The organism is Bradyrhizobium sp. ORS 278 (genome assembly GCF_000026145.1).
Taxonomy (GTDB): domain Bacteria; phylum Pseudomonadota; class Alphaproteobacteria; order Rhizobiales; family Xanthobacteraceae; genus Bradyrhizobium.
Genome location: NC_009445.1, coordinates 3999175 through 4056845, shown reverse-complemented (window position 1 = coordinate 4056845; position 57671 = coordinate 3999175). Strand labels below are relative to the sequence as shown.

The window sequence follows — 57671 nt, the reverse complement described above, 5'->3', positions numbered from 1 at the left end:
CTGCAGGACATCCTGTGCCGGTTCGAGCGCATGCGCGGCCGCGACGTGCTGTGGCAGCCCGGCACCGATCACGCCGGCATCGCCACCCAGATGGTGGTCGAGCGCCAGCTGATGGAGCGCCAGCAGCCGGGCCGCCGCGAGATGGGCCGCGAAAAGTTTCTCGAACGTGTCTGGCAGTGGAAGGACGAGAGCGGCGGCACCATCATCAACCAGCTCAAGCGCCTCGGTGCCTCCTGCGATTGGGGCCGCGAGCGCTTCACCATGGACGAGGGCCTGTCCAAGGCCGTCGTGAAGGTGTTCGTCGAGCTGCACCGCGCCGGGCTGATCTACAAGGACAAGCGCCTGGTCAACTGGGACCCCAAGCTGCTGACGGCGATCTCCGATCTCGAGGTCCAGCAGCTCGAGGTCAAGGGCAACCTCTGGTACCTGCGCTATCCGATCGAGGGCAAGACGTTCAGCCCGGAGGATCCGACCAGCTTCATCGTGGTTGCCACCACGCGTCCCGAGACGATGCTCGGCGACAGCGCCGTCGCCGTGCATCCGGATGACGAGCGCTATCAGCATCTCGTCGGCAAGCGCGTGATCCTGCCGCTGGTCGGGCGCGAGATCCCGATCGTCGCCGACACCTATTCCGACCCGGAGAAGGGCACCGGCGCGGTCAAGATCACGCCGGCGCACGACTTCAACGATTTCGAGGTCGGCCGCCGCCACGGCCTGCCGCAGATCAGCATCCTCGACCGCGAGGGCTGCGTGACCCTCGTCGATAACGAGGACTATCTGCGCGGCCTGCCCGAGGGCTCCGAGGAGTTCGCCAAGGAGTTTCACGGAGTCGAGCGCTTCGCCGCGCGCAAGAAGATTCTGGAGCGGCTGGAGAATTTCGGCTTCCTCGAGCGCGTCGAGCCGAACACCCACATGGTGCCGCATGGCGACCGTTCCGGCGTCGTCATCGAGCCGTATCTGACCGACCAGTGGTACGTCGACGCCAAGACCCTGGCGCAGCCGGCGATCGCGGCCGTGCGATCGGGCGCGACGACGTTCGTGCCGCGCAACTGGGAGAAGACCTATTTCGACTGGATGGAGAACATCCAGCCCTGGTGCATCTCGCGCCAGCTGTGGTGGGGCCATCAGATCCCGGCCTGGTACGGCCCGGACGGCAAGGCCTTCGTCGCCGAGACCGAGGAGGAGGCCGTCTCCCACGCCATCGCCTATTACGTCGAGCAGGAGGTCATCACGGCCGAGCAGGGCCGGGAAATGGCGCTCGACCGCAACAAGCGCGAAGGCTTCATCACCCGTGATGAGGACGTGCTCGACACCTGGTTCTCGTCGGCGCTGTGGCCGTTCTCCACGCTCGGCTGGCCCGACGATACGCCGGAGGTCAAGCGCTACTACCCGACCAACGTGCTGGTCACCGGCTTCGACATCATCTTCTTCTGGGTCGCCCGCATGATGATGATGGGCATCCACTTCATGAAGGAGGTGCCGTTCTCGACCGTCTACATCCATGCGCTCGTCCGCGACGAGAAGGGCGCCAAGATGTCGAAGTCGAAGGGCAACGTCATCGATCCCCTCGCGCTGATCGACGAGCACGGCGCCGACGCGCTGCGCTTCACCTTGGCCGCGATGGCCGCCCAGGGCCGCGACATCAAGCTGTCGACGCAGCGCGTCGAGGGCTACCGCAAGTTCGCCAACAAGCTCTGGAACGCCAGCCGCTTCGCCGAAATGAACGGCTGCACGGTGACGGAGGGCTTCGATCCGGCCTCGGCCAAGGAGACGCTGAACCGCTGGATCGCCCATGAGGCCGCCGCGGCCACGCGCGAGGTCACCGAGGCGCTCGAGGCCTATCGCTTCAACGACGCGGCCAACGCGATCTACCGGTTCGTCTGGGACGTCTATTGCGACTGGTATGTCGAGCTCTCCAAGCCGACCTTGCTCGGCGACGAGGGGCCGGCCAAGGACGAGACCAAGGCGATGGTCGCGTGGGCGCGCGACGAGATCCTGAAGCTTCTCCATCCCTTCATGCCCTTCATCACCGAGGCGCTGTGGGAGTCGACCGCCAAGCGCGACAGCCTGCTGACGCTCTCGCCCTGGCCGCATCGCGTGGACACGCCGACCGTCGCCGAGATCGCCGCGCTGTCGGCGGCGAGCTTCGGCGATCCGCTGGTGCCGCCCGTGCTGGTGTCGTTCAACGCCGCCAGCTTCAAGGACGAGGCGGCCGAGGCCGAGATCGGCTGGGTGGTCGATCTCGTCACCGCGATCCGCTCGGTCCGCGCCGAGATGAACATCCCGCCGGCGACGTTGGTGCCGCTCGCGCTCGTCGGCGCCTCCGCGGAGACCCGCGATCGCGCACCGCGCTGGAGCGAGGTGATCAAGCGACTCGCACGGCTGTCGGACATCTCGTTTGCCGACACCGCGCCCGAAGGCTCCGCCCAGCTCGTCGTCCGCGGCGAGGTGGCTGCGCTGCCGCTGAATGGCGTCGTCGATCTCGCCGCCGAGCGCACCCGGCTCGGAAAGGAAATCGCCAAGGCCGAGGCCGATATCGAGCGCGTCGACAAGAAGCTCGGCAACGAGAAGTTCGTGGCCAACGCGCCCGAGGAGCTCGTCGAGGAGGAGAAGGAGAAGCGCGAGGCGGCGCTGGCCCGCAAGGCCAAGTTCCAGGACGCGCTGTCGCGGCTGCAAGGCGTCTGACAGGACGCGCCCTCCGCGTCATTGCGAGCGTAGCGGCGTAGCGAAGCAATCCAGGGTCCCACGCGCAGCCCCTGGATCGCTTCGTCGCTTACGCTCCTCGCGATGACGGCGGAAACGGCTTGCTCACGAACCGCGAGCCCTTCAGGCCGAAGCGCCAGGGCAGCTCCACCGCCTTGGTGATGCCGATGCGGACGCCGGTGACGACCTCGACGTCATCTGGGCGGGCGAACAGCTCGATCGGGGAAGCATCGAGCGGCAGCGCGTTGTGTGCGATCGTGACGCCCATCGCCTCCGTCAGCTTGCCCGGCCCGGAGCAAAGCATCCGGAGATCCTCCAGCCCGCGCCGCCGCTTCATCTCCTCGATCCCGAGCGTCGGCTCGATCGCCCGGATCAGCACGGCGCTCGCCGAGCCCTCCGGCTCGCAGACGAAGTTCACACACCAGTGGATGCCGTAGGAGCGGTAGACATAGGCGAAGCCGGGCGGACCGAACATCACCTGGTTGCGCGGCGTCGGCCCGCGGAACGAATGCGCCGCCGGGTCGGTGTGGTGATACGCCTCGACCTCGACGATCACGCCGCCGACGCCATCGACCAGGAACGTCGCGCCGATCAGGTCCGGCGCCACCTTAAGCACGTCGCGGGCGAAGAACGATCGGGTCAGCCGCTTGCCTGCATCTCGGGCCCGAGGCCGTGAAACTCCGGGAGTTTTTGCCGGTTTTTGCGCCATTCTCGACAAAATTGGCCGGGATGAGCGCCCGCTGGCGCTGCCCATATCTGCCATGCCCTGGTATCCTCGGCCAGCCGGTTGCGGCGCGCCGCGGCTCGGAATAGCTAGGGCGCAACAGAGCTTTGCTTGGGTTCCCATGGTCACCATCGTCGACATCAACGCGAACACGCCGCTGCGCCCCCGCCACCCCGAAAAGGTGAACCGGCCGGACTCGGTGTCGCCGGCCAAGCCCGCCTGGATCCGCGTCAAGGCGCCGACCACCCGCGGCTATGCCGACACCCGCAACATCGTCCGCGAGAACGGCCTCGTCACCGTGTGCGAGGAGGCCGGCTGCCCGAACATCGGCGAGTGCTGGGACAAGAAGCACGCCACCTTCATGATCATGGGCGACACCTGCACCCGGGCCTGCGCCTTCTGCAACGTCAAGACCGGCATGCCCGCCGCGCTCGACGCCGGCGAGCCGGAGCACGTGGCGGAGGCGACCTTCAAGCTCGGCCTCGCCCATGTCGTCGTCACATCGGTCGACCGCGACGATCTTGCCGACGGGGGCGCCGCGCACATCGCAGAAACCATCCGCGCGATCCGCGCGAAGTGCCCGACCACCACGATCGAGGTCCTCACGCCAGATTTCCTGCGCAAGGACGGCGCGCTGGAGCAGATCGTCGCGGCCAAGCCCGATGTCTTCAACCACAATCTCGAGACCGTGCCGTCGCGCTATCTCTCGGTCCGACCCGGCGCGCGCTACTTCCACTCGATCCGGCTGCTGCAGCGGGTCAAGGAGATCGACCCGACCATCTTCACGAAGTCCGGCATCATGGTCGGCCTCGGCGAGCAGCGCCACGAGGTGTTGCAGGTGATGGATGACATGCGCTCGGCCGAGGTCGACTTTCTCACGATCGGGCAGTATCTGCAGCCCACCAAGAAGCACCACGCCGTGATGAACTACGTCACTCCGGAGGAGTTCTCCAACTACGAGACCGTCGCCTACACCAAGGGCTTCCTGATGGTGTCGGCGAGCCCGCTCACGCGCTCCTCGCACCATGCCGGCGAGGACTTCGCCAAGCTGAAGGCCGCGCGCGACGCGCTCGCGCGCTGATCGAGACCAGATGCCGAGATTTTCCAACAAGCGGCGCGTGCCGCATACGGCCGACCAGATGTTCGACCTCGTCGCCGATGTCGAACGCTATCCGGAATTCGTGCCGCTATGCGAGCGGCTGGTGGTGCGCCAGCGCAACTCCAAGCCCGACGGCATCGAGGTCATCGTGGCCGACATGACCGTGTCGTTCAAGCTGGTCAAGGAGACCTTCACCAGCCGAGTCACGCTGGATCGCGCCAACCGCAACATCCTTGTCGAATATGTCAGCGGCCCGTTCTCCAGCCTGGAAAACCGCTGGAGCTTCGAGCCAACAGGGCAGGATGCCTGCGAAGTGACGTTCTTCATCGCCTACGAGTTCAAGAGCCGCATGCTGGCGATGCTGATGGGCTCGATGTTCGACACGGTGTTCGCGCGCATGTCGGCGGCGTTCGAAAAGCGCGCCGATGCGATCTATGGCCGCAAGCCGGCAGTGTCGTCGACTTAAATCATTCCCATGCTCGCCGGTGGTAGACCTCGGACGGCGCCACACCCACAGCCGTCATCCCCGCGAAAGCGGGGATTCATAATCACAGGGTGTCGTGTGGCGGCAGGTAGGTAACTCCGATCTCGTCTCATTACATCTGCTGCGGCGTATGGGTCCCGGGTCGGCGCCTCCGCTGCGCTACGGCTTGCCCGGGACGACGGCGGTGGGTGAGGTTGGCGGTGTGCCAACTCGTACGGGGACGGCGCCGCGCCGATCGCGTCGTTCCAAAAAGTCCTATCCACGTTTCAAACAGCTGCTCCGCGACATCGTCGCGGAGCGGGTCTGATCGCGGACCTCAAGGCCTGCGATCGGTCCTACGCCGCCTCGACGGCGGTCAAGAAGTCCTTCACCTTGCCGCGCAGCTCGTCGGCATGTTTGGCGAGCTGCCCGGCCGCGCCGAGCATCTGCCGCGCGGCGCCGCCGGCCGATTCCACGGTCTGGCTGACCGAGCCGATGTTGGTCGCGACCTCGCGGGTGCCGCTCGCGGCCTGGCTGACCGAGCGCGCGATCTCCTGCGTGGCGTGGCCCTGCTGATCGACCGCGGTCGCGATCGTCTTGGCGATCTCGCTGATCTGGCCGATGGTGCCGCCGATGCCCTGGATCGCGGCGACCGTATCGCTGGTGGCGCGCTGCATCGCGCTGATATGGGCCGAGATCTCGTCCGTCGCCTTGGCGGTCTGGCTCGACAGGCTCTTCACCTCGGAGGCGACCACCGCGAAGCCGCGGCCGGCGTCGCCGGCGCGCGCCGCCTCGATCGTGGCGTTCAGAGCGAGGAGATTGGTCTGGCTGGCGATCGCATTGATCATGTCGGTGACCGCGCCGATCTTGGCGGCGGCGTCGGCGAGGCTGTTGACGAGGTCGTTGGTGCGGGAGGAGGCCTCGACCGCCTCGGCGGCGATGGTCGAGGAGGTCGCGACCTGGCGGTTGATCTCGCTGACCGAGCTCGACAGTTCCTCGGTCGCGCCGGCGACCGACTGCACGTTTGACGAAGCCGAGCTCGACGCCGAGGCCACCAGCGCGACGCGCTGCGCCGCCTGATCGGCCGTCGTCGTCAGCGAGGCCGCGGTGGTCTCCACCTCGCGCGAGGCGCCGGAGATCGCATTGGCGATCGCGCCGACGCTGGCTTCGAAATCCTTGGCAATCCGGTCCAGCGCGCGCTTCTTCTCCTCGCGCGCGGCGATCAGATCGGAGAGATCGCGGCGGAAGCTCATGACGTAGGTCTGGCCTTCGATCGTGGTCGGCACCAGCGTGATCTGCACCAGCGCCGGGCTGCCGTCGGCGCGCTTGGTCGTCCACTCGAAGCTGGCATGGCCTTCCCGCTTGGCCTTCGCATCCATCTCCTTGACCATGTCGGCGGAACGCTTTCCGTTCGGCTGGATCTCCGGAGCCATCGTCGCGGGCGAGCGCGACAGCAGGTCCTGCTTGCTGCGGAAGCCGCCAAAGCGGACCGCGGTCTCGTTGCAGGCGATGATCTTGCCCTCGGACATCACCAGGATGGCGTCGCGATGGCGTTCGAACATCTCGGTCATCAACAGGTTGTGCGTGCGATCAGCCGACTTGCCGGAGAAGAAAGCCATGGGGGGTCCCGAATCCACTGTCAGAGAAGAATGTGCGAGTCGTAGCAGGGCAAAATTAACCAAAACCTTTCGGCGGCATGGTCGCACTCCCGTATTGTTTCGATTGTTGGTCCGGACATTTACGGGTGTGTCGCGACAGACGACGAGGCGGTGCTTCCCGCGGCGCGAACACGCCCGGGCTTTGCCGCTCGACGTGCCCCCGGACAATCACGAGGGCGCAGGGAATGCCGGGCGCTGGCCGCAACCCATGGCCCGCCTGCAGCAAAAAAGCAGGCGGCAGTCACCACAGGTTCAGCCGACATCCGGCATTCCCTGCGCGATGGTCTTCACGCTTATGTCGTGATCTCCCCGGTGTACGGCTCTCTAGCCACCGTCGCCTCCGGGATCATCGCCCGAAGACTTGACGCCAGCGTCGCGGCGTCAGGACCACACGATTTCACGTCCGCCAGAAGCCGTTCGTCCGCGACGTCGATAGACGCGCTGCGGCCCACCGGCGGCCATCGCCTCCCCACCTCGCGTGTCGTGACGATCGCGATACGCCCCTCGTGGCGAGGCGGGATGAGGGAGGAAAGCATTTAATTCGGAAAAGTGGAAGAAGAATATTTTTGTGGCGAGGACTGGACAGTCAGTCGGGCTTGAATGCTCAGGAGAATTTCGTCGCGCGGCGCACGGCTTCGGCTTCGCTCTCCGGCCGCTGAAAGGGCAGGGCGACCGACGCCGGCCGGCTGTATCGCCGATTTGCCCGACGGGCGGGCTATTTTGTCGCTCGGCCGCCTAGGGGCGACTGATTGCGTTTCACGTCTGCGATGACGATCCTCGACCATCAGGAGAAGAAAGCAAACCAATGTCACTATCAAAACTCTACGACGAAGCGCTGGTCTATGCAGCGGAGCTGCATCGCATGCAATTCCGCAAGGGCGGCAACGTGCCTTACATCGCGCATCTGCTGAGCGTCTCCAGCCGGGTGCTGTCGGCCGGCGGCAGCGAGGTGCAGGCGATCGCCGGCCTGCTGCACGACGCAGCCGAGGACCAGGGCGGTCAGGCCACCCTGGACGAGATTCGCAGGCGGTTTGGCGATGGCGTCGCCGAGATCGTCGCGGACTGCACGGATTCCTGGGTCGATCCGAAGCCTAAATGGCGTCCGCGGAAGGAGGCCTATCTCGCCAAGCTGCCGCACAAGCCGGTGTCATCGCTCCTGGTGTCGCTCGCCGACAAGGTCGACAACGCCGAGGCGATCGTGCGCGATCTTGATGAGGTCGGCGATGCCGTTTGGCAACGTTTCACCGGCGGAAAGGACGGGACGATCTGGTACTACCGCACGCTGAGCAACATCTTCGATCAGGCGCTGCCGGGGGCTTTGGCGCGGCAGCTCGCGCGGACGGTGAGCGGGTTTCTGTCCTGAGCAAATTGGGGGCAGGCGCTCGGCCTCGCACTCATTCGAGGATGACAACCACAGATGGATCGGCTATAGAGCCGGCCATGATTACCGTCGCCACTCATCGCTTTGGTCGTTGGACGCACCGTAGCTCGCTGGCGGCGGGAGGATCACGCACAATCTGATGATTTGCAGCAAGTGATCCGATCAGCCGCCAGGACTTGGCGGCTTTTTTATTGCCGGCAGGTTCTTCATTCGCAAGGGAGCCCGCTATGCCGAGCACGACCGACGATCCGAGCGTCAGCGCCATCGAGGCGCGGATGCTCCGTGACGCCTCGCGATCGCCGGGGCTCTTCGAACGCGGTCGCGATCCCTCGTCGAGCCATTCCATCTCGCCCAGGCCCGGCGCCAACGTCTACTACTTGCTACCGGCTGCCGATCGAAGCCGAGCCGAGCCCGAGCCAGTGTCATTGCTGCGGCTCTGGTGGCAGCGCTGGCGCGAGCGCCGCCGTTTCGCACGGGAGCTGCCCTGGATGGCCGACGAAGTGCTGGAGGATTACGGCCTGACGCGCGAGGAAGCGCGGCGGCTGTGCCAGCGTCCGTTTTGGCGCGCATGAGGACTTTTGGGCTGAGACGGACGCGTCGGCCCACCCACAGCTGTCATCCCGGGCAAACCGGAACGGCGCAAAGCGCCGTGGAGGCGCCGACCCGGGATCCATACTCCGCAGCCGATGTAGTGAGATGAGATCTGAGCCACCGATGTGCCGCCACGCGGGATCCTGTGGGTATGGATCCCCGCTTTCGCGGGGATGACGACTGAGGGTGAGGCGGCAGCGTCGCCTCACCCTCTCCAGGGCAGGCACGCAAACCGCTTATGTTTGTCAGCGGGTTCGCCTGGCCACGCGCTGGCGGCTATGCTGGGGAGCAACTCAACGAGCCGGCGATGACGTTGAACAGCTCAATATGAGCTCTGATGCCTAGAACGTAGCCAGCCGCATCACGGCAGCGAGCGTATTCATCAAAACCCGGTACGAGCCGCTCGAGCGACAAACCACCTTGCAGATCGTAGACGAAGTCGCGTTCGTCGGCATGAAAGATCTTGAACTTCATAGGAGGCGTAATGCAGTAGGGATTGCCGCCGAGGTCGACGCCGACTTCGAAGATCAGGTTTCCGGTGTTTTTACGCCAGCACTTGCGCAACGCTTTGAAGTCAAGCGACTTGCAAAACTCATCGGCGAACGGGATGACGTCGCGTTTCCTTCCCGTCCATCCCGTCGTCTGAACGGCAAACCGGTCGGTTTCCGCTCTGTGTGCCCGGTCGAAGAAGGCCACCTCCGCTTCCCGAAACTCCGGATCGATCCACAATCTTTTTGCGCGATGGAAGAGACATTTGACAAGAGGTGGATAGGGATAGTTCGGGTCTTGAAAATCCCTGGCCGCAAACAGATCATCGAGAAACGACGAACGACATGTCGGCTCGATCTGAAAGATGCGCCGGTCTGGTGCACTCCTTCCAAGGGATTGCATTGTCTCCAGGGCCGTCTCATCCCAGTATCGATTGAGCAGGGCTGCCCGCTCCTGGCCGCAAAATTCAATGACGCGGTCCTGCCAGATTCGATGAAGCGAAAAGCCGATCGTCTCGAATGCAAGCTGGGTGTGCTGTCGCCCGGGCCAGGTCGTCACAGCGCGCAGAAGCGGATGATCGATCATCGTCTCTCAGGAAGGCTCGTTCGCTCGCAATGACAATGATGCGCGAGCACTGAACCTTCAACGGCAATTACGTCCTCGGCCTCCTCGGTGGCCGCTTCACCGGGTGCAACCTTGGCGCCCGCGTCGCGCGCGGGCGCAAGCGCGCCGCCGCCGCGCGCTTCGGCTTCGCCGGCACTTGCGGCCTCGCAAGCTCCATCAGCATCCGTAACGCCTCGATCACCGACCGCGTCCGCACCGCACTCCGGCCGATGGCGCCGAAGCGGTGTTCGTGGTGGGTGATGCGGCCGTCGCGGGCGGCGACGGCGAAGTGGACGAGGCCGACCGGTTTGCCGGGGGTGGCGCCGCCGGGGCCGGCGATGCCGGTGATGGCGACCGCGAGGTCGACGTCGGCGCGTTCGAGGGCGCCGACGGCCATCTGGATGGCGGTCTCCTTGGAGACGGCGCCGAAGGTCTGCAGGGTCGAGGCCTCGACGCCGAGCATCGCGCGCTTGGCCTCGTTGGAATAGGTGACGAAGCCGCGATCGATGACATCCGAGGAGCCGGGGATCTCGGTCAGCGCGGCGGCGACCAGGCCGCCAGTGCAGGACTCCGCGGTCGCGATCATCAGCTTGCGCGACCGGCAGAGGTCGAGCAGCGAGCGTGCCAGCGCGCTGGTGGAGCCGATGTGACGTTCGCTCGCCATGTCCCGCTCGTCCTCGAACTGATCGCAACCCCGACATTGCCGTGCCGAACCTGGATGGCCTCGAGGATGTCGAGACGCTGTCGCGGGCTCGGTTGAGGGGGCACGGGACTCCGCACGCACCAACCGTGCGGCTGCCCCTCACCCCAACCCTCTCCCCGTGAAGAACGGGGAGAGGGAGCGCACTGCGCTCGCCGTTATACTTCGACTCAGACGTCCAGAGATCAGCTCGATCTCGTTTCTCATCGAAGCAGTCAACGTCCCCTTGCGCGTGTTCGCTTCGATCTTAGCTCTGAGGGCCGCCCGGATTCATGCGCCCCATGGCAACCTGATCGTCGCGCTGGCCGTCGCCGCGATGCCTTCCTCGCGGCCGGTGAAGCCGAGGCGTTCGCTGGTGGTGGCCTTGACGGCGATGCGCGAGATGTCGACGCCGGAAATCTCGGCGATGCGCGCGCGCATCTGGTCGCGCAAGGGGCCGATCTTCGGACGCTCGCAGATCATCGTGACCTCGAGATTGGCGACGCGGCCGCCACGGGCGGCGACGCGCTCGATGGCGTATTTGAGGAACTGGTCGGAGGAGGCGCCCTTCCACTTCATGTCGGAGGGCGGGAAGTGGGAGCCGATGTCGCCGTCGGCCAGTGCGCCCAGAATGGCGTCGACCAGCGCGTGCAGGCCGACATCGCCGTCGGAATGGGCGAGGAAGCCTTTCGTATGCGGTACGCGCAGGCCGCACAGCCAGACATGGTCGCCTTCGCCGAAGGCGTGCACGTCGTAGCCGGTGCCGGTTCGGATGTCGCCGAGCGATGCGGCCAGCCGCGCTTCCTCGCGCACGAAATCTTCCGGTGTGGTGAGCTTCATGTTGGCAACATCGCCCTCAAAGGTCGCGACGGTCAATCCCGCCCATTCGGCGATCGCCGCATCATCCGTGAACTCGGTGAGGCCCTCGCGCGCCGCGCGGCGATGCGCCTCCAGGATCGTGTCGAACCTGAAAGTCTGCGGCGTCTGCGCGATGCGCAGTTTTGCACGTTCCGGCGTCGCGGTGATGTCACCGCTCGCGCCGACCTCTTTGATCGTATCGGTGACGGGCGCGACGGGGATCGCGGCGCCGGTCTTGTTCGCAGCGATGATCGCGCGCGAGATCACGGCCGGCGTCACGAACGGACGGGCCGCGTCGTGGATCAGCACGATCTCAGGCTTGTGCGGCACCAGCGCCTCAAGGCCAGCGAGCACCGAGGCCTGGCGTGTCGCGCCACCACGCGCGGGCGCTTCGTGACGTAGGCCGGCGACGGCGGCATTGAAGACGTCGATGTCATCGGGGTTCACCACCGGCTGCACCACGGCCACTTCGGGATGCTCCGCGAAGGCAGCGAGCGCGCGATGGATCACGGTGCGGCCGCCGATGGTCCGGTATTGCTTCGGACCGCCGGCGCCGGCGCGCAGGCCACGTCCGGCCGCGACGAGAATGGCTGCAGTCCGCTGGGAAGTCGTCATGGGAACAGGGTATCGATGCTGATGAGATGGGGAGCGGTGAATGGACGCGGCTTCTTACATCCGGAGAAGATGTTAAGCGAGCAGGATCACACATTGCGTGAGCCGCGGCCGAGCTCGGCCGCCTTGCGGATCTGCAGTGGGCGTGATTTTGGCCCTCGGATTCCGCGAAGGGCCCAGGAGGATATGCACGGAGCCATGCAAAATCCCGTCGGCTTCCGGGTTTACCATGACTGTCGAACAAGCATATTTTGCTGCACTGCACTTGAATTACGGGTTGTTTTGGCTAAAGTGTAGGCATGACGCTTGACTGCCCAAGAATTGTGCTTGAGAGTGCGGGGCAGACGCAATGATGCGTCGATGAGCTCGAAGAGTCGTTCGTGACCGCTACGGCCAATATACCCGCCAAAGCCTTGAAGATAGGTGACGTTTCGCTCGTCAACCGGGCTGTTCTGGCGCCGATGTCGGGGATCACCGATGCGCCGTTCCGCCGACTCGCGGCCGAGCTGGGCGCAGGCCTGGTCGTGTCCGAGATGACCGCGAGCGACGATCTCGTCCGCGGGCGGTGGATATCTCGGTTGCGCTGCGAGGCCGGCGGCATCGGCCCGCATGTGGTGCAGCTCGCCGGCTGTGAGGCGCATTGGATGGCCGAGGGTGCCAAGGTCGCCGCCGATGGCGGCGCCGACATCATCGACATCAACATGGGCTGCCCGGCGCGGCACGTCACCGGCGGCCAGTCCGGCTCAGCCCTGATGCGCGATCTCGATCATGCGCTGACGCTGATCGAGGCGACGGTCGAGGCCGTCGACGTGCCCGTGACCTTGAAGATGCGGCTCGGCTGGGACGAGCGCAGCCTGAATGCGCCTGAGCTGGCGCGCCGCGCGGAGGCCGCCGGCGTGCAGCTGATCACCGTGCATGGCCGGACGCGGCAGCAGTTCTACAAGGGCGAGGCGGACTGGAGCGCAGTGCGCGCGGTGAAGCAGGCCGTGGACCTGCCTGTCGTCGTCAATGGCGACATCACGAGCTACGAGGATGCGCGCGAGGCGCTCGACGCCTCCGGCGCCGATGCTGTGATGATCGGTCGCGGCGCGCAGGGGCAGCCCTGGCTGCCCGGCCAGATCGGCCGCCGGCTCGACGGCGGCGCCGAGGAGGGCGCGCCGGAGCTGACGCAGCAGCTCGCGCTGCTGACCGCGCTGTATGACGAGATCTGCCGCCATTATGGCGAGCGGGTCGGCCTGCGCCACGCCCGCAAGCATCTCAGCTGGGGGCTCGACGTCGCCGCCGCGCACGCCCAGGCGCCGGCCGAAAAACTGAAGGCGTGGCGCGAGCGTATCCTGACATCCGAGCAGCCGTCCCAGGTGCATCGGGCGCTGCGTGAGGCCTTTGACGATTTTGCCTGGAGTGCAGCCGCATGAGCTCAGCCGCAGAACAGCGCAAGCGCCTTCCGTCCGATGGCGATGCCATCCTCAACGCGTTGCCCAATCCGGTCCTCGTCATCGGCCCGGACGGCATGATCATGGACGCCAACATGGCGGCGGAATCGTTCTTCGATTCCTCCACGCAGTTCCTGCAGCGGCAGTCGTTGAAGAAGCTGGTGCCGTTCGGCTCGCCGCTGCTGGCGCTGATCGACCAGGTGCGCACGACCAGCGCGCCAGTCAACGAGTACAAGGTCGACCTGGGCACGCCGCGCACCGGCGCCGACCGGCTCGTCGATCTTCATGTCGCCCCCTTGCCGGAGCGGCCGGGGCATATCGTCGTGATGCTGCAGGAGCGCACCATCGCCGACAAGATGGACCGCCAGCTCACCCATCGTAGCGCCGCGCGCTCGGTGATCGCGCTGGCGGCGATGCTGGCGCATGAGATCAAGAACCCGCTGTCGGGCATCCGTGGCGCCGCCCAGCTGCTGGAGCAGCAGGCTTCCTCCGAGGACCGCATGCTGACCCGGCTGATCTGCGACGAGGCCGACCGCATCGTCACCCTGGTCGACCGCATGGAGGTGTTCGGCGACGACCGCCCGGTGGCGCGCGGGCCGGTCAACATCCATTCCGTGCTCGATCACGTGAAGCGGCTGGCGCAGTCGGGTTTCGCCCGCAACATCCGCTTCATCGAGGACTACGACCCGTCGCTGCCGCCGGTGCTCGCCAACCAGGACCAGCTGATCCAGGTGTTCCTGAACCTGGTCAAGAATGCCGCCGAAGCAGTCGTCGATCTCGGCTCCGACGCCGAAATCCAGCTCACCACGGCCTTCCGCCCGGGCGTGCGGCTGTCGGTGCCGGGCAAGAAGTCGCGCGTGTCGCTGCCGCTGGAGTTCTGCGTCAGGGACAACGGCCCGGGCGTGCCGGAAGACCTGATGCCGAACCTGTTCGATCCGTTCGTGACCACCAAGCCGACCGGAAGCGGCCTCGGTCTTGCATTGGTCGCGAAGATCATCGGCGACCATGGCGGGATCATCGAGTGCGAATCGCAGCCGCGCAAGACGACCTTCCGGGTGCTGATGCCGATGTACAGCGCGAGCAAATATCCAGACCAAGGCCATCGCGATGACGTTTCGGGGACGCCGTCGCATGCCTCACAGGGATCAAATTGAGGACCACCTATGCCTGCAGGTAGCATTCTCGTTGCCGACGACGATACGGCCATCCGCACGGTCCTGAACCAGGCGCTGTCACGCGCCGGCTACGAGGTGCGGCTGACCGGAAACGCCGCCACACTGTGGCGATGGGTGAGCCAAGGGGAGGGCGATCTCGTCATCACCGACGTGGTGATGCCCGACGAGAACGCGTTCGACCTGCTGCCGCGGATCAAGAAGATGCGGCCGAACCTGCCGGTCATCGTGATGAGCGCGCAGAACACCTTCATGACGGCGATCAAGGCCTCCGAGCGCGGCGCCTATGAGTATCTGCCAAAACCGTTCGACCTGAAGGAGCTGATCGCGATCGTCGGCCGGGCGCTCGCCGAGCCGAAGGAGCGGGCGGCGAGCCAGCCCGACGACAGCGAGTTCGAGTCGATCCCGCTGGTCGGCCGCTCGCCGGCGATGCAGGATATCTACCGCGTGCTGGCGCGGCTGATGCAGACCGACCTCACGGTGATGATCTCCGGCGAGAGCGGCACCGGCAAGGAGCTGGTGGCGCGCGCGCTGCACGACTACGGCAAGCGCCGCAACGGCCCGTTCGTCGCGGTCAACATGGCGGCGATCCCGCGCGACCTGATCGAATCGGAGCTGTTCGGCCATGAGCGCGGCGCCTTCACTGGCGCCAACACCCGCGCCTCCGGCCGCTTCGAGCAGGCCGAGGGCGGCACGCTATTTTTGGACGAGATCGGCGACATGCCGATGGAGGCGCAGACGCGATTGCTCCGCGTGCTGCAGCAGGGCGAATACACCACCGTCGGCGGCCGCACCCCGATCAAGACCGACGTCCGCATCGTCGCGGCCTCCAACAAGGACCTGCGCATCCTGATCCAGCAGGGCCTGTTCCGCGAGGATCTGTTCTTCCGCCTCAACGTCGTGCCGCTGCGGCTGCCGCCGTTGCGCGAGCGCATCGAGGACCTGCCTGACCTCGTCCGGCACTTCTTCGCGCTGGCGGAGAAAGACGGGCTGCCGCCGAAGAAGCTGGATGCCGCGGCGCTGGAGCGGCTCAAGCAGCACCGCTGGCCGGGCAACGTCCGCGAGCTCGAAAACCTCGCCCGGCGCCTCGCCGCGCTGTATCCCCAGGACGTGATCACGGCCTCGGTGATCGATGGCGAGCTGGCGCCGCCGGCGGTCACCACCGGCTCGAACGCGCCGACCTCGATCGACAATCTCGGGGGCGCCGTCGAGGCCTATCTATCGTCGCACTTCCAGGGCTTTCCGAACGGCGTGCCGCCGCCGGGCCTCTATCACCGCATCCTGAAGGAGATCGAGATCCCGCTGCTCACGGCCGCGCTGGCCGCGACCCGCGGCAACCAGATCCGCGCCGCCGATCTGCTCGGTCTCAACCGCAACACGCTGCGCAAGAAGATCCGCGACCTCGACATCCAGGTCTATCGCAGCGGCGGCTAGATCCGAGGAAAATCTCCCCCGATCATGTCAGGGGAGATTGCTGTGGCACGGGGCTGAGCGTCCGAACGCAGTCGCCCCCACCCGCCGTCCAGCGTTTCACGCACTCAATCATCGCGATCCAAGCATCGACGGGCCGCCGCTCGTCGGTGCGCCTTTGCGCGTTCGGACGCCTGCGCTAGCCCTTAGAAAAATGCAACACCGTTGCATTTTCAATTTTCGCCTCCTATGGTGCCCTCAAGCTCGGCCGTCACACGGCCCAACAAGATGCCACGGAGGAACGGAATGGAGAGCGAGGCTGCGCGCGCGGCGCCCGCATTCGACATCACGCCGACGATGCGCAAGGTGATGCGACGCATCATCCCGTTCATCTTCGTCTGCTACGTCGTCAGCTATCTCGACCGCATCAATGTCGGCTTCGCCGGCCTCCAGATGAACCGCGATCTCGGCCTCACGCCCTCGCAGTTCGGCTGGGGCGCCGGGCTGTTCTTCCTCGGCTATTTTCTCTGCGAGATCCCCAGCAACCTGATGATGCAGCGCGTCGGCGCGCGACTGTGGATCGCGCGCATCATGATCACCTGGGGCCTGTTGTCGACGCTCACCTGCCTCGTGACCGGGCCGGCAAGCTTCTCGGTGATGCGCCTGCTGCTCGGCATGGCGGAAGCCGGCTTCACGCCGGGTGTGTATCTCTACTTCACCTGCTGGTTTCCCGGCGTCTGGCGCGGCCGCGCGACCGCCGCCTTCCTGGTCGGCATTCCCGTCGCCAACATGATCGGCTCGCCGATCTCGGGCGCGCTGCTCACGATGGACGGCTTTGCCGGCCTCGCCGGATGGCAATGGCTGCTGATCATCGAGGGGCTGCCGGCTGTCCTGCTCGGCATCGCCTGCTTGTTCGTGCTGTCGGATCGCCCTAGCGAGGCGAAATGGCTCGACGCGGACGAGCGACGTGCGCTCGATGCGCAATTGACGGCAGAGCAGGCGACCTTGGCCGCCCGCCACGGCAACACGCTGCGCGATGCGTTCGCCAATCCAAAGGTGTTCGTGCTGGCGCTGGTGAATTTCTGCGGCATCTGCGGCTCGCTTGGCGTCGGCCTATGGCTGCCGCAGATCGTGCGCGGCTTCGGTGTCAGCTATGTCGCGGTCGGCTTCATCTCTGCGGCGCCGTACGCGCTCGGCGCGATCTGCATGCTGCTGTGGGCACGCCTCGCCAACCGCGCCCGGCACCGCCTCTGGTTCGTCTGCGGCGCGCTGGCGACCGCAGGCGTGGCGCTGTCGGTCAGCGCGAGCTTCGCGGCGCCGCTGCCGGCCATGCTGGCGCTGACGGTGACCGTCATCGGCATCCTGTCGTTCCAGGCGACCTATTGGGCGATCCCGTCCGGCTTTCTGACCGGGCGTGCGGCTGCGGCCGGTCTCGCCCTGATCGTGTCGATCGGCAATCTCGGCGGCTTCGTCGGTCCCTACATGATCGGCTATCTCCGCGAGACGACGAAGAGCTTCTCGACGCCGCTCTATGTCCTGTCCGCGATCCTGCTCATCGGCACCGTCGTGATGGCCGTGCTCGGCGACCCCGCCCGCGACACGGTCAAAACGAAGGAGGCCGCATGATCACCCGTCGCAACCTGCTGGCCGCCGGCGCCGCCGCTCTGATCGGCACGAGACCCGCAGCCGCCGACAGCGTGCCGAACTCGGCCGGCTCGGAGCCGCCAAAGCTGAAGGCGCCGGCAAACGCCTGCGACAGCCATCATCACATCTACGATTCGCGCTTTCCGGTCTCGCCGCACTGGCGTGGCGGCCGGCCGGACGGCGCGACGGTCGCCGAGTATCGTCTGCTGCAGAAGCGGCTCGGCGTCGTCAGGCACGTCATCGTGCAGCCCTCGACCTACGGCGTCGACAACCGATGCCTGCTCGATGCGCTCGACCAGTTCGGCCGTGAGGCGCGCGGCATCGTCGTCATCGACGAGAGCATCGATGACGCCGAGTTGAAGCGGATGGACCAACGCGGCGTGCGCGGCGTCCGCGTCAACTTCCTGACGCCGCAATCCTGGGGCGTCACGACGGCGGAGCGTCTGGAGCAGACCGCGAAGCGCATCGCGCCGCTCGGCTGGCATGTCCAGGTGCTGATGTCCGGCGACCAGATCGCGCAGCACGAGGCCGTGCTCGCGGCACTGCCGGTGCCGGTCGTGTTCGACCATCTCGGACGCATCCCGCAGCCCATCGGTCTGGCCCATCCCGGCGCGCAGGCGATGCTGCGTCTCGCCGATAAAGGCCGGGGCTGGATCAAGCTGTCGGAGCCCTATGCCGACACCAGGCTCGGTCCGCCGGATTACGCCGACACCAGCGCAGTGGCGCGTGCCTGCGTGCAGGCGGTGCCGGAGCGGGTGATCTGGGGCAGCGACTGGCCGCATCCGACCGAGAAGGAAAAGCCGGACGATGCGCTGTTGTTCGACCTGCTGTCCGACTGGGCGCCGGACGATGCGATCCGCGACAAGATTCTGGTCGGCAATCCGGCGAAGCTATTCGGCTTCGCCTGACTTAGGCCGCCTCAGGCGTGCGAGTATATCGGCAGACCCGGGGTCTCGAGATCGGCGCGAAGAATCGAACCGGTCCGGCTCTCGGTAACGAACAGGCTGCGATTGTCCTTGCCGCCGAAGGCGAGATTGGTGGTGCCGACATCAGCGCATGAGACGATGCGGTCGAGCGGCTCGGCCACATGCGACACCCGCCACACCGAGCCGAAGCCGGTGTGACATATCAGGAGATTGCCGTCGCGGTCGAGCGCCAGACCATCGGGGCCACCCGGACCACCGTGCAGGTTCACGAACACGCCGACCTTGGTGGTGATCCCGCTCGCGGGCAACGGAATGCGCCAGACCTGGTTGGCGCGGGTGACGGCGACCAGCAGGAACGTCTCGTGGGGATCGACCACGATGCCGTTCGGACTCGGGATCGTGTTGACGAGGCAGCTCAGGCGGCCGTCGGTGCCGAGCCGCCAGACCCGACCGGTGGGATCATGCATGCCGGTCTGGCCCTGGTCGGTGAAGTACAGCGTGCCGGAGCGTCCGAACACCAGATCGTTGACGCCCTTGAAGCTCTCGGTCGCCGCCGTCTCCAGGAACGGCGTGATCTGGCCGTTGCCGGGATCGAGCAGCATCAGGCCGCGCTTGTAGTCGGTGATGAAGATGCGGCCGTCGGCATGGATCTTGAGGCCGTTGGGCCAGCCGTCATACTCGGTGATGAGGGTCCAAGCACCGTCGGGATCGATCCGGAAGACGCGGCCGAACGGAATGTCGGTGACGTAGAGCCGGCCCTGACGGTCGAAGGAGGGGCCTTCGAGAAAGCTGTCGATGGCGCGGCCACCTTGGTTCGCATCCGCCCAGGCGCTGCGCCGGGCTTTGCGGAAATGATCCGGCAGCCGGGTGAAGATCCGGGTGTCGATGCGGCGGGGCGGCGCGAACCAGCTCATGCCGGGAATCCATAGAGCTCGGCAGGCGAGTCGACCAGGACCCGCTGCAAGGTGGCCTGATCCGGCATCGCGTTCGCCATCAGGTCGAACAGCTCGGCATCATCGGGCTTGTCGTCGGGCTTGCGGGTCGGATGCGGCCAGTCGCTGCCCCACACCATGCGCTCGGGCGCGGCGCGGACATAGGCCGCGGTGATCGCGGCGCTCTCCGCGTAGGGCGACCGGCTGCTGAGATAGGCGCCCGACAGCTTGACCCAGGTGTTGTCCTTGTCGAGCAGCCTGCGAATGATTGTGTAGGAATTGCTGTTGAGGCCGTCGGCCGGCAGTGCGCCGAGGTGATCGATCACGATCCGGGATGGCAGACGCAGCAGCAGATCCTGTGCCGCTTCGAGCTGTTGCGGCCGCATGTTGATCTCGCAATGCCAGCCAAGCGCGGCCAGCCTTGGCGACAGCTTTTCGAGCGAAGCCACCGAGAGCGGACCGGGGAAGGGCAGGTTGAAGCGCACGCCGCGCGCGCCGAGCGCATCGAGCCGCTTCAGTTCAGCGTCCGGGACATCCTCGGCGACGACGGCCACCATCAGGACATTCTCAGGCCCCAGCGCCTTCATCGACGCCAACTGCAGGCTGTTGTCGGTGCCATAGGTCGACGGCGTGACGAGCACGCCGCGCGTGGTGCCGATCCGGCGCTGCAGCGCCTTGTAGTCCTCGGGCGAAGCGTCGGGCGGCGTCAGCGCCGCGCCGGGCGCCGTCGAATAGCCGGCGTCGTAGGTGTGGAAGTGGCAGTCGGTCGCGCGCGGTGGCGCTCTCCTGGCGGGCGGCGCCGTTCCCGCCGACCAACGCACGGTGTCGGTGGATTGGCTTCGTCCCGAGCGCGGCAGGGCGGCAAGTGCCGCGGCACCGAGCAGCAGGCCGCGCCGGGTGACGTGAGAGGACTTGCCCATGTCACGCCTCCTTGGTGGCAGCCAGGATCGCTGTGTCGGCACTGCGCGGCCGGCTGATGACAAGCACCAGCCCGGCGCCGATCGTGGTCACGATCGCGATCGGCAGCAGTGCCAATCCGTAATTGCCGGTCGCATCCAGCACGCTGCCATAGATGTTCACCATCAGGCCGCCGCCGATCAGGTTCGACACAGCATTGATCATCGCGAGTCCGGCCGCGACCGATCCCGCGCCGAGCCAGCCCGACGACAGCGCCCAGAACGGGCCCTTGAAGGCGTAGGCACCGACCAGGACGAGGCTGAGCAGAATGACGGTGCCCATCAAGGAGTGGATGACGAAGACGCCGAGGAAGCCGAACGCGATCAGCAGCAGCGTCAGCGCCGTGTGCCAGCGGCGCTCCCCCGTCTTGTCGGAGTGACGGCCCCATAGCACCATCAGCACGCAGGCTACGCCATAGGGAATCGAGTTGATCAGGCCGGTCTCCAGGTTGGTGAGACCGAATGATTTCAGGAACTGCGGCTGCCAGACGCCGAGCACCGAGCCGGCGGCCGAGGCGCCGGAGCAGGCGAGGGCCATGGCCCAGACGACAGGGTTGCGCAAGAGCTGCAGGAACGACCCCCAGCCGGTCTTGGCCGCCGCAGACGGACGGCCCGCCCTCTCGCGATTGAGCTCGTTGCACAGCCAGGAGCGCTCGTCGTCGCGCAGCCAGCGCGCCTCCTCTGGGCGGTCGGTGAGAATGGCCAGACAGACGAGGCCGAGCAGCACCGTTGGGACGCCTTCCACGATGAACAGCCATTGCCAGCCGCGAAGGCCGAGCAGGCCGTCGAGATCGAGCAGCAGGCCGCCCAGCGGCGAGCCGATGAAGCTCGCGGCCGGGATCGAGATGCCGAACAGCGCGATCAGGCGACCGCGATAGTTCGCGGGCAGCCAATAGGTCAGATAGAGCAACACGCCGGGGAAGAAGCCGGCCTCCGCCGCCCCGAGCAGGAAGCGCATGACGTAGAACGAGTTCTGGCCCTGGACGAAGGCCATGCCGGCCGAGATGATCCCCCAGGTGATCATGATCCGCGCGATCCAGCGCCGCGCGCCGAAGCGCTGCAGCGCCAGATTGCTGGGCACTTCCATCAGGAAGTAGGAGAAGAAGAACAGGCTGGCGCCGAAGCCGAACACCGCCTTCGACATGCCGAGATCGTGCACCATCTGCAGCGACGCCATGCCGACATTGCCGCGGTCGAGGATCGCGAAGAGATAGCAGATCATCATGAACGGCATGATGCGCCAGGATACACGGCGCATGGTGGTTCGTTCGAGCGCACTCGGCGCCGCCGCAGCTTCAGCCATGTTATCCTCCCAGATTGTTTGTTGTTGTGTGCTCAGGCGAAGCTGAGCTGTGTCTTGTTGACCAGCGCCCGCCGGTCGAAGGTCTTGCCTTCCAGAACGTCCATGACGTGGTTGACCGCGATCACGCCCATCGCATCACGGGCCTCCTGTGTGCTGGCGCCGGCATGCGGCGTCACCACCACATTGGACAGGGCCAGCAGCGGAAGATCTGGCTTCGCCGGCTCCTCCGCAAACGAATCCAGACCGGCGCCGGCGATGACGCCGTCGCGCAACGCGTCGTACAGGGCCGCCTCGTCGATCAGCCCGCCCCGCGCGGTATTGATAAGGATCGCGTTGCGGCGCATGCGCGCAAGCTGGTCGCGGCCGATCATGTTGCGCGTCTGCGGCATCAACGGGCAATGCAGGCTGATCACGTCGCTCGCCGTCAGGATCTCGTCCAGGCTGCCGGCGCGCTCGGCGCCTGAGATCTCGGCATCGGCGGGCATATAAGGATCGAAGATGCGGACCTCCATGTGGAGCGGCTGAACCAGACCGACCAGGATACGGCCGATCTCGCCGAAGCCGATGACGCCCAGGCTGCGGCCGAGCAGTTGGGCCCCCTTGGTCGTCGCCTTGTCCCAATGCCCGGTCTTGATCCGTGCATCGAGGTGCGGGATCTCGCGAGCCACCGCGAACATCAGCGCGAAGGCGAGTTCCGCCACGGATTGTGAATTGGCGCCGCGCGCAACGAACACCGGGATGCCGCGGCGGTCGGCGGCCTCGACATCGATATTGTCGTAGCCGACGCCGTGCTTGGCGATCGCCTTGAGCTTTTGCGAGGCGCCGATCACCTGATCATCGATCTTGCCCTGCCGCACGATGATGCCGTCGGGCTGCTCGCGGGCTGTGATCTCCGCCAGTTCCTGCGGGCTTGCATAGCGCGGATTGTCAACCAGCGCTGCGCCGCGCCGGGCGGCGATCGCCGTCGCCTCTGCGGTGAGCGCGGGCCCGGTGATGAGAAGTTTGTACCGCATGTCGCTGCCTCTGCTTGCTGGCGGCAACGCCCGCTGACCGGCTCGCGAGGGCGGCCCAGCCGAGCCGCGGCATTGTCGCCGCAGGCCGCTCCTCGACGAGATGCCGGCCGTTTCCCGCGCCGAATTTTCAAATTGAAACGGCGTTGCATTTTTTGTACGTATCGCCCTGACGGCTCATCTTGTCAACCGCCGATCGGCAGAGCCGCAGGGACGATCGCAACGAGGAGCATGTCATGACCGCCGGTTTTCGAATTTATCCGAATCCGAAACAGAGAGTGTCGAAGGACCTGGTGGAGCGGTACCGGACGCTCCCGGTCGCCAATGTCAGCGACAGCATGTCGCGAATGACCGCAGCCGGCCCGAGGCTCCGGCCGATGCATGGCGGCGGCGTGCTCGCAGGACCTGCGATCACCGTGAAATCGCGCCCCGGCGACAATCTGATGCTGCACAAGGCGCTCGACATGGCCGAGCCGGGTGACATCGTCGTCGTCGATGCCGGCGGCGATCTCTCCAATGCGCTGATCGGCGAGATGATGATCGCGCATGCCGAGCGGCGCGGCCTCGGTGGTGTGGTCATCAACGGCTCGGTGCGTGATGCCGCAGCGATCCGGGCCGGCACGTTTCCGATCTTCGCCGCCGGGGTGACCCATCGCGGTCCCTACAAGGATGGTCCCGGCGAGATCAATGTCGCGATCGCGATCGACGGCATGGTCATCCATCCGGGCGACCTGATCCTCGGCGATGATGACGGCCTCGTCTGCGTCCCCTTCGCGGACGCTGAGTCGGTCTTCGCCGCCGCGACGAAGAAGCACGAGGTCGAGACCGCGCAGCTCGCAGCCATCGCCGCCGGCCGCAACGACCGTTCATGGGTCGATGACGAACTGAAGAAGCGCGGCGTCGAATACATGGGCTGAGCCCCGGTTCGCGCCGCGTGAACTTCCTGTCGCGTATGTGTATACCCTCTCGAAACGGCCGCCCGATGGCGGTCGGCTTCGGGAATCAGGACGTGGCGAAGACATCGAAAACCCCCAGCAAGACCGCGAAGGCCAAGACCGCGAAGGCCGAGACGACGTCGGGCCTGAAAGGCGTCTCTGCCGTCGATCGGGCGCTGAGCGTGTTGACGGCCTTTCAACGCGGCGACGGCGAGGTCAGCCTCGCAGAGCTGACCAGGCGCACCGGACTGATCAAGACCACGGTCATGCGCATGGCGCTGTCGTTGGAAAGCTTCGGATTGATCCGGCGGGTCGACGACGGCGGCTACCGGCTCGACGCCGAGGTGATGCGGCTTGCCGCCTGCTACCAGCATGCCTTCGGTCTCGCCGATCACGTGACACCCGTGCTGGAGAAGCTGGCGCGGGCGACCGGCGAAACGGCATCGTTCTATACGCGCCGGGGCGATCAGCGCCTGTGCCTGTTCCGGGTCGAGAGCGCGAACCAGATTCGCATGCATGTCCAGCCTGGCGATCTCCGCCCGATGGACAAGTCGGCCATTGCCCAGGTGCTTCGACATTTCGATCGCGGCCGCGCCACGGCGGAGATCGACACGCCGATTTTCACCAGCGGCGTCACCGATCCGCATTCTGCGGCTGTTGCGACGCCGGTATTCGGGCCTGGCGGCGCGTTGCTCGGCGCTCTCGCCCTGTCCGGTCCGGTCACCCGGTTGACCCCGGCGCGCGCCGAGGAGATCCGGCCGCTGCTGAAGACCGCCGGCATCGATTTGACCACGGCATGTGGCGGGTAGGACCCCCGCGGCCCAGGCGCAATGGGCTGCAAAGGTTCCCGAATACCGCGTCATCGAAGGTGCCACAGATGAGAAATATTGCAGACAAATCCGCGACGCGCTTCCGCGCCGTGGATTTGTCGCAATTTGGCAACAGCGTGGTAGGAATGCATCAGTCCGATTCCTTTGGACGTGCCGCGTTCACATCACACCCCTTGCCGGAATGACCAGCGCAGAAGCTTCGGCCACCCCCTTCGACCCATCGTCCGCCGACGCCCGGCGCTGGACCTGGCGCACCTGGCTGGCGCCGGTGGCGGTCGGGCTCGCGCTGCTGTCGGCGTTTCTGACCTTCATCGTGCTGGTCGGCCTGAGCCCGATCGAGCCAACCGCCGAGGTCGTCAACACCTTCTACCTGATCGACATCGGTACGATCCTGGTTCTGGTCGGAATCATCGTCCGCGAGGTCTGGCAGATGATCCAGGCGCGGCGGCGGGGCCGGGCGGCGGCCCGGCTGCACGTCCAGATCGTCAGCCTGTTCTCGGTCATCGCGGTGCTGCCGGCAGTGATGGTGGCCATGGTCGCCAACGTCGTCATCGACCGCGGCCTGGACCGGCTGTTCTCGGGCCCAACCCGCGAGGTGATCCAGAACTCGCGCATTATCGCCAGCGCCTACATGCAGGCGCACGCGCAGCTGATCTACGGCGACATCGTTGGCATGGCAAACGATGTCTCCTATGCACGGCTGCTGTTCGACCAGGACCGCCAGTCGTTCCTGCAGATGCTCGTCGCCGACGCGGCCACGCGTAACCTGCCGGGCGCCATGATCATCGACAAGAACACCGATCCGATCCTGTCGGCGGAGACCGGCGGCATTCCGCTGACCTACGCGCCGCCGCCGCCGGACATGCTGAAGAACGTCGGCGAGGACAAGCCCGAGATCGCCGTGCTGCCCGACCAGAACAACGTGGCCGCCGTGATCCGACTGCGAAAGTTCGACGACACGTTCCTGTATGTCGCGCGTCCGCTCGACCCGATCGTGGTGGAGCGGCTCAAGCAGACCGAGCTGTCCGCCGCCGAGTACACCCAGCTCGAGTCGCGCCGCCTGGGCATCCAGGTGGCGCTGGCGTTGATGTTCGCGGTCATCGCGCTCACTATCCTGATGGCGTCGGTACTAATCGGCCTGAACTTCGCGAACTGGCTTGTGGCGCCGATCCGGCAGCTGATGAACGCCGCGCATACGGTCGCGACCGGCGACCTCCACGTCCAGGTGCCGGTGCATCGCTCGGAGGGCGATCTCGCCCAGCTCGGCCAGACCTTCAACAAGATGACGCAGGAGCTGCGCACTCAGCGCGACGAGCTGGTGAGCGCCAGCGACCTAATCGACAGCCGGCGCCGCTTCATCGAGGCCGTGCTGTCGTCGGCCTCGGCCGGCATCATCGGCGTCGATGCGTCGGGCAGCGTCGGCATCCTCAACCGTTCGGCCGAGAAACTGATCGGCCATGCCGAGCAGGAGGTGCTCGATCATCCGCTGTCCGAGGTGCTGCCCGAGCTCGACGACATGATGAAGACGGCGCGCGAGGGCAAGCAGCGGCTGGTGCAGGGACAGATCACGATCCAGCGCGACGGCCATGAGCGCAATCTGTCGGTGCGCGTCACCGCCGAGCAGACCAACCAGGCGCGCGACAGCTACATCATCACGCTCGACGACATCACTGAATTGGTGTCGGCGCAGCGCACCTCGGCATGGGGCGACGTCGCGCGGCGCATCGCACACGAGATCAAGAATCCGCTCACGCCAATTCAGCTGTCCGCGGAGCGCATCCGCCGCAAATTCGGCAAGGTCATCACCGAGGACAAGGCCGTATTTGAGCAATGTACCGAGACGATCGTGCGGCAGGTCGACGACATCAGGCGAATGGTCGACGAGTTCTCGCGATTCGCGCGGATGCCGAAGCCGGTGATGGAAGGCGAGGATGTCGCCGACGCGGTGCGCCAGGCCGTGTTCCTGATGAAGGTCGCCCATCCCGAGATCGACATCGAGACCGACATCAAGCAGGACCCGTTGCGCGCGCAGTTCGACCGCCGTCTGATCTCGCAGGCGCTGACCAACATCATCAAGAACGCCACCGAGGCGATCGAGGTGGTCCCGCAAGAGGAGCTCGGCAAGGGCCGCATCGATGTCGTCGCCGCGCGCGAAGGCGATGACGTGCTGATCGACGTGATCGACAACGGCATCGGCCTGCCCAAAGTGGCTCGGCAGCGGCTGCTCGAGCCCTATGTCACGACGCGCGCCAAGGGCACCGGCCTCGGGCTCGCGATCGTCGGCCGTGTGCTTGAGGACCATGGCGGCAAGCTCGAGCTCAAGGACGCCGCCGATTTCCGCGCCGGACAGCGCGGCGCCTGGATGCGGCTGCGTTTCGCGGTGTCCGGCCAGGCCGCAAAACCCGAGGTGAAGGAGCAGACGGCTGCTCCCGACAATTCGCGACAGGCGGAGACCGGCGGGGAAACCGCCGGCACAGCTCAAGCGACCAACGATCAACCAAAGATTCAAGCCGCAACCAGCGGCTGACGAGACAGGCGTGACCCATGGCGAGTGATATTCTCATTGTCGACGACGAAGCCGATATCCGGGAGCTGGTTGCCGGCATCCTGGACGATGAAGGCTTCACGACTCGAACGGCTCGCGACAGCGATTCGGCGCTCGCCGAGATCGCGGGCCGCCGGCCGAACCTCGTGTTCCTCGACATCTGGCTGCAAGGCTCCAAGCTCGACGGCCTGCAGCTGCTCGAGCAGATCAAGAAGGACCACCCCGATCTGCCGGTCGTGATGATCTCGGGCCACGGCAACATCGAGACCGCGGTCGCTGCGATCAAGCGCGGCGCCTATGACTTCATCGAGAAGCCGTTCAAGTCTGACCGCCTGATTCTCGTCGCGACGCGCGCGCTGGAGAATTCGCGGCTGAAGCGCGAGGTGCGCGAGCTGAAGCAGCTGGCGCCGACCGCGAGCACGATGACCGGACGCTCGCCCTCGATGAACCAGCTGCGCCAGACCATCGAACGCGCTGCCAAGGCCAACAGCCGCATCCTGATCGTCGGACCTCCGGGCTCCGGCAAGGAGCTCGCTGCGCGCACGCTGCACGCGCAGTCGCCGCGCGCGGAAGGACCGTTCGTCGTCATCAACGCCGCCGCGATCACGCCGGAGCGGATGGAAGAGGAGCTGTTCGGCATCGAGCAGTCCAACGGCGAGCAGTCGCGCAAGACTGGCGCGCTCGAGGAGGCGCATGGCGGCACGCTGTTCGTCGACGAGATCGCGGACATGCCGCGCGAGACCCAGAACAAGATCCTGCGCGTGCTGGTCGACCAGACCTTCCAGCGGGCGGGCGGCACGACGAAAGTGCACGTTGATGTGCGTATCATTTCCTCGACCGCGCGGAACCTGGAGGAGGAGATTGCCAGCGGCCGCTTCCGCGAGGATCTCTATCACCGCCTCTCGGTGGTTCCGATCCGCGTGCCGCCGCTATCCGAGCGGCGCGAGGACATTCCCGAGCTGATCGACTACTTCATGGACCAGATCTCGGTCACGACCGGCTTGCCGAAGCGGCAGATCGGCCAGGATGCGATGGCTGTGCTGCAGTCGCATGTCTGGCCCGGCAACGTCCGCCAGCTTCGCAATAACGTCGAGCGCGTGATGATCCTGGCCGCCGGCGGTCCGGAGGTGATCATCACCGCGGACATGCTGCCGCCGGACGTCGGCTCGATGGTGCCGGCGATGCCGACCAGCAACAATGGCGAGCACATCATGGGCCTGCCGCTTCGCGAGGCGCGCGAGGTGTTCGAGCGCGATTACCTGATCGCGCAAATCAGCCGATTCTCCGGCAACATCTCGCGCACCGCCGAATTCGTCGGGATGGAGCGCTCGGCCCTGCATCGCAAGCTGAAGGCGCTCGGCGTCGGCTGAGGTCATCAGTCGGCAAAGTTTGCCGGGTTGGACGAATTTACATTGGAAAATTCGGCTGGCACCGGATATTTACGGGCGAATCCCGGTGTTTTGGAACCGGGGTCGACGCAAGCGGCTTGCCTAATATGCTCGCCTGTCCTCTAATCGCGCGTCCCATGATCCCTCGAGGGGGATCTCAATGGATCATGGGTCACCGCGACGGCACCGAGGCCGGCAATCGGGTCGCCGCAGGTCCAATAAGAAAAAGCACAAGACTGCGAGATAACAACAATGGCGGCAGACCGCGCACAAAACCTACAAGACACGTTTCTGAACCACGTCCGAAAGACCAAGACACCGCTCACCATCTTCCTGGTCAACGGCGTGAAACTGCAGGGGATTGTCACATGGTTCGACAATTTCTGCCTGTTGCTCCGGCGCGACGGCCACTCGCAGCTCGTCTACAAGCATGCGATCTCCACCATCATGCCGGGCGCTCCGATTCAGCTGTTCGAGGGCGGCGAGGACGCCTCCGCGTGAGAGTGATCTGATTGGAACCCCGCGATCGCGATGGGACCATCGGCCTTGCGAGGCCGGATGACGTCAAGACAACGGGCCGAGTCATCGTGGTCGGCCCGTATTTGCGGACACGCCGTGGCGACGACGGCGCGCCGGCCAGCCACTCCGAAATGCGCGATGTCGAGGCGCGGATCGACGAGGCCGCGGGGCTCGCGCGCGCGATCAATCTCACCGTCGCCGAATCCATTCTCGCGCTGATCGGACAGATCCGTCCGGCGACCTATCTCGGCAAGGGAAAGGTCGACGAGATCGCCGGCGTGATCGCGAGCCAGGAGGCCGAGCTCGTCGTGATGGATTGCGCGCTGTCGCCGATCCAGCAGCGCAATCTGGAGAAGGCCTGGAACACCAAGGTGCTCGACCGCACCGGCCTCATCCTCGAAATCTTCGGCCGCCGCGCCAAGACCAAGGAGGGCGCGCTGCAGGTCGAGCTCGCGCATCTCAACTATCAGCGCAGCCGCCTGGTGCGGTCATGGACCCATCTCGAGCGCCAGCGCGGCGGCTTCGGCTTCATGGGCGGCCCGGGTGAGACCCAGATCGAGGCCGACCGCCGGCTGATCGGCGACCGCATCACCCGGCTCGAGAACGAATTGAAGAAGGTGCAGGCGACGCGCCGGCTGCATCGCGCCGGCCGCCAGCGCGTGCCGTATCGCGTGGTCGCGCTGGTCGGCTACACCAATGCCGGCAAGTCGACGCTGTTCAACCGCCTGACGCGTGCCGACGTGCAGGCCGCCGACATGCTGTTCGCGACGCTCGATCCGACCCTGCGCGCGATCAGCCTGCCGCATGGTGGCAAGGCGATGCTGTCGGACACCGTCGGCTTCATCTCCAATCTGCCGACGCAACTCGTCGCTGCTTTCCGCGCGACGCTGGAGGAGGTGCTGGAGGCCGACGTCATCCTGCATGTCCGCGACATGTCGCATGAGGATGCGGAGGCGCAGCAGCACGACGTCGAGCTGGTGCTCAGCCAGCTCGGCATCGATCCCGAGGCGACCGACACCATCATCGAGGTCTGGAACAAGATCGACCGGCTCGACGACGCCGCGCGCGAGAACCTCGCCAACATCGCCGCACGCCGCCCACCCGAGCGGCCCTGCTTCATGGTGTCGGCCGAGACAGGGGAGGGTGTCGACGCCCTGCTGCAGGCGATCGAAGACCGCCTCGCGGCGGCACGCACGACGCTCGACCTGACGATCGACGCCGCCGACGGCGCCGGCATCAGCTGGCTCCACCGCAATGCCGAGGTGCTCAGCAAGGAGCTGCACGAGGGCCACTACGACATGACCGTGCGCGTCGACGCGACCAAGCGGGATATTGTCGTTGAGAGGTATCATGGTATTCCAAGGGTGGCTTGAGCCAGTCAGGCTGCCCTTCAGCTCGTGTTGGTTTGCTCGCGGCTTGAAACAAGACCAGCCAAACCTTATACTCAAAGACAGCCTAGGAGGTAGACCATGAAAATCATGTCAGCAATCGTTTACGCTCTCGCGGCGATGGGAACGGTCGTGTTTTTGGCCGACATTGCCCTGGCCAAGTCGATCTGATCTGGCGCAAAAATCGTGCGACGAAATCCATAGGCCCGCCTCGCGGGCCTACTTGCTTTTTTGGGCCTTGCGCTTTCGGGTTACTTGCTGGGCGCCTTGCCCGGGTCCTTGATGCTTACATCCTTGGCTCCATCCTGGCCGCGCCGGTCGATCCAACTGCAATTCGCGGCGACCCGCTGGGCAACGACGTTGAGCAATTGCTGCCAACGCATGGCTTGAGCCGTTCCCAAGCCGAGTGCCTTCTGGATCTTTCCGGGCAGGGCTTGTGCATCATTCAAAAGGAACAACGACAGATTGCAGGATTGAGCGGAGGGCCTAGCTCCACGACCGTCGAATAGATTGAGGCTCAATGCCGTGGCCTGCTCGGCCTCGAACAGCACATCCGGCTGCTCTGTCAAATTCAGGTTCGGAAGCCATCGCTTCTGCCGCTCGTCGAGATCATGGGCCGGGATGTTGTCCGGGCTGCTGATGACAGTCTCAAGGCGCGCTCTCAACAAAGCGATCATTTTGCCGAGTGATGCTGCCCATTCCTGCCGGGACGCCTCGCTCATCGAACGGCCGGACAGTTCAACCTCGTTGAAGTATTTGATCTTGGTGCTCATGACGATCAATGAGTTCTTGAGGTATATCTCGTAGATGTCGCACCAGAGCTTGCTGCGCTCTTCATTGCAGTATGTCCGCGGCGGCTTCCTTTTGCCATCTGTCGAAGTCTGCTGATCGACGCGAGACAAGATCAGATCGCATTCTGGCAATTGATGGCCACGGGGATCTTCGCTCTTCTCCAGGCATCGAGCACTGCGCGAGAGCATCATGTCGACGCCCTTCACCGAATAGTTGATCTCGCTCAGAGTCGGTTCGATCGGCCAAAGCGCCAGTGTTTCGATCTTCGCTTCACTCATGACGTAGAACGCGCTAATCACGCCCGGCGTTACGAACTCCTCGGCCTTTGGAAAGTCGTCGAGCATGTTCGTGAGAAAATTTGCCGCCTCCTTCTGCTGGCCGGACACCAAGAGGGTCAGGTCGCCAATTGCTGTCGTCAGGTAGGAGTCCACAATGATGACGGCGGCGACCTGCGCGCTGTCCTGATTTGTCTCTTTCAGGATTGCGCGAGCCGCCTTGAAGCGCTTTTGCAGACATTCGATGTCGTGCGCGACCTCCTGATCGCCTGCATCCCTCTCCGCCGGTGTCGCCTCCGAAAGAGACTTCGAGAGAATCTCCTTGAAGGTGATGTTGGAGCCTGGCTGACATACAGCGCGGGGAGCGTTCGAAGGGACGTTGCCCGCGCTGGATTTCTTGTTATCGAGATCATCCAGGCAGCCTCTCTTGAGCATCGCGGCGCTTCGGACGATGCGATCCTCGGACATTCTGATCCGTGTCAAGATTTGCTTGAAGACGTCGGTGCCTTTCGTACTTTCATCGTCACCCCAGATCTCTCCCGTGCGGATCGACAACAGGAGTTGCTGCCAGGAATACAAAAAGGCAGCGACGGCCGGGTCATGAGACGTCAAGTCGATCTGGTGTGCAGATTGATAACAACTGATCGCACCCATCGCAGGCCACAAATATCTAGAAACGAGCATGACTGAGATTACGTCTGTCTCATCGATGAGAGCAGAACGGGTGAACATTCGCCGAGCTCGTCCCCGCGGTGATGCAGGGTCAATGAACTCTGGTTCGTAGTAGGCATACTGTTCCACACTAAAGAGATCTCTTTGATCTCGCAGGTGATAGTCCGTGTCGCGGATAGTATTGTTGGTTCGCTCGGCAAAGGTGGCTTCGAAGCCCCCGACCTTGAAAGACCGAAGATAATCGAAGAAGTCTGGTCTTGCTGCAAAGACAATTGCAGCTATGCCAAGGATGGCGATCGCGGCCTGAAATGCCCAGGCGGTGTTCTGCTCCTCGCCGAGGGTCGCTGCCGTCAGTCGTCGCAGCACGTCTGCGAGGCCGTCCTTGTTGTAGTGAGCAAGCGTACCGATCAGCCCGCCAAGAATGAAGCACTCGAAGCGCGGTCCGATAAAGACCGAGCGCAGCGCCAGGAGGGTCTGCGGCATGGCAGCGTTGTCCGAGACGACTGCGAAGATCCCAAGCAGGACTACAACGATAATCGCAAGAGCCCACCACCGAGGGGTAGCAATTGATGCGTCGGCAAAAAAATAATCCCACGCTACGGCGCGCCCTTCGGCAATGATCCACGCAAAAAACACTCCGAGCAAAAACCAGATCATCAAATACACGAACGCGGTCTCCTGATGATGAAGTATGACGGATCTAGAAGGACAGCTGGCTAACGCCGCTACTTCCCACTGGGTGTCTCGATGATTATTCATCTTTCGATTGAAATCCAGAAGCTAATCTGCCTGAAATTGCGTCATTGGCTGATATCGCGGCGGCCGGATCGGCAGCCGCGGCGCCGGGGCGGATCGTGCTCAGCCGCGCCCCGGCCGGTTTCCGTGATCCCAGCGGTTCGCTATGCTGTTCCTCGGCGCCAGAACCTGGAAGGGCCGTGCAAGGGCCTCAACACCTATCCGCCGTAGACGCTTTGGGAGAACATCGGGCAGACCGCCGCCGTGCTCGACAAGCTGCGCGAGGAACTTGGTGTCCCGATCCGCATCCTCAGCGTCTACCGCTCGCCGCTGTACAACAGGTGCATTGACGGCTCCGCGGTCAACAGCTTTCACATGCAGTTCATGGCGATCGACTTCAGCTGCGACAGCGGCTCGCCGGCGAGTTGGCGCCCAAGCTCAAGGAGTACCGGTCGCGCGGGGGTCGCCGCCGGCATTGGCGGATACAGCTCGTTCGCCCATGTCGACACCCGCGGCGACAACATCAATTGGACCGGACCGTGCCCCGCTGTGGCGTTGGGGTGCCGGACCGGCGCCTTTGCGCGCCATGCGCCACGGAGGCTCGCCCTGGGACGACGAGTAGAGGCGCCTTAACTACTTCTCCAGGCCCTTCGCTTCGTTCCACAGCTCATCCATTTCATCGAGCGAGGCTTCGTCCAGCGTCCGCCCCTTTGCGGCGAGCGTGTGCTCGATGTGCGCGAAGCGGCGTTCGAACTTGGCGTTGGTGGCGCGTAGCGCGGTCTCCGGATCGACCTGGGCATGACGTGCGAGGTTGACGAGGGCGAACAGGAGATCGCCGGTCTCGTCGGTCAGCTCGGTCGCATCCCTCTTATCGAGCGCGGCTTCGATCTCGTCGGCCTCCTCGCGGATCTTCTGCAGCACGGCGCGCGGGTCGTTCCAGTCGAAGCCCACCGTCGCCGCTTTCTTCTGCAACTCCATCGCGCGCACCAGCGCGGGCTGGCCGGCCTTCACACCCGACAGCAGCGAGGACTCGCTGCTCTGGTCCTCGGCTGGCCGCCGCGCCGCGCGCTCGGCCTTTTCCTCGGCCTTGATGCGGTCCCAGGTGCCCTTGGTGGGCTTGGTGACATTGCCGTCCTTGTCGGGGAAGACATGCGGATGGCGGCGGATCATCTTCCTGGTGATGCCCTCCACGACGTCGCCGAACGCGAACGCGCCTTGCTCCTCGGCGATGCGGGCGTGATAGACCACCTGCAGCAGGAGATCACCGAGCTCCTCTTGGAGATCGTCGAGATCCGCCCGCGTGATCGCATCCGCAACCTCGTAGGCCTCCTCGATCGTGTAGGGCGCGATCGTCTCGAACGTCTGCTCGACGTCCCAGGGACAGCCGGTGACGGGTGTGCGCAGCGCCGCCATGATCTCGATGAGGCGTGAGATGTCGCGGGAAGGGGTCATTGCTGGTCCTGGCGGCAACTTTTCCTTGACCCTGTATGCCTCAAGCCATGCGCGCGTCCCAGCGAAAACCGCGCACGGCCGGACGCCGCGCGCGGGTTGGCCGGACCAGATGATGATGCTAAGCGGGTGGCCATGAGTGAACAGGATGCAACGGCCCTGGTGCTGTTCTCGGGCGGGCAGGACTCGACCACGTGCCTCGCCTGGGCGCTCGACCGCTTCGCGCGCGTCGAGACGATCGGCTTCTCTTATGGTCAGCGTCACGGCATCGAGCTCGACTGCCGGGCCCGGTTGCGCGACGGCATCGCTCAGCTGCGTGCGGATTGGGCTGACAAGCTCGGCTGCGAGCATACCCTGGACATCCCGACGCTGGCTGCGATCTCGGAGACCGCGCTGACGCGCGATGTCGCCATCGAGATGGGCGCCGACGGCCTGCCAAATACGTTCGTGCCCGGCCGCAACCTCGTGTTCCTGACCTTCGCGGCGGCGCTGGCCTATCGGCGCGGCATCCGGCACATCGTCGGCGGCATGTGCGAGACCGACTATTCCGGCTATCCGGACTGCCGCGACGAGACCATCAAGGCGCTGCAGGTGGCTCTGAGTCTCGGCATGGCGCGTCCATTCGAGCTGCACACGCCGTTGATGTGGTTGACCAAGGCAGCGACCTGGCAGCTCGCGCATGATCTCGGGGGCAGGGGCCTTGTCGATCTCATCCGCGACGAGTCGCACACCTGCTATCTCGGCGAGCGCGGCGCGCGGCATGATTGGGGCCATGGCTGCGGCCGGTGTCCCGCCTGCGAGCTGCGTGCTCACGGCTGGCGCGCTTATGTCGGTGGCGGAGCCTGACGCAGAAACGGGGCCTTCAAGGCCCCGCGTCAGATCGAGAATGAGATCGGTGTGACGGACGTCAGGCCGCTTCGTGGTCCGACGCCTCGCGCTTGCTGACGACGACGAGGTCGTCGGCCTCGTCGTGGCTCTCATCGGCCTGTTCGAGGGCGGCGGACGCCGCCTTGGCCGCCAGACGTGCAGTGATGTCGTCCTTTGCGTCCTTGCCGCTCTTCTCCCAGGCCGGCGCATTGAGCACGACGATGTCGTCGTCATGACCGGCTTCCGCCTCGGCGTCGGCGGGCACGATCGACGGCGCCTTGGCTTCGACGACGCGAAGCGCGGGCGCCTCGGCTTCCACCTGGACCTCGACTTCGGCCTCTGACTCTGCAGCTTCGGCGGCCGGCTCCTCGGCCACCTCGGCCCCGACCGGCTCGTCCTCCGAAGCATCCTGCTGAGCCTCGGATTCGACCTCGACTTCGGCCGCGGCAGCAACGGGCTCTGCGGACGCGGTCTCCTGGTCAGCATCCGCGTTGACGGCAGTCTCAACCTCCGCAGGGTCGACGGCTGCGGTCGCGCTTGGCGGGGCCGCAGCATCGTCCTGCGCGGTGAGGCCGAGATGCTGCGAGATCTCCTTGATCACCTTGTCGATCGCTTGCAGCACGCGGTATGGCGGGATCGAGGTCATGTGCTGCTCGAACCGGGTGCGTGCATATTGCAGCGAGTCGATCACGTCGGTCGCGATCGACGAGCCCGAGGCCTCGGTGCCATGCAGGGCGTCGGCGGCCTTGTTGGTCGAATCCTCGATCAGCAGAAAGGCCTCGTATTGCGGGATGGATTTCAGTTTTTCGTGGTAGTCGCGGCGCACGCTGACAAGCGTATCGACGATGGCAGCGAACGACTCTGGCGTGGTCATTTCGGCGTCCCCCTCAACTTCAACAAAGAAGATGCGCGGAACGCTACGGACACACTCGTGAATGTTCAATTTCGAGCAAATACGGCTCCTCACATCATGCATACCCCGCCGTTAAGGCGGGTTCGCCAAATGCGGCGGAAGCCGGTTACCCGCGCTTAACGATTGCGTCAGCCCGCGAAGTCCTCGGGGCGGAGCTCGATCGGCTTGCCGTGGGGCGTCCGGTCGGCGGCGTGATCCCAGGCATCGCGATAGCGGGCGAGATTGGCGGAGGTGGTCACACCCTTCTCGGCCACCAGCCGCTCCAGCGTGGCGAGCCAATTCCGGTAGTAGGTGTCGCCGCAATCGGCGTCGCCGCCGGCCTGCGCGCGCGAGATCTCGTCGGCGAGCACGGCGGCCCATTCCGGCCAGGTGAACAGACCCCGCGCATGCAATGTCACTGCCATTGCAAACGCGTGCGCCTCCCACGGTTCACGAAACACCGGCCCTTCGGCATCGACGGGAATGCCGGGCAGGGCACGCGTCGCCGCAAGCGCGGCCCGATGATCGGGCGCGCTCATGCGCGCTCCAGATAGGGCTCGAAGGCGTCGACGGTGACCTCGAGCAGCGGATCGGGTGCATCGGCCCACAGCTCCGCGCCGCTGAACGACACCGTGTAAAGCCATTGCGGGTTTTCGCCTTGGCCATGGGCATTGCTGTCCGGGAACACGTGCACGCCCCGGACGGCCTCGATGCGGCCGACATGGCCGCGCACGTAGCGCGGCAGCCGCGTATGCGTCGGCGGATGCATGTCCTTGGCGCGCACGCAGTCGCCAACGGCAAACAGCGCCGAGGTCGTAGCCGCGCGCTCGGTCGGTCCGCCCCGGCCCAGCGTGACGGGGACATCGTCCGCTTTGAGGATCTTCGCGACCGGCCGCGCCGGATGCAGCATCCTGCCGGCGGCGATCTCGTCCGCCTCGACGAGATGCCGTTCCGCGGTCAGGCGCTCGATGCCGGCGAGCCAGATCTGGTAGTAGCTCTTGGACAGATAGTCGGCCGGCGCGCGGTTCTCGCGGGCGAAGCGCGACATGTCGATGTTCCAGCCGCCAGGCGTGGCCATCGCCAAGGTCAGCGCGAACGCACGTCGCTCCCATTCGGCGTGAAACACCGGCTCGTCGGGTTCGGGGCGGACCGGACCGAAGTCGGCAACGCCGCCCATGTCATGTGCGCCGTCCATCAGCGGGTCACCTCGTCAGCACGCCTGGGCAGGCCGGTCCCGATCATGCTGTCGCGCGTGACGAGCTCGGCGAGCCGATCTTCGCTCCAGCCCTCGGTGCCCTCGGGGCGCATCGGCAGGACGAAGTAGCGGATTTCCGCGGTCGAATCCCAGACCCTGATCTTCGTGGTCGGCGGCAGCTCGAAGCCGAAATCGCGCAGCACGCCGCGCGGGTCCTTCACGGCCTTGGCGCGATAGGGCGCCGATTTGTACCAGACCGGCGGCAAGCCGAGCACCGGCCAGGGGTAACAGGAGCACAGGGTGCACACGACCATGTTGTGCAGCTCCGGCGTGTTCTCGACCGCGACGATGTGCTCGCCCTGGCGGCCGGCATAGCCGAGCTCGCCGATCGCGGGCGTCGCATCGGACAACAGCCGCGATCGAAACGCCGGATCGCTCCAGGCGCGGGCCACCACCCGGGCCCCATTGCGCGGTCCGACCTTGCTTTCATAGGTCTCGATAAGCACGTCGAGGGCAGCCGGATCGATGTAGCCCTTCTCGGTGAGGATCGTTTCGAGCGCGCGGACGCGCAGCTCGGTCTCGGACAGGTCCGAATGATCGTGGTGATGGTCGTGATGATGATCGTGATGGCTCATGGTGCGAAAATAGGGGGATCGCCTCGCGCTGTCGAGCGATGGCCGTCTCCGGTGGTTGTGCGGCGCGAGAACACGCTGGGCATGCAACTTCGTCCAGGCGGGTTCCCGAGGTTCAAATTGGCGCCCAGATGTGGTTCCTAGTCGGGTTCGTCCGCCGGGCCGGGGGCGAAAAGACCAGACCTTGAGGTTCATCAATGCCGAACGACGTCTCCCGCCGTGATCTTGCGAAGCTGGCCGGACTGGCTGCCCTCGGGGCGGCCAATACGCCGGCGCAAGCGGAGGAGGCCGCCGTGCAAGAGGATGTGAGCCGTCGTTTCCCTGCTGATTTTGTCTGGGGCACGGCCACCTCGTCCTACCAGATCGAAGGCGGTGCGAGCGCCGACGGCCGCGGTCCGTCGATCTGGGACGTGTTCACGCATGTGCAGGGCAACATCGAGGATGCCTCGACCGGCGACGTCGCCTGCGATCATTACAACCGCTACAAGGAGGACGTGCGGCTGATCAGGGAGCTCGGCTGCCGCGCCTATCGCTTCTCGATCGCCTGGCCGCGGCTGTTTCCCGACGGCGGGCTGACCCCCAATCCGAAGGGGCTGGATTTCTATAACCGGCTCGTCGACGAGCTGCTGGCCAACGGCATCGAGCCTTACGCGACGCTGTATCATTGGGACCTGCCGCAGGGGCTGCAGGACCGCGTCGGCGGCTGGCGCTCGGCCGAGACCGCGAAGGCGTTCGCGCATTATGCCGGCCATGTCGCGCAGCATCTCAGCGACCGGGTCAAGACGATCTTCACGATCAACGAATGCGGCCGGTTCGTTCCGTTCGGCTATGGGCTCGGCATCGATGCACCGGGATTGAAGCTGCCGCCCCAGGAGGTCAACCAGGCGCGGCATCACGTGGCGCTGGCGCATGGACTGGCCGTGCAGGCGATCCGCGCCAAGGGCCGGTCGGGCACCCGCGTCGGCATGGCCGAGAACATCACCGCCTGCCTGCCGGCGATCGATACGCCGGAGAACATCCGCGCCGCCGAAATCGCGACGCGCGAGATGAATGCCGGTTTCCTCAACGTCATCCTCGAGGGCCGCTATACCGAGGGCTTCCTCGCGTGGTCCGGCAAGGATGCGCCGGTGTTCACGGCGGAGGAGCTGAAGACGATCGCCTCGCCGGTCGATTTCGTCGGCCTCAACATCTACGCGCCGCAGGCCTATGTCGTGGCATCGGATCGCGCGCCAGGCTTCGACGTGTTGCCCATGCCGGCCTCGTTCCCGCACATGAGCTCTCCCTGGCTGCTGGTCGGACCGGAGACGGCCTATTGGGTGCCGAAGCTCGCCGCCAAGATCTGGAATCTCAAGACCATCTACATCACCGAGAACGGCACCTCGTCGGACGACAAGATCACGGCGGACGGCAAGGTGCATGACCTCGATCGCGTGATGTATCTGCGCAATTATCTCGCCCAGCTGCAGCGCGCGACATCCGAGGGCGTGCCGGTGAAGGGCTACTTTCTCTGGAGTCTGCTGGACAATTTCGAGTGGGTGTTCGGCTACAAGCAGCGCTTCGGCGTCTACCACGTCGACTTCGACACCCAGCGACGGACGCCGAAGCTCAGCGCGTCGTATTATCGTCACGTGATCACGCGGAATGCAGTGAGTGCCTGAGCGCACCATCGCGCTGCTACTTTTGCGAGATCGCCACTTCGCGGCTCACGTCGACATTGTGCCCGCATGGTGCGGAAAGCACACTTTGCGTCTCTCGTTCGCACCCGCGACAATTTGAACGGCAAGGGACAGCCGAATTGACGTAAACGACGGGCTCGCGTGATCCACAAGTGAGACCCTTGGCCATGTCAGTATCTGTCGTTCGTTCGCCTGTCGGCCGTCTTTGCGCTGGCGTTTTGTTCTGTCTCCTGGGCGCGGCCATGAGCCCTGCGAACGCGCAGGGCGACGCGACGAAGCCGGCCGCAGAGCAACCCGCGGCGGCAGCCGCCGACAAGCCGGCCGAGGCCGAGAAGAAGCCCGCGGCCGATGCCAATTCTGACGCGAAGCCCGATGCCAAGCCGGCGGAGCAGGCAGCCGAGAAGCCCGCCGCTGCCGAGGCGGAGAAGTCGGCGGACAAGCCCGCCGAGCCGGCCACCGCACCGGCGGCGGCTGCCGCCGACGAGCCCAAGCCCGCGACTGCCCCTCCGGCGGAAAAGGCTGCGGCCGACAAGCCGGCGTCGACCGAGAGCGCTGCCGACGTCAAGCCGGTGGAGTCAAAGGACGAAGGCAATTCCGAAGCCAAGGCGGAGATCAAGGCCGAGCCCAAGCAGGACGTCAAGCAAGAGGTCAAGCAGGAGACCAAGCCGGAGACGGACGCCGGGCAGAAGCCGGCGGTGACCGAGGCGAAGCCTGCCGAGGCCACGCCGTCGGCCGCCAAAGACGCGACCACGCCGGAGAAGGCAGACGCGAAGCCCGAGGACAAGGCTGCTGAAGCCAGCAAGCCTGCCGTCGCCGCACCCGCCGAGATCAACAAGACCGAGCCTTCAGTGGCCGCACCGGCCGCAGCGGTCCCGTCAGCTCCCGCAGCACCGAAAGCCGCCGCGAAGCCGGAGGCGGCAGGCGTATCGGACAAGGCCGGGACGCACGCCCATCATCATCACGCGCAGGACGACGACAAGCCGGCCAAGCACAAGCATCACGCGGCCAAGCCGAAGCGCGAGGCGAAGCACCACGCAAGAAGCGCTCGCAACTGCAAGAGCTTCCGCACCTACGACGCGGAGACCGGCAAGTATCGGGGCTATGACGGCAGGCTGCATCGCTGCTCGTGACGCCAAACGACATCAGCAGCGGCTGCGGCCGCTGCTGAAAGGGTCACCGGCTGGATTGAACTGACGAACGACTCAGCGCGGCAAGGGCGATTGAATGCCCGAGGTGTTGCGGGTCAGGAAGTTGCCGATCGTCGAGCCCTGCTGCTGCGGCTGCGGGCGGGCCAGACCGGTCGTGGTGCGCTGCTGTGGCGTCACGATGATCTGCTGCGGCGCGCCTGGCGGGACCGCTGCGCCGCGGGCTTGGACCGCCTGGTTCGACATCCGCGAGACCAGGCGCATCAACTGATCCTGGCCGGCCTGCAACTGCTCGATGGCCCGGGTGTGGTCGCGGCTGGCCTGATCCTGCGTCGACTTGATCTGTTCGATCCCCTGCTGCAACTCCGCGATGTCGCGCGCCATCCGCTGCATCAGGGTCGCCGGGGTGCCGTTGGCGGCGCCGTCTTCCGTCCCGCGCAGCGAGGCGTTCGACATCATGGCGTCATCAGTCCCCGGCTGGGCCGAGGCGTCCTCCGGCGTCGCCTCGCTGGAGCCGGGCATCCAACGATCCATCAGCGACGTTCCGAGATCGCGCTGCGACCATGCAACGGAGCCCCCCACCAGGACGACCAGCAGCGCGAGACCGATCGCGTTGCGGCCCCGCAGCTTGCCGAGCGGCGCCTTGATGCGGGCCCAGCGGCCGGTGTCCTTGCCAATTTCCTTGCCAATGTCCTTGACCGCGGTTTCGCCGGTGCTGGCTGCCGCAGCAGCGTCCGCGGCGACGCCGGGCTTCTCGATGGCGGCGAGGCGCGTATCGATCCTGGTCAGCACCTCGCGCAGGACGCGGCGATAGAGCTGATCGTAACCCGCCTTTTCCGGTTTCTCCGGCGCGAGCCCGATTTCGCTTGGATCGATCTGTTGCACATTCTGTGTGGACTGCATGGTGATCCCCAAACCCTGTACGTCCGCCGCCGACGCCGCTTTTCTATTTGAATTTTCAAACGTGACTGGAGCGGCCGCTTTGGCCGAAAGCAAGACAGCGTCGTGACGAGGAGGGGGCGTTTTCGGACAATCTGTTTTCGAGCGCCTGTCCATTGGTCGCCGGCATCGATTTTCCGAGCGCGCCGGCAAACCGATGCGGTACTATCCGACCGATCGTCTTTGGTCGGGACCGCCGGAAGAGCGAATGGCGTGTTTGACGCTCATCAACATCGCGGCGTTGTTAGGCCGGTCGGCGGGAGGCGCAAAGGCGAAGACCAGACGGTGGTCGTCAAGCGCATAGAAGAGGGCTGTGCGCGATGGATCTGTGAGCTGCTGTTAGCAGGCATCAACGGACTCATCGCCCAGGGGACTCATTTTGCCGCGATGCAGCAGAAGCTGCCGACGCTTATTAGGAACTTCGTCGGTTCGCCCGACGTTTCGCGAGCCATGAGCCGGAAGCTCTATCACAATGCACTGAACGCAGAGCAACGCGTAAGGTGAGGTCTTGCTCGCTGGCATGTGGGAGACCAAAGTCGCGCTGCCCGTCAGAGGCATAAGGAATCGGGAGGTTTCATGTTTTCGCTCAAGTCGTTCTTACTTGCGAGCTGCGCCACTGCGCTCGTATCGTCGGCCGCCTGGGCCGCTGATCCGATCAGGATCGGCGTCATCGCCGAAGCGCAAGCTGTCGCCGGCTCGTCGATCGCGCCCGCCGCGCAGCTGGCCGCCGAGGAGATCAACGCCAAGGGTGGTATCGACGGACGCAAGATCGAGATCGTCGTCTACGACAATCATTCCTCTTCGGCGGAATCCGTGCGGGCCTTCCAGCGCGCCGTCAGCGAGGACAAGGTCAACGCGGTCATCGCCAGCTACATCTCCGAGGTCGTGCTGGCGCTGGAGCCGTGGGCAGGGCGCCTCAAGACCGTGATGATCACACCTGGTGCTGCCTCCGACGTGATCACGCAGAACATCGCCAAGAACTACGACCAGCTGAAATACACCTTCCACGGCTATCTGACCTCGACCTCGCTGGCCGGACTGGTCTGCGATGCGGCCAAGGACCTGCTGGTCGAGCCCTACAAGATGAAGACCGCCGTGATCATGAGCGAGGACGCGGCGTGGACGACGCCGCTCGATGCCGGTTACGAGAAGTGCCTGCCGGAGATCGGGCTGAAGGTCGTCGACCACATCCGGATGTCGCCCGACACCACCGACTTCACGCCGATCTTCAACAAGATCGAGGGCCTGAAGCCGGACGTCATGATCACCGGCATTTCGCATGTCGGCACCCAGCCGACGGTGCAATGGAAGAGCCAGCAGGTGCCGATCCCGATGTTCGGCATCTCCTCGCAGGCGACCAACTCGACGTTCTGGAAGGACACCAACGGTGCCGTCGAAGGCGTCATGTTCAACGCCGTGTCGGGCCCCGGTGTGGCGGTGACGCCGAAGACGCTGCCCTTCGTCGACGCCTATCAGAAGAAGTTCGGCAACATCCCGTCCTACGCCGGCTACACCTCCTATGACGACGTCTACATGATCGCGGATGCGATCCACCGCGCCGGCGGCACCGATCCCGACAAGATGGTCGAGGCGATGGAAGCGACCGACTATGTCGGCACGATCGGCCGTGTGTCCTTCAAACCGAAGGGCGATCCGAATCCGCACGCGCTGCGCACGGGCAAGGGCTACATCACCGGATTGATGCTGCAGTGGCAGAACGGCAAGCAGGTCAACGTCTGGCCCAAGGAGCTCGCCGCGGGCACCGCCACCTGGCCCTCCTTCATCAAGCTCAAGGCGGCCAGCAACTGACGCATCGTGGGGCCGCCCGCAAGGGCGGCCCATTTTCTTGATGCATCGGTTTGACGCGCGGATCCATTCTCAATGCTTTTCTGGCAGATCTTGATTGATGGCTTTGCCATCAGTGCTCTCTATGCGCTCGGCGCGACCGGCTTCACGCTCATCTTCGGCGTCTCCGGCGTGCTCAACCTCTCTCATGGCGCGATCATGGTCGGCGCCGCTGTCGCGGCCTGGGCCGCGGCCGGCGAGCTCGGTGTCGGCCCCTATACAGGGGCGCTCATCGGCGTTCTCGCAGGACTGGTCCTGGCCTTCGCCACCTATTTCATCGCGGTCAGGCCGATCCAGCTGTCCAAGGCGATCGCGGAATCCGAGAAAGAGATCTTCATCCTCACCGCGACGCTGCTGTGGGGCATCATCATCCAGGAGGCGATCGCGTATTTCTTCACCAACAACGCGAAGACAGTGCTGCCGATCGTCGAGGGCGTCACGACCGTGTTCGGCGTGCGGACCCCGCGCAACGAGTACTTCACGGCGGTGATCTGCTGGGTCGCCATCGGGCTGCTGTGGTTCCTGGTCAACCGCACGCGGCGCGGCAAGGCCGTCATGGCGGCGTCGATGAACCCGCGCGGCGTGACGCTGCTCGGCATCGAGCTGTCGTCGATCTATCTGACCGTGTGGGCGATCTACGGCCTGCTGGCGGGCGTCGCCGGCATCCTGCTCGGCATGTTCTTAGGGGTGAGCTCCTACAGCGTGGGACCGCTCACGGCGAGCGCATTCTCGATCGTCGTGCTCGGCGGCCTCGGCAGCGTCTCCGGCTCGCTGATCGCGGCCTATGTCGTCGGCTATCTCGAGACCGGCACGGCCTATCTGATCTCGCCGGCCTACCGGACGATTCCGGCGCTTTTGCTGCTCGTCGTCGTGATGTATCTGCGCCCGCAAGGGCTGTTCGGACGGAGGTGAGCATGCCGGCATTCGTCTCCTCCCGGCTGTTCTGGATCGGCGCGCTCACCGTGATCGTCGCTCTCCTGCTGCCGTCCTACGTCTCCGGCTACGTGCTGGGATTGCTGACCGTCGCGTACTACACGGCCGTGTTCGCGATGTCCTGGGACCTGTTGTTCGGCTTCGCCGGCGAGGTCAATTTCGGGCCGACCTTCCTGATCGGCGTCGGCGCCTATACGGCCGGCATTCTCGACGCGCATTACTCGCCGGGGCTGTCGATCTGGATCTGCATCGCCGCCGGCGCGCTGGCCGCGGTCGTCGGCGGTGTGGTCCTGGCGCTGCCGGCGCTGCGCGTCAGCGGGCCGTATTTCGGCCTGACGACCTTGGTCGCGGTGCTGATGCTGCAGAACTTCATCGTCGTCGCGGCCGGGCTGACCGGCGGTGAAATCGGCCTCGCCGTGCCCGACGTGATCTCGATCGACGCCAAGACGAACTACTGGATCGCGCTCGGCTTCATGCTGGTGTCGGGCGCCATCCTGTTCGGCCTGTCCCGCAGCGCCATCGGCCTGATCCTGCAGGCCAGCGGCCAGGACAAGATCCAGGCCGGCGCGCTCGGCTTCAACGTCACCAAGCACAAGCTGGCGGCGTTCGTGGTCAGCGCGTTCTTCTCCGGCCTCGCCGGCGCGCTGATGGTGTTCTACATGGGCACCGCGTCCGTCTCGACCTTCGTCGATGTCGGCGTCGGCGTGCAGATCATCATCGCTGCCGTGCTCGGCGGCCGGCGCACCGTCATCGGCGCCGCGATCGGCGCGATCTTCCTGATCGGCATGGGCGAGCTGCTGCGGCCGCTCGGAGAGCTCGCCACCTTGATCGTCTCGGTGATTGCGCTGGTGGTCATCCTGTTCTTCCCCGACGGCTTCCTCGGCATCATCAGGGGAGGGGCCAAAGCATGACGCAAGCTCCGATGCTGGAGGTCAGCGGCCTCACCAAGCGGTTCGGTGGCCTGGTCGCCGTCAAGAATCTGAGCTTCTCGATTCGACCCGGCGAGATCCTGGGACTGATCGGGCCGAACGGCTCGGGGAAATCGACGGCGATGAAGAGCGTGATGGGTGTGGAACGACCGACCACGGGCTCGGTCAAGCTCGACGGTGTCGAGCTCGCCGGCATGCCGTCCCATCGCATCGCGCGCATGGGTGTCGGCCTGGTGTTTCAGCACTCGCGGCCGCTGGCCCGCCAGACGGTGCTGGAGAACATCAAGGTCGCGCTGCTGCCCGACAAGCTGACACGGCTGTTCGCCGACAAGGATGTCGATGCCAGGGCGCGCGCTATTGCCGAGCGCGTCGGCCTCGGGGGCGTCATCGACCGCCGGCCGCCGACGCTGGCATTCGCCGATCTACGCCGGCTGGAGCTTGCGAAGGCCGTGGCGCGCAGCCCGAAGCTGGTGCTGGTCGATGAGCCCTTTGCCGGCCTTACGGCCTCCGAGGTCGCCGACTTCTCCAACCTGATCCGCGAATTCCGCGATGACGGTCGCGCCGTGCTGCTGGTCGATCACAACGTCAAGAGCGTGTCCGCATTGGTCGACCGGGTGCTCGCGATGTATCTCGGCGAGAAGATCGCCGAGGGCAGGGCGACCGAGGTAATGCAGGACGAGACCGTGCGTCGCGTCTATCTCGGGGGCGCACTGGTCTCGACCGCGCGTCCCGAGGCGAGCTTCAAGGACGTGACGCCGGCGCTGCAGGTCGACAAGGTCGGCGTGCTCTACGGCAAGGCCCAGGCGCTGCAGGACGTGTCCTTGCATGTCCATGAAGGCGAGTTCGTCTCCGTCGTCGGCCTCAACGGCGCTGGCAAGACGACGCTGTTCAACGCGATCTCGGGCCTGGTGCCGTATTCCGGCGAGGTGAAGTGGGCAGGGCGCAACCTCGCGGGCGGCACGGCGGCGCAGATCGCGCGCGACGGCATCGTGCAGTGTCCGGAGACGCGCGAGCTGTTCGGTGACATGACCGTGCGCGAAAACCTCGAGCTCGGCGGCAACGCGCTATCGGACACCGAGCGTGGCGAGCGCCTCGAATGGCTGTTCGGGCTGTTTCCAATTCTGAAGTCGCGGCAGCCACAGCTGGCGCGGACGCTCTCGGGCGGCGAGCAGCAGATGCTGGCGATCGCGCGCGCGCTGATGATGAAGCCGAAACTCCTGATCCTCGACGAGCCGACGCTCGGGCTCGCGCCGGTGATCCTGGAAACGCTGTCCAAGGCGCTCGATCGTCTGCGCGAGACCACCAAGATCACGGTGCTGCTCGGCGAGCAGAACGTCACCTTCGCGCTCCCGCACGCCGACCGCGTCTACGTGCTGGATCACGCGAAGATCGTCTGGGAGGGCCCGCCGGATCGCTTCGAGGCCGAGGCTGCGGCGAACTATCTGTAGACGCGTGGCTGCCGCAACGAACGTCGCGGCAATCCTCATGTCATGATCGTCCTGAGGGGCAGGGCGAGGCCCTGCCCGGATCTCGTCAGCTCAGAAGTTCGGAAACCGCGGAGCGCGCGCCGGAACCTGCTGAGGCGGCCGCGGCGCCGCGAGCCGCGCCGCCGCGCCGACCGTCGTCGTCGGCTCGGTCTTCGCGGCGCGGACCGCGCGCGCGAGCTGATCCTGGCTGGCCTGCAGTTGCTCGATGGCCTTGGCCTGGTCGCGGCTGGCCTGCTCCTGGCTGGCCTTCAGATCCTGAAGCCCGGTCTGCAGCGCAGCGACATCGTGCGCGATCTTCTCGATCAGAGGCGCTAGGTCTCGCTCTGGCGCTGGCGGCATGTCTCGCTCGGACGTCGCATCCGCCATGGCCGAGGAGGGATCGCTGGACCGGCCGGACGGCGGCTCCGGAGACGGCGACGCGGACGGGACTGATGAGGCAGGGGCCGCATCGGCGTTGTCGGCCGCGCCCGCTCCCGACGTCGCAGCAGGCTCCCGGGTGCCGGTCGGCATCGCCATCTGCGGCGCCTCGCGGCGGATCGATTGAATGGCACCTTCGATCCTGTCCGTGACCGAGGTGATGGCCTCCTGATGATCACGCGCCAAGGTGACCACCGCGCCGACGAGCCCGGCCGACGCCGCCAGCGTGATGGCTGCGCGCAGCACCGGCCGGCGCCTTGCGGCCGTCGGCGTCGTCGCGCTCTCAGCCGCTGCCAACGGTGCGGGAATGTCGACCGCGTCAGTAGCCATCTCGGCTTCCGCTTCTGCCGCCGCCTGAGCCTCGATCGCCGCAATCCGCTGATCGATGCGGGCGCGCACCTCGGTGAGCACGCGCTGATAGATCTGCTCGCAGATATCGTTCTCGGGTGACAGCGCGACATCACCCGGATCAACTTCCTTCGGCGTCGACTGAACTGACATGTCCTCGGGTCCTGTACGCGAAACGCCCATGCCAAATCCCCGCCAGCGATTTGGCGGGGGGCTTTGACCAAACGAAGACTAAGGGGTGGCCAGTGAAGGGCGATTTCGCAGAGCACGGACGTGCGATTCCCGGACGGAAGCAGCCTGTATTGGAGCTGTGATCTGCCCATAGTCAATTCGCATAAGGTATATTATGGAATATTTATATGCTGAGGAAGATCAGTGGCTTGGCGCCGAAACCTCGAAAATCTCTGGAGTTGCCGCGCCTTTCAGCCCGTATCCGAGGCTGGCGTCAAACCTCTCGTCGGCGTCATGGAAAGATCCTCTCCGGCGGCTCCAACGAACGCCGATATTGCTGCTGCGGCCCATCGCTGCAATAAGCGCAGACGGACGTCTGTCGATGTCGCTGGATTCGTCCGCGACGTCATCCGGCGCAACGATGCAACAAGAAGAAGCTTCTCAGGGAGAAACGAGAATGAGCCTGTCACGACGCGCGCTGTTGAAGGCCAGTGCGGCTTCGGCCGTCCTGGGTGGGATCGCGGCCCCGCATGTCGCGCGCGCGCAGAGCGCCGAATTCACCTACAAATATGCCAACAACCTGCCGGACACGCATCCGCTGAACGTCCGCGCCAAGGAGATGGCGGCGGCGATCAAGGCCGAGACCAACGGCAAGTTCGACCTGCAGATCTTCCCGAACAACCAGCTCGGCTCCGACACCGACATGCTGAGCCAGATCCGCTCGGGCGGCGTCGAGTTCTTCACGCTGTCGGGCCTGATTCTCGCAACCCTGGTTCCAGCAGCGTCGATCAATGGCATCGGTTTCGCGTTCCCGGACTACGACACGGTCTGGAAGGCCATGGACGGCGATCTCGGCGCTTATGTGCGCGGACAGATCACCAAGTCCGGCCTGATGGTCATGGACAAGATCTGGGACAACGGCTTCCGCCAGACGACGTCCTCGACGAAGCCGATCAACGGCCCGGACGATCTCAAGGGCTTCAAGATCCGGGTGCCGGTGTCGCCGCTCTGGACCTCGATGTTCAAGGCGTTCGAGGCGGCGCCCGCCTCGATCAATTTCAGCGAGGTCTATTCGGCGCTGCAGACCAAGGTCGTCGAGGGCCAGGAAAACCCGCTGGCGATCATCTCGACGGCGAAGCTGTACGAGGTGCAGAAGTACTGCTCGCTCACCAACCACATGTGGGACGGCTTCTGGTTCCTGGCCAACCGCCGCGCCTGGGAGGCCGTGCCGGCCGACATGCGTGCGATTGTCGCCAAGCACATCAACGCCGCCGCCGTGAAGGAGCGCGAGGACGTCGCCAAGCTCAATGCGGGCCTGCAGCAGGATCTCGCGACCAAGGGCCTGACGTTCAATCAGCCCAATGTCGCGCCGTTCCGCGACAAGCTGCGGACCGCCGGCTTCTACGCCGAGTGGAAGGGCAAGTATGGCGATGAGGCCTGGGCGCTGCTCGAAAAGGCCGTCGGCAAGCTGTCGTAAGTGCAGGGGCGTCGTAGGCGCGTTCAGGTGACGTCATGGCGCATGCCGAGTTCACGGAAATAGCCATCAGCGAGGTGGTCATCGAGACCCCTCGCCGTTGGTCCTGGCTTCTCCGCCTGGAGGCCCTGCTCGGCCTCCTGGTCGAGATTCCGGCCGCGCTGCTGGTGTTAGCCGAGATCGTCATCCTGTTCGCCGGTGTCGTCGCGCGCTACGGCCTGCACCGGCCGCTGATCTGGTCGGACGAGCTCGCCTCGATCCTGTTCCTGTGGCTCGCGATGCTCGGCGCCGCTGTGGCCTTTCGCCGTGGCGAGCACATGCGGATGACGGCGATGGTGGCGCGCGCGAGCCCGGGTTTTCGCGCCTATCTCGATCTGGTCGCCACGACGGCCGCGCTGGCGTTCCTGCTGATGATCGCCTTGCCGTCGTGGGAGTACGCTTACGAGGAAAGCTATATCACCACGCCTGCGCTGCAGATCTCCAACATCTGTCGCGCGGCCGCATTGCCCGTCGGCATCGGGCTGATGGCGATGTTCGCCCTGATGCGCTTGGCGCGCGCCGGCAATCTTAGAACGCTGTTGCTCGCAGCTGCCACTGTCGCTGTCATTCTGGCGCTGTTCTGGGTGGCGCAGCCGATGCTGAAGCCGCTCGGCAATCTCAACCTCGTGATCTTCTTCGTCGGCGTCGTCGGCTTGTGCGTGTTCGCTGGCGTCCCGATCGCGTTTGCCTTTGGCCTCGCGATCTTCGGCTATCTGGCGCTGACCACGCGCACACCGCTGATGGTGCTCGTCGGGCGCATGGACGAGGGCATGAGTCACCTCATCCTGCTTTCGGTACCGCTGTTCGTCTTCTTAGGCCTGCTGATCGAGATGACCGGTATGGCGCGCGCCATGGTCGCCTTCCTGGCAAGTCTGCTCGGCCACGTCAGAGGCGGCCTGCACTACGTGCTGGTCGGCGCCATGTATCTCGTCTCCGGCATCTCCGGCGCCAAGGCGGCCGACATGGCCGCGGTCGCGCCGGTGCTGTTTCCCGAGATGAAGGCGCGCGGCGCCAAGCCCGGCGATCTCGTCGCCCTGCTCGCCGCCACCGGCGCGCAGACCGAGACCATTCCGCCGAGCCTGGTGCTGATCACGATCGGCTCCGTGACGGGCGTGTCGATCGCGGCGCTGTTCACCGGCGGCCTGCTGCCGGGCGTGGTGCTCGCGGTCACGCTATGCACGCTGGTGTGGTGGCGCTATCGCGGCGAGGACATGAGCGGTGTCCGCCGCGCCACCGGCGCCGAGATCGGCAAGGCGTTCATGGTCTCGGTCCCTGCCCTGGCCCTGCCCTTCGTGATTCGCGCCGCCGTGGTCGAGGGCATCGCCACCGCGACCGAGGTCTCGACCATCGGCATCGTCTATGGCGTCCTCGCCGGCCTCCTGATCTACCGACGCTTCGACTGGCGGCGCCTGATGCCGATGCTGGTCGAGACGGCGGCGCTGTCCGGCGCCATCCTGCTGATCATCGGCACGGCCACCGGCATGGCCTGGGGGCTCACCCAATCAGGCTTCTCGCGCTCGCTGGCGGCCGCCATGACCGGGCTGCCGGGCGGGCCTGCGACCTTCATTGCCGTCTCGATCATCGCCTTCACGATCCTTGGCAGCGTGCTGGAAGGCATTCCGGCGATCGTGCTGTTCGGGCCGCTATTGTTTCCGATCGCGCGAGCCGTCGGCGTGCACGAGGTGCATTATGCCATGGTCGTCATCCTGGCGATGGGCATTGGCCTGTTCGCGCCGCCATTCGGGGTCGGATACTACGCCGCCTGCGCGATCGGCCGGGTCGACCCCGCCGAGGGCATCCGGCCGATCTGGGGCTACCTGCTGGCGCTTCTCATAGGCCTCATCATCGTTGCGATTTTTCCATGGATTTCGACCGGGTTCCTGTAAACTCTTGAGATGACAAGGGAGGGCAGCCATGAGCACGAACCAGTACCAGCTCGGCCTCGACAAGAACCCCGCCAATTACGTGCCGCTGACCCCGCTCAGCTTCCTGGCGCGCAGCGCGGCCGTCTACCCCGATCACGTCAGCACGGTCTACGAGGGTCGCAGCTTCACCTGGCGCCAGACCTATGAGCGCTGCCGCCGCTTCGCGTCCTATCTCGCCGGCCGCGGCATCGGCACCGGCGACACCGTGGCGGCGATGCTGCCGAACATCCCGGCGATGAACGAGGCGCATTTCGCCGTGCCGATGACAGGCGCGGTGCTCAACACGCTCAACATCCGCCTCGATGCGCCGTCGATCGCGTTCCAGCTTGATCACGCCCAGGCCAAGATCATCCTGGTCGATCCGGAATTCTCCGGCGTGATCAGCGAGGCGCTGAAGCTGATGAGCGGCGCAAAGCCGTTCGTGATCGACGTCGATGACGCGTCCTACGCCGGCGGCAGCCGTATCGGCGAAATCGAGTATGAGGCCGCCGTCGCCACTGGTGATCCCTCCTTCGAGCCGCGCCGTCCCACTGATGAGTGGGACGCGATTGCGATGAGCTACACCTCGGGCACGACCGGCAATCCCAAGGGCGTCGTGACGCATCATCGCGGCGCCTATCTTAACGCGGTCAGCAACATCCTCGCCGGCGGGCTCGGCCAGCATCCGGTCTATCTCTGGACCCTGCCGATGTTCCACTGCAACGGCTGGTGCTTTCCCTGGACCATGGCGGCGGCGGCTGGCGTCAACGTCTGCCTGCGCAAGGTCGAGCCGACGAAGATCTTCGAGCTGATCAAGACCCACGGCGTCACCCATATGTGCGGCGCACCGATCGTCTACAACGTGCTGATCAATGCTCCGGACGCGCCCAAGGGCAAGCGCGACAGACCGGTGGTCGGCCTGATCGCCGGCGCCGCGCCGCCGGTCGCCGTGCTCGAAGGCGCCGAGAGCATCGGCATCAAGCTGACCCATGTCTACGGCCTCACCGAGGTCTACGGCCCCGCCTCCGTCTGCGCCGAGCAGCCCGGCTGGGACGATTTGCCGGCGCCCGAGCGCGCGCGGATGAAGCGCCGCCAGGGCGTGCCCTATCCGCTGCAGGAAGCCGTCACCGTGCTGAATCCGGAGACGATGCAGGAGGTGCCGCGCGACGGCGAGACCATCGGCGAGGTCATGTTCCGCGGCAACATCGTCATGAAGGGCTATCTCAAGAACGAGAAGGCCACGCAGGACGCCTTCGCCGGCGGCTGGTTTCACACCGGCGATCTCGGCGTGCTCGACGAGCACGGCTACGTCATCATCAAGGACCGTTCCAAGGACATCATCATCTCCGGCGGCGAGAACATCTCCTCGGTCGAGGTCGAGGACATCCTCTACAAGCACCCCGCCGTGCTGTTCGCCGCCGTCGTCGCCAAGCCCGACCCGAAATGGGGCGAGGTCCCCTGCGCCTTCATCGAGCTGAAGGACGGCGCCCAGGCCAAGGAAGCCGAGATCATCGCCTATTGCCGCAGCCACATGTCCGGCTTCAAGACGCCGAAGGTCGTGGTGTTCGGCCCGATCCCGAAGACGTCGACGGGCAAGATCCAGAAGTTCCTGCTGAGGAACGAGGTAAACTCGGCGAAGGCGATTTCGGCGTAGCCACACGAGTAGCGCGGGTTAGCCGCAGGCGTAACCCGCCGGCCCCTGGGGACATGGCGGATTACGCCGCGCTGATCCGCCCTACGCACTTCGCATCGTAGCCTGGATATCAGCCCAGTCGTCATTGCGAGCGCAGCGAAGCAATCCAGAGTCCTTGCTGAGCCCCTGGATTGCTTCGCTACGCTCGCAATGACGCCAACTAACTCTCCCTGCTCTTCTCTGGATAGTACTGCGGCGCCTCGCGGCGATCGTACATGCCGTAGTCTCGGGCGACTTCGACCACGCGGATGTTGTCGGCGCCGGGTTCGGCGAGGAGTTGAGCGCTCAGCGCGATGCCGGTGGGCTCATCCGGCAGCTCGATCAAATGCGCGAAGCGACCGTCGCGATAGACGCTGAAAAAGCTCTCAACCGGTAGCTCCGTTGGGGCGCTCAGCTTCGGCTCTGCCGTCTCCAGCACCAGCACATAGGTCGGCGCGCGCCGCTTCGGATCGTTGTACGTCCCTCGCCGTTCCGGCGCCCACGCCGCCTGCCCCGGTCTCACCTCGTGCACCAGCTCGGAGACGCGCAGGCGATAGTCGGAAAACACCTTGTCGCGGCCGAGGGTCTGGACGTCGTGGTGATGGGCGTGGACGCGCCAGGCGGTCATGGCGCCCTCGTCCTGCCAGATCTGGTAGGACAGGATCAGGTTCTCGCGCGACAGGCTCTTGAAGCGATCGAGGAACAGGCAGCCGCCGAGCGCGTCGAGCTCGGGCCGCAGCGCGGCTGCGAGCTGGAGGTACTGATCGAGACGGCCGGGCTTGACCTCGACCTCGAAGAACAGCGACAGCATGGCAAGCTGCTCCTTGTTAGTTCGCGCAATGACAGATGCTGCGTAGGGTGGGCAAAGCGGCGCCGTCAGGCGACGCGTGCCCACCATCGGGCAGCGTACTCATCAGCAAGATGGTGGGCACGGCGCCACTTCGATCTCACTCGAGGACAGAGCGCGGACGCGCCTTTGCCCACCCTACGCAGTCACTTCCAGCCGCATCCCGTCATACGCCGGCACCACGCCGGCCGGCAGGCTCTGGCGCAGCACTTCGTAGTCGAGGTCGGCGGTCATGTTGGTGATGACGGCGCGCCTGGGCTTGAAGCGCTCGATCCAGGCGAGCGCGTCGTTAACGGAGAAATGGCTCGGATGCGATGCGGGGCGCAGGCCGTCGACGATCCACAAATCGAGATCCTCCAGCGCACCCCAGCTCTCCTCGGGAATGTCGTTGAGATCGGGCGTATAGGCGGCGTCGCCGATGCGATAGCCGAGCGCCGGGATGTTGCCGTGCTGCACGAGGAACGCGGTCAGCTTCATCTCACCGCCCTTCCCCTCCACCGCCCGGGTTTCGCCGGCCTCGATGGAATGCTGCGTCAGGATCGGCGGATAGTCGCTGCCCGGGGGCGAGACGAAACAGTACGAGAACCGGTGCATGATGTCCTTGGCCGTCGACTGGTTCAGGTAGACCGGGATGCGCCGGCGCTGGTGCAGCACCACAGAGCGCAGATCGTCGATGCCATGGGTCTGATCGGCATGCTCATGCGTCAGGAACACCGCGTCGATGTGATCGACCTGGGTATCGATCAGCTGCTCCCGCAGGTCCGGCGAGGTGTCGATCACCACGCGCGTTACACCATGCGCGCCGCGGCGCTCGGCCAGCAGCGAGCAGCGGCGGCGACGATTCCTGGGGTTGTTCGGATCGCAGGCGCCCCACCCCAGCGCCGGTCGCGGCACGCCGGCCGAGGAGCCGCAGCCGAGGATCGTGAGCGTCAGGGTCATGCCAGCACCTCGGGTCGCGGCACCTTGGCGAACAGCTTGAAGAACGTCTCGGTGGTCTGGCGCGAGAATTCCTCGAACGACACGCCGCGGGTTTCCGCCAGCACCTTCGCCGTCTCCACCACATAGGCCGGCTCGTTGCGCTTGCCGCGGAATTTGCCGGGTGCCAGATACGGCGCGTCGGTCTCCACCATGATGCGATCGGCCGGCACCTCGGCGGCGAGCGCGCGCAGCGTCTCCGACTTCTTGAACGTCACGATGCCCGTGAACGAGATGTGCAGTCCGAGATCGATTGCCTTCATCGCCAGCTTGCGTCCGCCGGTGTAGCAATGCAGCACGGCCTTGAAAGGTCCGCGCGCCATTTCCTCGTCGAGGATGCGGCTGCACTGCTCGTCGGCCTCGCGGGTGTGGATCACCAGCGGCAGGCCGGTTTCCCGGGCCGCGGCGATATGGGCGCGGAACCCGCGCTCCTGCGCGTCCTTGGAGCCGTGGTCGTAGAAATTGTCGAGCCCCGCCTCGCCGAGTGCGACGACCTTGGGATGCCTGGTCAGCGCGATCAGCTCCTCGGCCGAAATGCCGTCCTCCTCATCTGCATTGTGAGGATGCGTGCCGACCGAGCAGTAGACATTCTCGAACCGTTCTGCGATCGCAAGCAACTCGGGTAGCCTGCGCACCCGGGTCGAGATCGTCACCAGGCGGCCGACGCCGGCAGCGGCGGCGCGCGTGACGATGCCATCCAGATCCTCGGCAAAATCCGGAAAATCCAGATGGCAATGAGAGTCGACCAGCATCACGCCGCGCTCGGCTCGATGTAGCGCGGGAACACCGCCTGCGGCGCTGGCAGCTGCGTGCCCGGTGCGATCCGCACCTCGCCGCCGAGCCGCGCGAAGCTCCGCTCGTCCTCCGGGATTCCCAGGCTGTCGAGCAGCTTCGCCGACGCGGCGGGCATCACCGGCTGAGTCAGGATCGCGACCTGCCGGATCACCTCGGCGGTGACATAGAGCACGGTGTGCTGGCGCTTCGGATCGGTCTTGGCCAGCGCCCACGGCGCCTCGCCCGCAAAGTAGCGGTTGGCCTCGGCCACCACCGACCACACGGCATTGAGCCATTGGTGGATCTGCTGGGTCGCCATCGCCTTGCGCGCCGCGCCGATCATCGCATCGGCCTCGGCCAGGATCGCTTGATCGTTGGCCGAAAACTCGCCGGGCTCCGGCAGCACGCCGCCGAACTGCTTGGTGATCATCGACAGCGAGCGCTGCGCGAGATTGCCGAGGTCGTTGGCGAGATCGGCGTTGATGCGCGCGACGATCGCCTCGTGATTGTAGTTGCCGTCCTGGCCGAACGGCACCTCGCGCAGGAAGAAATAGCGCAGCTGGTCCACGCCGTACTGATCGGCGAGGTTGAACGGATCGACCACATTGCCGACCGACTTCGACATCTTCTCGCCCCTGTTGAACAGGAAGCCGTGGGCATAGACCCGCTTCGGCACCGGCACGCCGGCCGACATCAGGAACGCCGGCCAGTACACCGCGTGGAATCGGATGATGTCCTTGCCGATGACGTGCACGTCGGCCGGCCAGAACTTCCAGTTCGCATCATTCTCATCGGGGAAGCCGACGCCGGTGATGTAGTTGGTCAGCGCGTCGACCCAGACATACATCACGTGCTCGTCGTCATGCGGCACGCGGACACCCCAGTCGAACGTCGTGCGCGAGATCGAGAGGTCCTTCAGGCCGCCCCGGACGAAGCTCGTGATCTCGTTGCGCCGCGCATCCGGCCCGATGAAATCGGGCTGGTTCTCGTACAGCGCGAGCAGCTTGTCCTGATAGGCCGACAGGCGGAAGAAGTAGCTCTTCTCCTCGACCCACTCGACCGGCGTGCCCTGCGGCCCGCGGCGGACATTGTCCTCGCCGACGACCGTCTCCTCCTCGGCGTAGTACGCTTCGTCGCGCACCGAGTACCAGCCCGAATAGGTGTCGGCGTAGATATCGCCGTTCTCGAGCATGCGCGTCCAGATCGCCTGCACCGATTTGTGGTGGGCGGGCTCGGTGGTGCGGATGAAGCGGTCGAACGAGACGTTCAGCCGCTCGTCCATCTCGCGGAAGCGGCCGGCATTGCGGGCCGCGAGCTCCGACGGTGTCAGGCCCTCGTTCTGCGCGGTCTGCACCATCTTCAGGCCGTGCTCGTCGGTGCCGGTCAGGAAGAACACGTCCTTGCCGTCGAGCCGCGCGAAGCGCGCGATGGCATCGGTCGCGATGGCCTCATAGGCGTGGCCGATATGCGGGCTGCCATTGGGATAGGCGATCGCGGTCGTGACGTAGAAGGTGTTGGCGTTTTCAGTCGCGGCCGCGACGGGCGTCGCGTCCTCCGCGGTATCGGTCGCCTCGATCTCGACGATCTCGACTTCAGCCACTTCGATCTCGGCGATCTCGATCTCCGGAGCCGCGGCAGCCTCGACCTTCCGCTTGCGCGGGGTCTTTGGCTTTGCGGCGCGCGGCGGCGGCTTCGGGCTTTCGGCGACCGCTGGCGCAACTAGCTTCGGAGCAGGCGCCGGCTTCGTCTCGGCTGGCTTCTTCGATGGCGCGGGCTTCGTGGCGGCGGCTTTGGCCGCAGTCTTCTTGGCCGGTACAGCGGGCTTGGTCGCCGACTTCGCGGCCTTCTTGGCAGCCTTTGGTGACTTGCCCTTGGCCGGCGCGGACGACGCTTTGCCCTTCGTGGCCTTGGCTTTGGCGGCATTGGCTTTGGCGGCCTTGGCCTTCTTGTCCTTGTCCGCCGCGGCCTTCGCCTTGGTCGCGCCGGCTTTGGCCTTCGCGGGCGACTTCGAAGCCTTCTTGGCGGCAGCCTTCGTCGCGGCGCCCTTGGTCGCCGGCTTGCCCTTCTTCACGGTTGTCTTGCTGGCCTTGGCCACGGCAAATTCCTCTTTGACGCCGTCGGTGGACGGATTGATCCTGATGATCCCGGGATGATGGTCGGCGCGTTACCGCGTGGCTTCGGCGAGCATCCCGAACACCGAGAAAACCAGCGGTTTTCGCTCCAGATTATAGGATTCGGTGTCGCGCGCGGCGCGGACGATCTTTTCCCATACCTCCGCCAGCCGTGCAAGGCGCGGCAGTTCCGCGTTGGGATCCCCTGCCCGCAGCCGTTCCGCC

The 57671-nt window shown here is 65.4% G+C and carries 50 protein-coding genes (2 of these 50 only partly in view); 28 read left to right on the top strand and 22 right to left on the bottom strand.

Features of this window, described 5'->3' with window-relative positions; all coding sequences use genetic code 11:
• Window positions 1–2685: the 3' portion of a valine--tRNA ligase gene (locus tag BRADO_RS18130; RefSeq protein WP_041756683.1), read on the top strand. Its footprint begins 180 nt before the window's first position; the window shows 2685 of its 2865 coding nt (coding positions 181–2865); the start codon falls outside the window, past its left edge; it ends in the stop codon at window positions 2683–2685.
• Between the two features lie 88 nt (window positions 2686–2773).
• Here the strand turns inward: BRADO_RS18130 and BRADO_RS18125 are convergent, their stop codons facing one another.
• Entirely contained in the window at window positions 2774–3412 is a 639-nt protein-coding gene (locus BRADO_RS18125; RefSeq protein WP_050781016.1) for a DNA-3-methyladenine glycosylase, read from the bottom strand.
• A 136-nt stretch (window positions 3413–3548) separates the two neighbouring features.
• On the opposite strand from BRADO_RS18125, the gene lipA reads away from it, so the two are divergent.
• Together lipA and BRADO_RS18115 are read left to right on the top strand one after the other, a co-directional pair.
• Window positions 3549–4508 carry a lipoyl synthase gene (gene lipA / locus BRADO_RS18120; protein WP_011926777.1) on the top strand — a complete coding sequence of 320 codons (960 nt, stop codon included), beginning with the start codon at window positions 3549–3551 and terminating at the stop codon, window positions 4506–4508.
• A 10-nt stretch (window positions 4509–4518) separates the two neighbouring features.
• Complete coding sequence (locus tag BRADO_RS18115; protein WP_011926776.1) at window positions 4519–4992, top strand: type II toxin-antitoxin system RatA family toxin; 474 nt, start codon at window positions 4519–4521, stop codon at window positions 4990–4992.
• A gap of 353 nt (window positions 4993–5345) precedes the next feature.
• On the opposite strand, the gene BRADO_RS18110 is transcribed toward BRADO_RS18115, so the two are convergent.
• Window positions 5346–6608: a methyl-accepting chemotaxis protein gene (locus BRADO_RS18110; RefSeq protein ID WP_011926775.1), complete on the bottom strand. Its 1263-nt coding sequence runs from the start codon at window positions 6606–6608 to the stop codon at window positions 5346–5348.
• A gap of 844 nt (window positions 6609–7452) precedes the next feature.
• Between BRADO_RS18110 and BRADO_RS18100 the strand changes: the two genes are divergently transcribed.
• Together BRADO_RS18100 and BRADO_RS18095 are read left to right on the top strand one after the other, a co-directional pair.
• On the top strand, window positions 7453–8010 hold the full coding sequence (locus BRADO_RS18100) for an HD domain-containing protein (protein WP_011926774.1): 558 nt from the start codon (window positions 7453–7455) through the stop codon (window positions 8008–8010).
• A 245-nt stretch (window positions 8011–8255) separates the two neighbouring features.
• Complete coding sequence (locus tag BRADO_RS18095) at window positions 8256–8600, top strand: DUF1127 domain-containing protein (RefSeq protein WP_041756681.1); 345 nt, start codon at window positions 8256–8258, stop codon at window positions 8598–8600.
• 295 nt (window positions 8601–8895) lie between these two features.
• Here BRADO_RS18095 and BRADO_RS18090 read toward each other — a convergent pair whose 3' ends face one another.
• The 3 genes from BRADO_RS18090 to BRADO_RS18080 all read right to left on the bottom strand — a co-directional run bounded on the left by BRADO_RS18090 (window position 8896) and on the right by BRADO_RS18080 (window position 11863).
• Complete coding sequence (locus BRADO_RS18090) at window positions 8896–9693, bottom strand: hypothetical protein (protein WP_011926771.1); 798 nt, start codon at window positions 9691–9693, stop codon at window positions 8896–8898.
• A 67-nt stretch (window positions 9694–9760) separates the two neighbouring features.
• A complete protein-coding gene (locus BRADO_RS18085) occupies window positions 9761–10375 on the bottom strand; it encodes a CinA family protein (RefSeq protein ID WP_011926770.1) in 615 nt (204 codons plus the stop codon).
• A 306-nt stretch (window positions 10376–10681) separates the two neighbouring features.
• The gene (locus BRADO_RS18080) at window positions 10682–11863 is read right to left on the bottom strand and encodes a bifunctional 2-C-methyl-D-erythritol 4-phosphate cytidylyltransferase/2-C-methyl-D-erythritol 2,4-cyclodiphosphate synthase (protein ID WP_011926769.1); all 1182 of its coding nucleotides are present in this window, start codon (window positions 11861–11863) and stop codon (window positions 10682–10684) included.
• Window positions 11864–12273: 410 nt separating this feature from the next.
• Between BRADO_RS18080 and dusB the strand changes: the two genes are divergently transcribed.
• From dusB to BRADO_RS18055, 5 genes are all read left to right on the top strand, one after another.
• On the top strand, window positions 12274–13275 hold the full coding sequence (gene dusB / locus BRADO_RS18075) for a tRNA dihydrouridine synthase DusB (RefSeq protein ID WP_083794910.1): 1002 nt from the start codon (window positions 12274–12276) through the stop codon (window positions 13273–13275).
• Window positions 13272–14447, top strand: a complete 1176-nt coding sequence (locus tag BRADO_RS18070) for a nitrogen regulation protein NR(II) (protein WP_011926767.1) — start codon at window positions 13272–13274, stop codon at window positions 14445–14447. The genes dusB and BRADO_RS18070 overlap by 4 nt, the downstream gene beginning before the upstream one ends.
• Before the next feature lie 9 nt (window positions 14448–14456).
• Window positions 14457–15899: a nitrogen regulation protein NR(I) gene (gene ntrC / locus BRADO_RS18065; RefSeq protein WP_006613895.1), complete on the top strand. Its 1443-nt coding sequence runs from the start codon at window positions 14457–14459 to the stop codon at window positions 15897–15899.
• A gap of 282 nt (window positions 15900–16181) precedes the next feature.
• Entirely contained in the window at window positions 16182–17501 is a 1320-nt protein-coding gene (locus BRADO_RS18060) for an MFS transporter (RefSeq protein ID WP_011926766.1), read from the top strand.
• Complete coding sequence (locus tag BRADO_RS18055) at window positions 17498–18427, top strand: amidohydrolase (protein ID WP_011926765.1); 930 nt, start codon at window positions 17498–17500, stop codon at window positions 18425–18427. Before BRADO_RS18060 ends, BRADO_RS18055 begins: the two co-directional genes overlap by 4 nt.
• A gap of 11 nt (window positions 18428–18438) precedes the next feature.
• On the opposite strand, the gene BRADO_RS18050 is transcribed toward BRADO_RS18055, so the two are convergent.
• From BRADO_RS18050 to BRADO_RS18035, 4 genes are read right to left on the bottom strand one after another with little or no spacing between them, the layout of a single operon-like run.
• Window positions 18439–19359 carry an SMP-30/gluconolactonase/LRE family protein gene (locus BRADO_RS18050; RefSeq protein ID WP_011926764.1) on the bottom strand — a complete coding sequence of 307 codons (921 nt, stop codon included), beginning with the start codon at window positions 19357–19359 and terminating at the stop codon, window positions 18439–18441.
• Window positions 19356–20297, bottom strand: a complete 942-nt coding sequence (locus BRADO_RS18045; protein ID WP_011926763.1) for an amidohydrolase — start codon at window positions 20295–20297, stop codon at window positions 19356–19358. The genes BRADO_RS18050 and BRADO_RS18045 overlap by 4 nt, the downstream gene beginning before the upstream one ends.
• Window position 20298: 1 nt before the next feature.
• A complete protein-coding gene (locus tag BRADO_RS18040; RefSeq protein WP_011926762.1) occupies window positions 20299–21636 on the bottom strand; it encodes an MFS transporter in 1338 nt (445 codons plus the stop codon).
• Between the two features lie 32 nt (window positions 21637–21668).
• A complete protein-coding gene (locus BRADO_RS18035; protein WP_041756679.1) occupies window positions 21669–22649 on the bottom strand; it encodes a hydroxyacid dehydrogenase in 981 nt (326 codons plus the stop codon).
• 233 nt (window positions 22650–22882) lie between these two features.
• On the opposite strand from BRADO_RS18035, the gene BRADO_RS18030 reads away from it, so the two are divergent.
• From BRADO_RS18030 to hflX, 6 genes are all read left to right on the top strand, one after another.
• Window positions 22883–23563 (top strand): RraA family protein, encoded by a 681-nt coding sequence (locus BRADO_RS18030; RefSeq protein ID WP_011926760.1) that lies wholly within the window; start codon window positions 22883–22885, stop codon window positions 23561–23563.
• A 92-nt stretch (window positions 23564–23655) separates the two neighbouring features.
• Complete coding sequence (locus BRADO_RS18025) at window positions 23656–24390, top strand: IclR family transcriptional regulator (RefSeq protein ID WP_011926759.1); 735 nt, start codon at window positions 23656–23658, stop codon at window positions 24388–24390.
• Between the two features lie 202 nt (window positions 24391–24592).
• Window positions 24593–26938 (top strand): PAS domain-containing sensor histidine kinase, encoded by a 2346-nt coding sequence (locus BRADO_RS18020; RefSeq protein WP_011926758.1) that lies wholly within the window; start codon window positions 24593–24595, stop codon window positions 26936–26938.
• 17 nt (window positions 26939–26955) lie between these two features.
• Window positions 26956–28326 (top strand): sigma-54 dependent transcriptional regulator, encoded by a 1371-nt coding sequence (locus tag BRADO_RS18015; protein WP_011926757.1) that lies wholly within the window; start codon window positions 26956–26958, stop codon window positions 28324–28326.
• A gap of 270 nt (window positions 28327–28596) precedes the next feature.
• Window positions 28597–28845: an RNA chaperone Hfq gene (gene hfq, locus BRADO_RS18010; protein ID WP_006613906.1), complete on the top strand. Its 249-nt coding sequence runs from the start codon at window positions 28597–28599 to the stop codon at window positions 28843–28845.
• An 11-nt stretch (window positions 28846–28856) separates the two neighbouring features.
• A complete protein-coding gene (gene hflX, locus BRADO_RS18005) occupies window positions 28857–30236 on the top strand; it encodes a GTPase HflX (RefSeq protein ID WP_011926756.1) in 1380 nt (459 codons plus the stop codon).
• A gap of 266 nt (window positions 30237–30502) precedes the next feature.
• Here the strand turns inward: hflX and BRADO_RS18000 are convergent, their stop codons facing one another.
• Window positions 30503–32656, bottom strand: coding sequence for a hypothetical protein (locus tag BRADO_RS18000; RefSeq protein WP_157872585.1), 2154 nt, complete (start codon window positions 32654–32656; stop codon window positions 30503–30505).
• Between the two features lie 333 nt (window positions 32657–32989).
• Between BRADO_RS18000 and BRADO_RS17995 the strand changes: the two genes are divergently transcribed.
• On the top strand, window positions 32990–33358 hold the full coding sequence (locus BRADO_RS17995; protein ID WP_011926754.1) for a D-Ala-D-Ala carboxypeptidase family metallohydrolase: 369 nt from the start codon (window positions 32990–32992) through the stop codon (window positions 33356–33358).
• On the opposite strand, the gene mazG is transcribed toward BRADO_RS17995, so the two are convergent.
• Entirely contained in the window at window positions 33359–34177 is an 819-nt protein-coding gene (gene mazG, locus BRADO_RS17990) for a nucleoside triphosphate pyrophosphohydrolase (protein ID WP_011926753.1), read from the bottom strand.
• A gap of 132 nt (window positions 34178–34309) precedes the next feature.
• Here mazG and queC point away from each other — a divergent pair, with 132 nt between their 5' ends.
• Window positions 34310–35020: a 7-cyano-7-deazaguanine synthase QueC gene (queC, locus tag BRADO_RS17985; protein WP_041756676.1), complete on the top strand. Its 711-nt coding sequence runs from the start codon at window positions 34310–34312 to the stop codon at window positions 35018–35020.
• Window positions 35021–35081: 61 nt separating this feature from the next.
• Here the strand turns inward: queC and BRADO_RS17980 are convergent, their stop codons facing one another.
• The 4 genes from BRADO_RS17980 to nthA all read right to left on the bottom strand — a co-directional run bounded on the left by BRADO_RS17980 (window position 35082) and on the right by nthA (window position 37763).
• Entirely contained in the window at window positions 35082–35915 is an 834-nt protein-coding gene (locus BRADO_RS17980; RefSeq protein ID WP_011926751.1) for a hypothetical protein, read from the bottom strand.
• A gap of 167 nt (window positions 35916–36082) precedes the next feature.
• On the bottom strand, window positions 36083–36472 hold the full coding sequence (locus BRADO_RS17975) for a nitrile hydratase accessory protein (RefSeq protein WP_011926750.1): 390 nt from the start codon (window positions 36470–36472) through the stop codon (window positions 36083–36085).
• Window positions 36469–37128, bottom strand: coding sequence for a nitrile hydratase subunit beta (gene nthB / locus BRADO_RS17970; protein WP_011926749.1), 660 nt, complete (start codon window positions 37126–37128; stop codon window positions 36469–36471). Before nthB ends, BRADO_RS17975 begins: the two co-directional genes overlap by 4 nt.
• Window positions 37128–37763: a nitrile hydratase subunit alpha gene (nthA, locus tag BRADO_RS17965; protein ID WP_011926748.1), complete on the bottom strand. Its 636-nt coding sequence runs from the start codon at window positions 37761–37763 to the stop codon at window positions 37128–37130. The genes nthB and nthA overlap by 1 nt, the downstream gene beginning before the upstream one ends.
• A gap of 194 nt (window positions 37764–37957) precedes the next feature.
• On the opposite strand from nthA, the gene BRADO_RS17960 reads away from it, so the two are divergent.
• Both BRADO_RS17960 and BRADO_RS17955 read left to right on the top strand, forming a co-directional pair.
• Window positions 37958–39418: a GH1 family beta-glucosidase gene (locus BRADO_RS17960; RefSeq protein ID WP_011926747.1), complete on the top strand. Its 1461-nt coding sequence runs from the start codon at window positions 37958–37960 to the stop codon at window positions 39416–39418.
• A 260-nt stretch (window positions 39419–39678) separates the two neighbouring features.
• Window positions 39679–40566: a hypothetical protein gene (locus tag BRADO_RS17955; protein ID WP_011926746.1), complete on the top strand. Its 888-nt coding sequence runs from the start codon at window positions 39679–39681 to the stop codon at window positions 40564–40566.
• 72 nt (window positions 40567–40638) lie between these two features.
• On the opposite strand, the gene BRADO_RS17950 is transcribed toward BRADO_RS17955, so the two are convergent.
• Entirely contained in the window at window positions 40639–41484 is an 846-nt protein-coding gene (locus BRADO_RS17950; RefSeq protein WP_011926745.1) for a hypothetical protein, read from the bottom strand.
• Between the two features lie 249 nt (window positions 41485–41733).
• On the opposite strand from BRADO_RS17950, the gene BRADO_RS17945 reads away from it, so the two are divergent.
• The 5 genes from BRADO_RS17945 to BRADO_RS17925 all read left to right on the top strand — a co-directional run bounded on the left by BRADO_RS17945 (window position 41734) and on the right by BRADO_RS17925 (window position 46675).
• On the top strand, window positions 41734–42024 hold the full coding sequence (locus tag BRADO_RS17945; protein ID WP_041756674.1) for a hypothetical protein: 291 nt from the start codon (window positions 41734–41736) through the stop codon (window positions 42022–42024).
• Between the two features lie 18 nt (window positions 42025–42042).
• Window positions 42043–43329, top strand: a complete 1287-nt coding sequence (locus BRADO_RS17940; RefSeq protein WP_011926743.1) for an ABC transporter substrate-binding protein — start codon at window positions 42043–42045, stop codon at window positions 43327–43329.
• Between the two features lie 72 nt (window positions 43330–43401).
• Window positions 43402–44277 (top strand): branched-chain amino acid ABC transporter permease, encoded by an 876-nt coding sequence (locus BRADO_RS17935; protein ID WP_011926742.1) that lies wholly within the window; start codon window positions 43402–43404, stop codon window positions 44275–44277.
• Window positions 44278–44279: 2 nt separating this feature from the next.
• Window positions 44280–45209, top strand: coding sequence for a branched-chain amino acid ABC transporter permease (locus BRADO_RS17930; RefSeq protein WP_011926741.1), 930 nt, complete (start codon window positions 44280–44282; stop codon window positions 45207–45209).
• Entirely contained in the window at window positions 45206–46675 is a 1470-nt protein-coding gene (locus BRADO_RS17925) for an ATP-binding cassette domain-containing protein (RefSeq protein ID WP_011926740.1), read from the top strand. The genes BRADO_RS17930 and BRADO_RS17925 overlap by 4 nt, the downstream gene beginning before the upstream one ends.
• 90 nt (window positions 46676–46765) lie before the next feature.
• Here the strand turns inward: BRADO_RS17925 and BRADO_RS17920 are convergent, their stop codons facing one another.
• Window positions 46766–47632, bottom strand: a complete 867-nt coding sequence (locus BRADO_RS17920; protein ID WP_011926739.1) for a hypothetical protein — start codon at window positions 47630–47632, stop codon at window positions 46766–46768.
• A gap of 475 nt (window positions 47633–48107) precedes the next feature.
• Here BRADO_RS17920 and BRADO_RS17915 point away from each other — a divergent pair, with 475 nt between their 5' ends.
• The 3 genes from BRADO_RS17915 to BRADO_RS17905 are packed head-to-tail and all read left to right on the top strand — an operon-like array spanning window position 48108 to window position 52721.
• Entirely contained in the window at window positions 48108–49127 is a 1020-nt protein-coding gene (locus BRADO_RS17915) for a TRAP transporter substrate-binding protein (protein ID WP_041756673.1), read from the top strand.
• A 35-nt stretch (window positions 49128–49162) separates the two neighbouring features.
• Window positions 49163–51049, top strand: a complete 1887-nt coding sequence (locus BRADO_RS17910; RefSeq protein ID WP_011926737.1) for a TRAP transporter large permease subunit — start codon at window positions 49163–49165, stop codon at window positions 51047–51049.
• 28 nt (window positions 51050–51077) lie between these two features.
• Window positions 51078–52721 carry an acyl-CoA synthetase gene (locus BRADO_RS17905; protein ID WP_011926736.1) on the top strand — a complete coding sequence of 548 codons (1644 nt, stop codon included), beginning with the start codon at window positions 51078–51080 and terminating at the stop codon, window positions 52719–52721.
• Window positions 52722–52920: 199 nt separating this feature from the next.
• Here the strand turns inward: BRADO_RS17905 and BRADO_RS17900 are convergent, their stop codons facing one another.
• From BRADO_RS17900 to BRADO_RS17880, 5 genes are all read right to left on the bottom strand, one after another.
• Window positions 52921–53550: an antibiotic biosynthesis monooxygenase gene (locus tag BRADO_RS17900; RefSeq protein WP_011926735.1), complete on the bottom strand. Its 630-nt coding sequence runs from the start codon at window positions 53548–53550 to the stop codon at window positions 52921–52923.
• A 174-nt stretch (window positions 53551–53724) separates the two neighbouring features.
• The gene (locus BRADO_RS17895; RefSeq protein WP_011926734.1) at window positions 53725–54525 is read right to left on the bottom strand and encodes an MBL fold metallo-hydrolase; all 801 of its coding nucleotides are present in this window, start codon (window positions 54523–54525) and stop codon (window positions 53725–53727) included.
• Window positions 54522–55313: a TatD family hydrolase gene (locus BRADO_RS17890; protein WP_011926733.1), complete on the bottom strand. Its 792-nt coding sequence runs from the start codon at window positions 55311–55313 to the stop codon at window positions 54522–54524. The genes BRADO_RS17895 and BRADO_RS17890 overlap by 4 nt, the downstream gene beginning before the upstream one ends.
• Window positions 55313–57430 (bottom strand): methionine--tRNA ligase, encoded by a 2118-nt coding sequence (gene metG, locus BRADO_RS17885; protein ID WP_011926732.1) that lies wholly within the window; start codon window positions 57428–57430, stop codon window positions 55313–55315. Before metG ends, BRADO_RS17890 begins: the two co-directional genes overlap by 1 nt.
• 69 nt (window positions 57431–57499) lie before the next feature.
• Window positions 57500–57671, bottom strand: the 3' portion of a protein-coding gene (locus BRADO_RS17880; RefSeq protein WP_011926731.1) for a DNA polymerase III subunit delta'. The gene runs 869 nt beyond the window's last position; only the last 172 of its 1041 coding nucleotides appear in the window; its start codon lies off the right edge, out of view — the gene reads right to left on this strand; its stop codon occupies window positions 57500–57502.

Bases quoted from the DNA above. Each gene is read 5' to 3' on its own strand.
- BRADO_RS18125 (WP_050781016.1), bottom strand. From the start codon at position 3,412: ATGGCGCAAAAACCGGCAAAAACTCCCGGAGTTTCACGGCCTCGGGCC.
- lipA (WP_011926777.1), top strand. From the start codon at position 3,549: ATGGTCACCATCGTCGACATCAACGCGAACACGCCGCTGCGCCCCCGC.
- BRADO_RS18115 (WP_011926776.1), top strand. From the start codon at position 4,519: ATGCCGAGATTTTCCAACAAGCGGCGCGTGCCGCATACGGCCGACCAG.
- BRADO_RS18110 (WP_011926775.1), bottom strand. From the start codon at position 6,608: ATGGCTTTCTTCTCCGGCAAGTCGGCTGATCGCACGCACAACCTGTTG.
- BRADO_RS18100 (WP_011926774.1), top strand. From the start codon at position 7,453: ATGTCACTATCAAAACTCTACGACGAAGCGCTGGTCTATGCAGCGGAG.
- BRADO_RS18095 (WP_041756681.1), top strand. From the start codon at position 8,256: ATGCCGAGCACGACCGACGATCCGAGCGTCAGCGCCATCGAGGCGCGG.
- BRADO_RS18090 (WP_011926771.1), bottom strand. From the start codon at position 9,693: ATGATCGATCATCCGCTTCTGCGCGCTGTGACGACCTGGCCCGGGCGA.
- BRADO_RS18085 (WP_011926770.1), bottom strand. From the start codon at position 10,375: ATGGCGAGCGAACGTCACATCGGCTCCACCAGCGCGCTGGCACGCTCG.
- BRADO_RS18080 (WP_011926769.1), bottom strand. From the start codon at position 11,863: ATGACGACTTCCCAGCGGACTGCAGCCATTCTCGTCGCGGCCGGACGT.
- BRADO_RS18070 (WP_011926767.1), top strand. From the start codon at position 13,272: ATGAGCTCAGCCGCAGAACAGCGCAAGCGCCTTCCGTCCGATGGCGAT.
- ntrC (WP_006613895.1), top strand. From the start codon at position 14,457: ATGCCTGCAGGTAGCATTCTCGTTGCCGACGACGATACGGCCATCCGC.
- BRADO_RS18060 (WP_011926766.1), top strand. From the start codon at position 16,182: ATGGAGAGCGAGGCTGCGCGCGCGGCGCCCGCATTCGACATCACGCCG.
- BRADO_RS18055 (WP_011926765.1), top strand. From the start codon at position 17,498: ATGATCACCCGTCGCAACCTGCTGGCCGCCGGCGCCGCCGCTCTGATC.
- BRADO_RS18050 (WP_011926764.1), bottom strand. From the start codon at position 19,359: ATGAGCTGGTTCGCGCCGCCCCGCCGCATCGACACCCGGATCTTCACC.
- BRADO_RS18045 (WP_011926763.1), bottom strand. From the start codon at position 20,297: ATGGGCAAGTCCTCTCACGTCACCCGGCGCGGCCTGCTGCTCGGTGCC.
- BRADO_RS18040 (WP_011926762.1), bottom strand. From the start codon at position 21,636: ATGGCTGAAGCTGCGGCGGCGCCGAGTGCGCTCGAACGAACCACCATG.
- BRADO_RS18035 (WP_041756679.1), bottom strand. From the start codon at position 22,649: ATGCGGTACAAACTTCTCATCACCGGGCCCGCGCTCACCGCAGAGGCG.
- BRADO_RS18030 (WP_011926760.1), top strand. From the start codon at position 22,883: ATGACCGCCGGTTTTCGAATTTATCCGAATCCGAAACAGAGAGTGTCG.
- BRADO_RS18020 (WP_011926758.1), top strand. From the start codon at position 24,593: ATGACCAGCGCAGAAGCTTCGGCCACCCCCTTCGACCCATCGTCCGCC.
- BRADO_RS18015 (WP_011926757.1), top strand. From the start codon at position 26,956: ATGGCGAGTGATATTCTCATTGTCGACGACGAAGCCGATATCCGGGAG.
- hfq (WP_006613906.1), top strand. From the start codon at position 28,597: ATGGCGGCAGACCGCGCACAAAACCTACAAGACACGTTTCTGAACCAC.
- mazG (WP_011926753.1), bottom strand. From the start codon at position 34,177: ATGACCCCTTCCCGCGACATCTCACGCCTCATCGAGATCATGGCGGCG.
- queC (WP_041756676.1), top strand. From the start codon at position 34,310: ATGAGTGAACAGGATGCAACGGCCCTGGTGCTGTTCTCGGGCGGGCAG.
- BRADO_RS17980 (WP_011926751.1), bottom strand. From the start codon at position 35,915: ATGACCACGCCAGAGTCGTTCGCTGCCATCGTCGATACGCTTGTCAGC.
- BRADO_RS17975 (WP_011926750.1), bottom strand. From the start codon at position 36,472: ATGAGCGCGCCCGATCATCGGGCCGCGCTTGCGGCGACGCGTGCCCTG.
- nthB (WP_011926749.1), bottom strand. From the start codon at position 37,128: ATGGACGGCGCACATGACATGGGCGGCGTTGCCGACTTCGGTCCGGTC.
- nthA (WP_011926748.1), bottom strand. From the start codon at position 37,763: ATGAGCCATCACGATCATCATCACGACCATCACCACGATCATTCGGAC.
- BRADO_RS17960 (WP_011926747.1), top strand. From the start codon at position 37,958: ATGCCGAACGACGTCTCCCGCCGTGATCTTGCGAAGCTGGCCGGACTG.
- BRADO_RS17955 (WP_011926746.1), top strand. From the start codon at position 39,679: ATGAGCCCTGCGAACGCGCAGGGCGACGCGACGAAGCCGGCCGCAGAG.
- BRADO_RS17950 (WP_011926745.1), bottom strand. From the start codon at position 41,484: ATGCAGTCCACACAGAATGTGCAACAGATCGATCCAAGCGAAATCGGG.
- BRADO_RS17935 (WP_011926742.1), top strand. From the start codon at position 43,402: ATGCTTTTCTGGCAGATCTTGATTGATGGCTTTGCCATCAGTGCTCTC.
- BRADO_RS17930 (WP_011926741.1), top strand. From the start codon at position 44,280: ATGCCGGCATTCGTCTCCTCCCGGCTGTTCTGGATCGGCGCGCTCACC.
- BRADO_RS17925 (WP_011926740.1), top strand. From the start codon at position 45,206: ATGACGCAAGCTCCGATGCTGGAGGTCAGCGGCCTCACCAAGCGGTTC.
- BRADO_RS17920 (WP_011926739.1), bottom strand. From the start codon at position 47,632: ATGTCAGTTCAGTCGACGCCGAAGGAAGTTGATCCGGGTGATGTCGCG.
- BRADO_RS17915 (WP_041756673.1), top strand. From the start codon at position 48,108: ATGAGCCTGTCACGACGCGCGCTGTTGAAGGCCAGTGCGGCTTCGGCC.
- BRADO_RS17910 (WP_011926737.1), top strand. From the start codon at position 49,163: ATGGCGCATGCCGAGTTCACGGAAATAGCCATCAGCGAGGTGGTCATC.
- BRADO_RS17905 (WP_011926736.1), top strand. From the start codon at position 51,078: ATGAGCACGAACCAGTACCAGCTCGGCCTCGACAAGAACCCCGCCAAT.
- BRADO_RS17900 (WP_011926735.1), bottom strand. From the start codon at position 53,550: ATGCTGTCGCTGTTCTTCGAGGTCGAGGTCAAGCCCGGCCGTCTCGAT.
- BRADO_RS17895 (WP_011926734.1), bottom strand. From the start codon at position 54,525: ATGACCCTGACGCTCACGATCCTCGGCTGCGGCTCCTCGGCCGGCGTG.
- BRADO_RS17890 (WP_011926733.1), bottom strand. From the start codon at position 55,313: ATGCTGGTCGACTCTCATTGCCATCTGGATTTTCCGGATTTTGCCGAG.